Raw genomic sequence first — 55,582 nt, 5'->3', positions numbered from 1 at the left:
TTGGGCGCAAAGCCTCTTCATAGGTCTTGGTGATCATCCGGGATGCCTGTCGCACCTTGAGACAGGCACAACTCTGACTCGCCTCTCTTGCGGCTGCCTTCAGGTCCAGTTTTGTGCGTTCGTTGCTCATAACGTGAATATACACGACAGGCGTTAAATTTCAAGAGACCGGAGGAAAAACCACTGAATTTTATGCTGCAGGGTGAATCAGGCAGGCGCTCCACAGCAAGGCGACATGCCCGCCCTCTTCATTGAGAATAGCAGCCCGGTCGCCCCGGTCTTACAGCGCAACAATTTCCTGCATTGCAGTCAGGAATTGCGCGACTTCCTGCTCGCTGTTGTAGTGGCACATCGACACTCTGACGCAGTCTTCGAGACCGAGAGGTGTGAGAATGTTTGCCGAGTAGTGATCCGCCTTGCGGGCATGAACCCGGATGCCGCGCTCACGTAGCGCCGAAACCAGTGTCTCTGCGTCCATTCCCTTTACGGTCATGGAGACCAATCCCTCGCGCAGAGGATTTTCAGCACCGCAGAGAACGCCGACTTCGGGCATTTCAGTCAAGCCTTTGAGATTCCCAATGCCAAAAAGCATGGCGTCGGTGAGGTCCTTTTCGTGAGCATGGATCGCCTTCCCCGCCGCTTCAATTCGCGCGCGGCGGTCGGTTGAATCGGTCACCTGGCTGCCCAGCCATTCAAAATAGGCCACGACCTCCGAAAAGGTCGCGTAGGCTCCGGTGTCCCGTGTTCCGAGCTCCCACTGCGCCTGCGGCGCACCAATCAGACCGTCATGCGGCAGCTGGGTAAAGCGGTCCGAGATCCAGGCAAGACCATAGCCGTGACGCGAGAAGGCCTTGTAGGGCGAGATCACATATCCATCGATGCCGTAGGAATCGATATCGATGCCACCATGCGCCGCATGCTGGATGCCGTCGATAATGATATAGCAGTCCGGTGCAACGTTTCGGATTGCCTTCGCGATCGCACCGACATCCACCGCCATGCCGCTGACCGGTGAGGTGTGCAGAATGGTCGCCACCCGGGTGTCTGGGCTGATGTGTGGCAAGTAGTCTTCGGCCGTCACCGATCCGGTTTCCGCATTATGCGGTACGCTGACATAGTCCTTGCCGGCGATATCGGCCCAGCGGATGCAGGCGCTGCGCGAGGCCGGATGCTCCAGTGTGCTGCCCAAAACAATGCCGCCCTTTTCGGCGCCCAGTATGGCAGCGCTGATTAAACGGAAAAGCAGTTCCGTGCCACTCTCGCCCACGAAAACCTGACCGCCCGAAGCATTGAAAAACAGCTTTGTGTCGTCCTTGGCCTTGGCGATAATCCGGACCAGCTCATGGGCCGCCGGATTGTCGCGCCCCTGATTGTCCGGAATCGCCGCCATTTCCTGCGACTTCTCGGCCACGGAATTCAAGGTCAGAGCACCGCCGGCATTCTCAAAGAACACTCGTGTCCCCTGGTATGGGCAGCTATCCACATGCGCAAACTTCGCGCGGACGTCGTGGATAAGGTTTTCGTTGGATCCAAGCATCTTCTTTTCCTTCTTTCGCCGCTTGTCACGGCGCGGGGCATAACTGCCTTGGCAGGAGAGTTGCTTGATACCACCATCATTCACGCGGTAAAAAGCTTTAATTCGAGCAATAACTCATGATTAAAACTCATGCAAAAATCACCACCCCGCGCGACGGATTCTCTCGTTCTGGCTGCCCTACCCGCCATCGAAGCGGCCGCACGCCTCGGCAGCTTCACCCGTGCGGCACAGGAACTCGGATTGACCCAGGGCGCAGTCTCCCGGCGCATCCAATCCTTAGAGAGCCACCTCGGGGTCGCTCTCTTCACGCGCCAGGGCCGCACAGTCAAAATAACGACTGACGGCCTGCGGCTGGCCGAGAGCGCAACTTCGATCCTGCGTCAGATCGAAACCACCCGACTCGAGTTGAGCGGCTCACTGACCGGAAGCTTGCGGATCGGCGTCCTGCCCTCCCTGGGCGGTCTTTGGTTAGCGCCGCGCCTCCAGGCCTTCGCACAGCTTCATCCCGGACTCTCCGTTACGGTCTCGACAGTCGATGCGGACTTCAGTGCGGCCCACAAAGACCCGGTGAACTGGGACCCATCTCTCTTGGACATCGTCCTAACCTGGGGTCACGGCGGCTGGACGCCCCTGACCGCGAAGGTCCTGTTCCGTGAAGAGATGATCGCCGTCTGCAGTCCGGAATTCAAAGCCCAACACGGTATCGAGACCGTCGCCGACTTCTGGACCGCACCCCGCCTCGCACACACCACCCGCCCCAACGCCTGGGACGCCTTCGCCGAAGCTCGCGCCATCACGGCCTCCCCCGGTCGGGTGGTTTCAGGCCAAGCAGGCTCAGGCCGGCCAGTTTCAGGTTCTCAACCCCAACTCGCCTTCGACCACTTCTACATGATCCGCGAGGGCGTACTGGCGGACAGCGGGTCTGCCTTGCTGCCCGGGTTCTTGATTTCACGTGACATTGCCAAGGGAACGCTGGTCCAGACTGGCCCGGTCTGGGCCACCGGTGCACTTTATGCTGCGGTGGGATCAACAACCGCCTTCGGGCGTCCAGCCGCCAAGGCATTTCTGGATTGGTTGACGACAGACAGATCTGAATGAAGGCCCAAAAAGCGGTAATCCACAGGTCTACGACGGAGGCAGTTTTAATGAAAAAACTAAACCTTCCAAGCTTTTGCCAAAGTCTGCTTTCAATAACGCCTTGCGATCAAATAGAAAACTCACGCGCGCCGATTCTTCTTTATTTTAGAGGGATGATGCTGCGATACCCTCACCGTCAGACAAGACTCATAGTTGCCTATTGGTCATATGAAGTAACCCTATGCCGGCTTTCAAACACAGCCATCTAGTTCCGTGGATCCTCTCGCTAGGCATGTTTGTCATAGGAACAACGTCGCTCAGCATACTTGGAGTCGGCCCCGCGATGACCCGCGATCTGGCGGTTTCACCCGGCGCTGCTGGCTGGCTGGTGACTGCATTTGCAGCGACGTTCGCTGTCGTCGCACCAATCGCGCAGTTTGCGTTGGGAAAACGCTATTCGCCGCGTAGTCTCATTATCGTCGGCACGGTCATACTGACAGCCGCTTTGACATGGGCAGCGCTCGCTGCGGGATTTTCAAGTCTGCTGTTTTCACGTATTGCTGCCGCCCTGGGAAGCTCACTGATCGCGCCGACAAGTGCAGCAGTTGCTGTCGCAATGACCCCGGTCGGCCGCAGAGGCGCGGTTCTTGCCATCGTCTTTACCGGTTTCACGCTATCTACAGTGGCGGGCGTGCCAATCATGACATGGCTCACGCTGATGCTTGATTGGCGAGGCGCGATGGCAGCGATTGCCGTTGCGGCACTGTTGCTTTTGCTTCTTGTGCTTGCCGTTCTTCCGAACGAAACGATCGCCGTGGGCGATGGTGGGCAGGATGAAACCCCCAGCGTTGGCCTTTGGAAACCCACAATGGTCTTGCTGGCAACGCTGGGAATGCTGGCTGCCCAGTTTACGATTTATTCTCTGATGGGGGAATTGCTTGGCCAAGAATTCAGTGTGAGCGATGCAGGCCTGCCGGCCGCAATCCTGCTGTTCGGCATCTTTGGTGTTGCCGGGAATGCTGCCGCTGGTTTTCTGACTGATCGCGTAGGATCGGATGTACTCGTGTGGGTCAGTATCACCGGTCTGGCCGCCCTGCTTCTGCTTATGAATGCTGACCTCGGCCCGGTTTACGGAACACTCGTACTCGCAGGATGCGCCTTTGCTGGAACCTTGTTTACGACACCCCAGCAGAGTCGACTGGTTGAAATCGTCCACCAGGATCGGCATGCCCTAATCTTGGCAGTAAATTCGTCTGCTAGCTATTTGGGGATCGCTTTTGGATCAGGTTTAGCGAGCTTGTTGGCCATGAACACGGGACTCTCCGTCCTCCCGGTTGCCGCATTGATCGTCCTGTCGCTCGTTGGAGCGATCAATTTGCTAGTGCAATTTCGTTCGCAGTCAAGATAGGTGCTGCCGCTAGCTTTCGTCCGTCCGAAGGTAAAAAGAATACGGATGTTGACTGCAGAGCAGAAAATGTTTGGGATGGATCAAATTCGGGAAGTCACCGTGTCCGGCTCTAACAACGATAGCTCTGTAGAACGGAGCGAACATGTGACTTGGTCCCAGCCATAGCCGCTACTGATTTAAACTGGAAACTCAAAATCTTGATCGATTTGTACATCGTGCGTACGATCGATTGTCTCCGGCATTCCACAAAAGGGGCAGGTTTTGGGTCAAAGTCATTGGTTGCCCCTCAACAGCACTCTGTTCGCATTCGCAACAATCTGCATAGGTTTGCTGTCCGGACCTTCATCTGCCGACCATTTGTCTCGCTCCCAGTGTTTTGAGTATTTCACCTGCATTCTTGGGCAAGACAGTGCTTTGAACCAATGCTACGACAACAAACACCTGAAAAAGACCGGGGAAGACCGAGTAGTTTGCATGCGCAATGCGCAGCACAACTGCAAGGTCAAGACAGGCATGGCTGGTACTGGCAGAAAGCTGATCATCACCCGTCCGCTGGATTGGTATAATAGACCTACGATTCAAGAGGGTGATGCGGACAACAATCAGGCTATCCGCATTTACAATTACGCTGGCTGGAATCACTGCCCGCCTCAATATCAGGGACTGCAAGACTTCTGGTGTGATCCCCACCAACTGCGATATCCGCCACGACCGTGGTGTGATGTTTTACCAACCTACAACGTGCAAAAACGAGAGATCCCTGAATGACCGCGTGGCACTGTCCCCGCCTTCAATCACAGGCATTAGTGCACAGCCGACATCAAACAACCATGATGCTGATCACCCCTGATCCGGCATGACCATCAACGTGAATCGGTAATCTGCCCCTTTGCCCCCTTCGGCGGCATCGAGTACCAAATGATGATGCTCACAATAAACAAGAGTGGAACGTCGCCGACCAGATGACCGCGTTCACTGTGATCTCCTGCCGATTGAAACCCCATGATAACCGAGTGGACAGTGTTGACATAATTGCAAAGCAGAGGAAGGTTCGTGCAGAGCGCATTGATTTTGCACATGAAAAAGGACACTCCTCTTTGATCGCTCCTCTCGAAGTAACACTGTCGGCTGATCAGTCGGTGCGACCAGCCAGCCCGGCTCATTCCGTACCGGTGTTGCAATCCGCAAAGACCTCGTGCGCTTCCATCCTGGTTTCGAAGGCTTGACGGCATGAGGCCCTTCGTTAGATTGGTCGGCGTTAGATTAGTCGACTTGGTTCGATGGGCACTGAGCTGGAATTGATCGGGTGCAGGCGCGCATCTGGCAACGGCGATCCGGGAAGCGTGACTTGACTGCAGCGTTGGATAATTGAAGGTGGCAAGCCCAGAGACCGAATCATCTCCCCTTTTCAGGCCTGCCGGTGACAGTGCGGTCATCATCGAATTCGGCAACCGTCTGTCCGAGTCCATCTCCAATGCGGTCTTGGCCTTCGATGCCCGGCTGCGGTCCTTCAGTTTCCCGGAAATAGTGGAGACCGCGCCGGCGATCCGCTCGGTGTTTGTACGTTTCGATCCCCTGATTTCCCCGCCCGCCGCGATGCGCGATAAACTTGGCGAACTGCTGGCAGAACGAAACTGGCTTGAGGCGCCCCCGCCCGACAACCGGCGTCTTTGGCGGCTGCCCGCGCACTATGGTGGAGAGGCGGGACCGGACCTAGCAGAAGTCGCCGACCTGACAGGGATGAGTGAAGACGGCTCCATCCAGGATCACGCTTCGACCCGGCAAAGAGTCCTGATGCTCGGCTTTGCGCCCGGCTTCGCCTACCTCGGCGGTCTCTCCAAGGCCTGGGCGATCCCCCGCCTGTCTTACGTCAAGCCGAAGGTGCCGCCAGGCTCCATCTCCGTCGCCGTGCGCCAGACGACTTTCAGTGCGACTACCATACCCACGGGTTGGAGAACGATCGCCCGGACGCCGTTCCTGAGTTTCGATCTGAAAAACGACCCACCCTTTCTGCTGGAGCCCGGCGACGAGATCACCTTTGATCCTGTCTCGGAGGCCGACTTCGCCAAACTCGCAGCCAAGACCGCCGAGGGCCTTCCGATCGTACAGCCGGAAGCGATCACATGACGGAGCGCTTAAGGTGACCGGGCGCTATTTGGAAGTCCTCTCTGTGGGCCCCGCTGCCAGCATCCAGGACCGCGGGCGGCCGGGCTATCAGCGCTACGGCGTTTCGACCGGCGGCGCGCTCGACCCGATTGCCGTGGACGAGGGCGCCGCCCTGCTCGGCCAGGACGTCGGTCTGGCGGTGATCGAACTCTGTATGTTCGGCGGCAGCTTCAAAGCCAATGGTGGCCCACTGCGCATCGCCCTCACGGGCGCGCCCATGACCTCCGTCCAGATAACAACCTCCGGTGAACGCAGTCCCGTGACCTGGTGCAGCAGTCTCAGCCTGGCTCCCGGCGAGATTCTTGAGATCGGTGCCGTCAAGAATGGCTTCGCCGGATATATCAGCATCGGCGGCGGTATCGTGACACCCCCAGAGCTCGGCTCCCGGGCGGCCCATTTGCGTGCAGGACTGGGTGGCGGTGCTTTGACGGCAGGCGCGCACCTGCCTGTTGGTGATGACGCAGGCGACACTACGGGAATGCTTCTGCCCGTAAGCGACCGCTTTGCGAAAAAAGAGATCCGCGCCCTCTGGGGATCGCACGCCTACCTCTATCCCGAAGCCGAACGCGAACGGTTCGCCGCCACCGATTTCAAGCTCTCGGCAAAGCGCGACCGCATGGGCACACGGCTCGACTTCGAAGGCCCTCCCTTCCAAACGGAAGGCGCCTTGTCGGGCCTGTCGGATGCCGTTTCGATCGGCGATGTCCAGTTGACCGGAGACGGCCTACCCATCGCCCTGCTGGCCGACTGCCAGCCGACCGGCGGTTATCCGCGTATTGCCACGGTAACGACGGCCGACCTGCCGGCTCTTGCGCAGCTCTCGACGGGCAGCGGATTCCGCTTCATTATGGTCGATGAGGAGACGGCGGTTGAGGCCTTGCGGCGCGAAATGTCAACGCGCGAAGCGTTCCGCGGAGCGATCAGACCGCTGCTGCGGGACCCTCGCGAAATAACCGACCTTCTGTCCTACAACCTGATCGACGGCGTCGTTTCTGGCGCGGAGGAGCCACAATGAGTCCCACTATCGACCTCAACGCCGACCTCGGCGAGTCCTACGGTCCCTGGCCGATGGGCGATGACGCCGCGATGTTGGATATCGTCACCAGCGCCAACATCGCCTGCGGGTTTCACGCGGGCGACCCGGAGATCATGGCCAAGACGGTTACGCTCTGTCTGGAAAAGAACGTCGGCATCGGGGCGCATCCGGGTTTCAACGACCTGCATGGTTTCGGCCGCCGGCGCATTCACGGCACCCCGCAGGCCCAAATGGAGGCCATGCTGATCTATCAGATCGGCGCCCTGCAGGCGATCGCACGATCCCAAGGTGCAAAGGTTCGCCACGTCAAGATGCATGGGGCGCTGTCGAACATGGCGAGCGAGGATGCCGAACTGGCGGCTCAGTGCATCGGCGCCGCGGCCAAGGCCGATCCAACCCTCATCCTCGTCGCGGTCGCGGCCACGGCCCTGCAGAGCGAGGGCGAAGCGGCGAACATCGGACTCGCGCGGGAAGTATTCGCCGACCGGGCCTATCAGCCCAACGGCCTGCTGGTGCCGCGCAGCACGCCGGGCGCAGTCATTCACGAGGCCGAGATCGCCGCGGATCGCGTGCTGCGCATGGTCGAAGAGCGCGCAGTCACGGCGATGGACGGCACCAAGGTACCAGTGGAGCCGGATACTGTCTGCGTCCACGGCGACGAGCCCAGCGCGGTAAAGCTGGCCGAGGCCGTGCGTAAGCGACTGGAGGACGCGGGGGTCAAAATCCGCACTTTCGGAACCGCCTGAAGTGATCTCTTTGCAAAAAAGGAGAGCGCGCCGCTTCATCTCAAGCAAATCGGCTGATCAGCCCTGGCAATGGTCAGCCCTTTCCACAGCCACATTGCCGCCCTTGAAGACCTGAACGACCTTCGCCTTCGTCTCGGATTCAGCGGCGATCCTATCCCAGAACTTCACGGCGGCCGCTTCCACCCGTGCTCGCTCGTCGCCGGGCATGAAGGTCCGTTCCATCTTGCTGCACCGGATCCGAAGGCCGGTTCACGGATCGCGACAAAAACTGAAATCTACAAGCATAGTCACCGCCGATCAGCTGGCTGATAACGCCATCTCATTTCAAATGCCTCAAACAGTGGCAGTTTTGACAAAGCGGCCATCCGGTGCGGCACTATGAATGACGGCAGTTCGAACTACAGATCCAGAGCCGGCACGGCTCTGCCTTTTTGGCTTTCTTCCCATTCGGAGATCAACTTGTCTCCACGTCCGCGAAAGCTGTCGGCCAGCACCGTGCAGCTCATCACACGATCCAATCTGAAATGCCTCAGATCCTGACGCAATTCGCACCAAGCCACGATCATCGCTGCGTCCAAATAGTAGATAAGGACAAGCGGCCAGATCACGCGCCTAGTTTCCCGTTGCTCGACATCGCAGTAAGTGATTCGCATCTTCGTCTCGTTGCGGATCGCTTTCCGAAGCTCAGAGAGCTCTAGGTTAGGTGTACATTCCATGCGCCAAGACGACGTAATGAGTCTGCGCGTTCCCGGTGCCGTTTCATGCAATTTGCGCGCGGCACGATTGGCCGCCCGCCACAAGCCCGGATCTCCCGTTCGTGCGACCAAGCTGAGGCCAACGGTAATGGCCTCAGCTTCTTCGGCGTCGAAATTGATTGGAGGCAAATCGTATCCCTTGCGCATGACATAGCCCACTCCAGGCTCACCCAGAATCGGTGTCTGCATCGCCTGGAGGCTGGCGATATCCCGGTAAACTGTCCGTATCGAAATCTCGAGCGCGCTAGCTATGTCGCGAGCCAAAATCGGCCCCTTTGCTGACCTCAGCAATTGTATCACTTCAAAAAGCCGCGCTGCTTTGGACATGATTCAACCTCCGTTCCTTTTTGCAAATATACCAAATCACTGCTGCCACACAGATGTCAGCAGTGATTTGGTAGAACGGCTCGGACTCAGGTATTGGCAGTGAGGTTGGAACAATCAATGGCGGCACCCGTTACAGGAAATCAAATAGGGCGAGGAACGGCGTATGTGATCATTGCGGCGCTACTCTTTGCCTTGGCGCCTGCCGTAGCGAGGTTTGCAGCCAGCGAACTCAATGTGCTGGTTCTCGTGTTTTGGACCAATCTCTGGATGTTCGCGCTTATGTGCGGATGGGTCGTGTTGAGGCGCTCGGCCAGTGGCCTTCGCACCAACAAGCTGGCAAAGCACTTTTTAAGGTCAGCCTTCACCTACGGCGCAATCGTCGCCTATTTTTTTGCGGTGGTTCATATTCCCTTTGCGAATGCGGTGATTTTACAGTCCATGGGCCCTCTATTCGTTCCAATTCTTGCCTTGCTCATTTTTCGCAGATTGTCAGATCGATATGTTTGGCTGGGCGTTCTCATCAGCTTCGTTGGCGTGTTGCTGATTGTGCGGCCTGACCATGTGGGAATTTCGATAGGAGAGGTATCTGCTTTATTTGCAGCCCTCGGAGGCGCAGCTGCGGCGATGGTCATCTGGTCTCTGGGGACGACGGAGCCGCCCGACAGACAGATGTTCTATTTCTCATTCTTTGCGCTGCTGCTGTCCGCTCTTACACTCCCTTGGGTATGGCAATGGCCCGCAATAATCCAGATGATCCAAGTTTTTTTCATCGCCGTTTTCACAATTGTCGGGCAATTCTTCTATGCCAAGGCATTCTCTGTGGCGCCGGGCGACAAAGTGAACACATGGATTTATATGTCGCTCGTGTTTGCAGCGATTATTGGATTCATCTTTTGGGATGAACCCATTTTTGCTGCAACGATTGCAGGCACTGTCCTTGTTGTTGGGGGGGCATACTTGGCGACAAGAGAGAGTGTCGTGAATGCACCGCAGTCCGGATAGGGCTTTTCGCGATTATGGCCCGAGCGTAAGCAACGGCGTATTTTGTATTTGATACGCTGTATTGGAAGGCAGCTCGTGGCTCAACCCGGCTATTCGCTGCAGTCTGGATAAACACCAGCAATCGACAAAGGGTATCGGCGCGTTTCGATGAATATGGGTTGTTGAGTTCCCAATCTGATCGAACGAATTATTCTTCAGCTTGAGACACTCCTGCCACCACGGTGAATGGAGACCTGTGGTTCATAGGAGCCCTCTGATTTCTCATTGAGGACGCATTTGCTATGAAAAGAACAGCCGTTAACCCATGGCCGTGGTCGCTGAAATTCGGCTACAATCAGGCCGAAGTGCTCGATGGAGTGAACCGGCAGTTAGTCTGCGCAGGCCAGACCGCCGTCGACGCTGACGGCAACCCGCAGCACCCAGGGGACATGCGCAAGCAAATGGCGCTGGCCATAGACAATTTGGAAACCGTGTTGAGCGCTGCCCAGATGGGTCTCTCTGACGTCATTCAACTCAAGATCTATACGACCGACGTGGATGAAGCCATGAAGCACTTCGATGTTTTCGGATCACGATTTGGACCCCTTGACGCTGCGCCTCCAATGACGCTTATGGGCGTAACCCGGCTCGCGCTCCCCCCGTTGATGTTTGAGATCGAGGCCACGGCTGCCGACTGATCACAAATTCCGGAAATTCCGGAACGCAACAGGTCGTCCGTGCAGTCTCACAGGTATCGCGGATGACCTGGAGCACCTTTCCGGTTCACGACCATCGAGACTCGCTGAGCTTATGATACAGTCTTGGATAAAGATTGCTTGAGCCCCAACACGCTCGAATTCCAAGTGGCGAGTAACCCGATGCGTCGCGCAGAAAGACTCTTTCGACTGGTGAACGAGATGCGAACCCGAGGTATCAGCCGGGCCAACGAACTTGCCGAGCATTTCGAAGTTAGTATCAGCACAATCTATCGCGACATTGCCCATCTCCAGGCCTCCGGCCTTCCGATTGAAGGCGAAGCCGGTGTTGGCTATTTGCTGCGACCTGGTTTTGACCTGCCGAATGTGACCTTCACCCATGACCAGATCGACGCGCTGGCTGTCGGCCTATCCTTTGTGGAAAGCACCGGCGATTCGGTCCTGGCAACCGCAGCCCGCGAAGCGCGCGCAAAGATCCAGGCAGGCATGCCTCAACCGGAGGAGCGGAAACTCGCCGACGCCCCTTACTTCAGCCTTCAACGTAGAAACAGCGAAGCGCCGAATGTGGGCTTGCTTCGCGAGGCGATCCGCAAACGGCAAATCGTGCAAATCGTCTATGAGAACGGCGAAGGGAATCGATCCGAGCGCCGCCTGCACCCGCTCGTGGTTTGGAACCTCACAGATGGATGGATGTTTTCAGCCTGGTGCGAACTCAGACAGGATTTCCGCACATTCCGATTTGACCGTATCGCGGACCTCACCATAACCGTCGACCGGTTCGATGAAGATGAGGCAAAAGGACTGCGCGCTTTTATGGAGCTGGAGCAGTGTGAAGCGGGCGATCGTTAAGCGACATTCGCTTCACCCTGTCGAAAAAAGTACGGGCTCAAATGGGGAAGTCGGTACAACCAGTCAGTAGGACGGTTGAGCAGAGTTTTCAGACGTTAGAGCTGTTGCTATCTTGGAAGTATGAAACATAAGCAACTACATTCTATCGCGCACAATTTCGCAGATTCACTAGCTAGCGGACTAGGTTTTGTTGTCGGAATGTTCGGAACAGACGTATTTGCCGACGCAGCTTCAAACGATGATGGCGTTGTTAGTGTTGATTTTCTGAACGGCACAATCAAAGGGAGAACGGTGGATGATAGGCTCCCACGAGCTATCTCATTGTATCAAAAAGCATTCCCTCAGTTTTGTGCGAAGCACGGCGCCACTGAGAGTAACTTTCGTCAATTTGAAGTTCGCTTCACTCATCTCGCACCAACAACTGGATTTGCAGTGACTATTGAAGACGACAAAGGGCGAGTTTCCACTGAAGACTACGTTGGAACTCCAGGCAAACGGATTGTGAAGCTGGATGCTCTGGGCAGACGCAGATAGAACCAACTCGCAGTTCCACTTCACTGACGCAATGGGCTCAATCCAGGCCCTTGCCACAAGAGTTACAAACGTCGGCAACACAAGACTTTATTTACTGTTCGTAGAATGGCCGCTTTCCCTGCCCCGCGTTTCTCCTTTCGGAATATTGCATCGCACTGGCCGGGTGCGATCAGACGGAAGAGCGGCGCAAAGTAAGGGTAGCCAATCCCATGCCAATCAAGACAGTGCCGCTGACGCGCTTAAACCAGGCAATGATCGACGGACGCCGGATCACTCCCCGCAACTGCCCGGCAAGCCGCGCATAGACATAGGCGTTTACCCAGGCAAGGCTAGTAAAGGTCGCGATAGCCATCGCAAATTGCGGAAGGAGCGGCGCGGCAGGATCAATGAAGTAAGGCACAAAGGCGATAAAAAAAGCGATCGGTTTCGGGTTCAGGGCGGTCACTCCCGCGCATTGACGAACAATCCGCGCCGCGCTGATACGAGAATCTGTAACGCCTGGCGCTGTGTCTGTGTCACGTGCAGACCGGATTGTCCGGATACCAAGCCAGATCAAGTAGGCGGCGCCGATCCATTTAAGCGCGGCAAAAACCTGTGCAGAGGCAAGCGAAAGCGCACCAAGCCCGGCCAACGATACGGTCATGGCCGTCGCGTCTCCCAAGGCGACGCCAAATGCGGCGACCGGGGCGATACGCGGCCCGTTCGAGAGTCCAAGCGTAATGACGAGCAAAATCGTGGGGCCAATCGGGAAAGCCAAAAAGGCAACGGATGCCGCGGTAAATGCGAGCCACATGTCGAATGTCATTGCCCAGGTCTCCGATAGCTAATTATCGCGCGATACAATCATTCAGCCGTAGCGAGTACAAACGAAATCGGAGAAGCTCACTCTTGGAACCTGGCCTATGCTTTATGCGTAGCGCCCGTCCGTCAGATTCGAACCTTCATGCTGCTACGCTGCTTGGCCAACATAACGCCATGACATGCGTTCCCTGCAAAATACGGCCCTCGCAGCGCTCCTCCGAATGAGCAAATTGAGCTCAGATCGGCTATTTTCTAAAGCGTGAGCGAAGCTCCGTTCTTGGCATTTCCAAAACATGGAGCATCGCCTCATCTACGTCCGAGGTCCGCTCGAAAGTCGAAACAATCACTGGCATTTTCAGAAACGAACCAAAGATCTCACTTCAAAGCCAGAGACTCCCATACAGTATCGAGAGCAGCGTTCTTCCCACAAAAAAGGGCGCCCCATTCCCACAGGGCGCCCCTCTTCATCTCAACCCGGCGGCTAATCAGCCGTAGCGGTACGGCCGGCCGGCTTTCTCCATGCTGGCGTTGTAGTCCTTGAAGATCTGGACCACCTTGGCCTTGGTTTCGGATTCAGCCGCAATCTCATCCCAGAACTTGATGGCGGCCGCCTCGACCTGCGCCCATTCCTCATCGGGAATCGAGGTCAGTTTCATCTTGGTGCCCTGGGTGCGCAGATGCGCTTCGCCGCCCCAGTACCACCACTGACGGTAATAGTGCGAGCTGTCCATGGTCAGTTTGAGCAGCTCTTTCAAATGATCGGGCAGCTCGTTGTAGCGGTCCATGTTGGCGAAGAACGATCCAGCCCACGCGCCGGAGATGTTGTTGGTCAGGAAATAGTTGGTCACGTCCGCCCAACCCACCGTGTAGTCCTCGGTGATGCCCGACCAGGCAATGCCGTCCAGCTCGCCGGTCTGCACGGCGACTTCAATGTCTTCCCATGGCAGGGTGACCGGAACCACGCCGAACTGGGTGAGAAAGCGGCCGGCCGTCGGGAAGGTGAAGACGCGCTTGCCCTTCAGATCCTCGAGGCTGTGGATCGGATCCTTGGTGGCGAAGTGGCAGGGATCCCAGGCGCCCGCGGACAGCCATTTCACGCCGACCTTGGAGTATTCTTCATCCCAGATCTTGTCGAGGCCGAACTGGTTGAACAGCACCGGCACGTCGAGCGAATAGCGCGACGCGAAGGGGAAATAACCGCCGAACACCGTCACCTCAGTCGGCGAAGCCATGGAATCATCATCGGACTGCACGGCATCGATCGTGCCCTTCTGCATGGCCCGGAAGAGCTCGCCGGTCGGGACCAGCTGATCAGCGAAGAACAGCTCGATCTCCATCTCGTCGCCGGCGACCTTGTTGAAGGAATCGATGGCGGGTTTGATCACATGCTCGGCCAGCGCCGGTCCGGCGTAGGTCTGCATCCGCCACTTGATTTTCGACTGCGCGTGCACCGCGGGCGCGGCCAATGCGGAGGCGCCAGCGGCAACACCGGCGATACCGGCCCCTTTCAGGAACTTTCTTCTATCAGTCATGTCCTCTTCTCCCTTGGTTATGAGCCGAGCCTGGCAGGTTGATCCCAGCGGGCTGAGCCCTGTTAACAGCTTTTTTCTTCCACCCTCATACTCAGCCGGAGCCCGGTGCTATTTACCGTAGACGTAATCCGGCAGCCACAGGGCGATGTCCGGAAAGGACATCACCAATGCCAGGGCGACGATCATCACCCCGACGAAAGGCACGATCGAACCGTAAATGTCTTTCAGCGTAATCTCCGGCGGCGCCATGGCGCGCATCAGAAACAGGTTGTAGCCGAACGGCGGCGTCATATAGGCGACCTGGGTCGTGATGGTGTAGAGCACGCCGTACCAGATCAGATCGAAGCCCAGCGCGCCGACCAGCGGCACGTAAAGCGGCGCCACGATTACCAGCATCGCCGTATCGTCCAGGAAGGTCCCCATCAGGATAAACGAAAGCTGCATCAGGATCAGGATCATCCAGGGGTCGAGGCCGAGCTGTTCGGTGAAGAGGTTCTCGATCGCTTTGACCGCACCGAGCCCGTCGAACACGGCGCCGAAGCCGAGCGCCGCCAGGATGATCCACATGAACATGCAGGAGATGGCAAGGGTCTGGCGGACCGAGACCTCGAAGACCTCCTTGTTCATCCGGCCCTTCAGGACCGCCGCCATAAAGGCCGTCATGGCGCCGATGGCCGAGCTTTCCACCAGGCTGGTCCAACCGTTCACGAAGGGCACCATCATGGCGGCGAAGATGACCAGCGGCAGCATTCCCGCGCGCAGCAGCCGCAGCTTTTCAGCCATCGGAACATCGCGTTCCTCGGGCGGCAGCGCGGGCCCCAGCTCGGGCTGCAGCCGGCAGCGGATCACCACATAGAGGATGAACATGGCCGCCATCATCAGACCGGGAATGACTCCGGCGAGCCAGAGCTGCCCGACCGGCTGGCGCGCGATCATGGCGTAGAGCACCAGCACCACCGAAGGCGGCACCAGGATTCCCAGCGACGAGCCCGCCTGGATCACGCCGGTCACCATGCGCTTGTCGTAGCCGCGGCGCAGCAGTTCCGGTAGGGCGATGGTCGCCCCGATGGCCATGCCGGCGACCGAGAGACCGTTCATGGCGGAAACCAGAACCATCAGCAGGATGGTGCCGATAGCGAGGCCGCCGCGCACCGGTCCGAACCAGACGTGAAACATCTTGTAGAGATCGTCGGCGATCTTGGATTCCGACAGCACGTACCCCATGAAAATGAACATCGGCAGGGTCAGCAGCGGATACCACTTCATCAGCTTCATGGCCGCCGAGAAGGCGATGTCGCTGCCGCCGGTGTCGCCCCACAGCAGGAGGCCCGCCACCACGCCGACGAAACCGATGGCGCCGAAGACCCTCTGCCCGGTCATCAGCATGATCATCATGGTCGAGAACATCAGGATCGCGATCAACTCGTAGGACATCAGATTTCAACCCCACGAATGCGCGCCACGTCCTTAAAGAACTCCGAGATCGCTTGAAGAATCATGAGGAAAATGCTGAGACACATGGTGATCTTGATCGGCCAGAGGATTGGCCGCCAGGCCGTACTGCTGCGTTCACCGTACTGCAGCGAATAGGACGTACTTTCCCAGCCGCCGTACAGCAGAACGCCGAGATAAAAAATCAGCAGGAAAACCGTGAAGGCATCGAACCAGGCTTTCTTTCGATCCGACCAATCGCCGTAGAACAGGTCCATCCGAACATTGGAGCCGAGTTGGATCGAATAGGGCCCGCCCAGCATGTAATAGGCAACCATGGCGAACTGCGCCATTTCCAGGGTCCAGAGGGACGGCAGAAAAAATGTCTTAGAGATCGACGACCACAAGAGAATGCCGACCATCACGAAAATCAGATACATGACCAGCCGCCCGAGACGCCGGTTGATCGTATCGACGATCTTCACGTATTGCCTGATCACTCCGGGCATGCCGTTCCCTTCCCTGCACCCGCAATGCCCAGCTTGTCGCAGACAGCGCCAATCCAGGCCGCAAGCATATCAGAGATAATGATCCGGTCCTGCTCAACGGCCAGCAGGTCGTTCCTGATCTCGATCATCACATTCATCAGCCCATTGCGGACGCCATGCTCAATCAAGGTGTGGGTCACACCATCTTCGGGGCCGTAGGGTTCATTCCGCCGCACGTCCAGGCTGGTAAACTGCCCGGACAACTCCAGCATGGCATCGGCGAAGCGGCTATCCTCGTCGTGAAGAATACCGATGTGAACATCCCGGGAAGCGCCGAAGTAAACCGGCGTAAAGCTATGAACCGTGACCATGATCTTCAGTTGGCCGGCGCGCGAAATCACATCCGAAAGCGTCTGTTTAAACGGCAGATAAACATTCTCCACCCGTTCGCGTTTTTGCGCGTCAGAAAGTTCTTTATTCCCTGGAATCTCAAAGATTTCGCTGATTTCAGGCATAGCGTCAGGTGACTCGGGTAGGCGATTGCAGTCATACACAAGACGCGAGACGCGAGACGCAACGAAAATTGCATCGAGCTGTCCAGCCACCGCCCGCGCCACATCGTAGGCGCCGGGGTCCCACGCAACATGGCTCGTGAGGTCACCGTCGTCTAGACCGAGATTCGCGTAGCGGGCTGGAATAGCATTGGACGCATGCTCGCAGACAAGCACGACGGCACCCGATCCACCGGCATTGAACACTTCCGGTAAAATGGGTCCGGCCTGGTCCGGATCCATTCCGTCCTCCTGCAACGCCATGCTTCTCCCCCAGCCATTCTGTATAGATAATTACAGACCTGACCAGACAGTCAACTCCTTTTCAGAAACATATTCTTCAGAGCGCTTTAGCCTGTTATCATCGCTGCCAAAATGTAAAAGGATGCCCTATGCCGGCACAGACCGAGACTATTGGCGAACGCCTGCAGCGATCATTCGACGACCTGACCCGCGCGGAACGCCAACTGGCCAACTCGATCCTGGAAAACTACCCGGTCTCGGGCCTCGGCAGCATCACCACGGTCGCCAACAATGCCGCCGTGTCCACGCCGACCGTGGTGCGCATGGTGCGCAAGCTGGGTTATGCCGGCTTCCCGCAGTTCCAGGCCGAGCTGCGCCGCGAGCTGGAAGCGAAGATCGTCAATCCGATCGCCAAACACGACACCTGGGCCGAGAACGCACCCAACGAGCACATCCTGAACCGCTTCACCGAAGCCGTCATCGACAACATTCACCAGACGCTCGCACAGATTGACCCGGAGAGCTTCGATACAGCTTGCGGCCTGCTCGCCGATCCCAAGCGGACGGTCTTCGTGGTCGGCGGCCGAATCACCCGGGCTCTGTCCGACTATTTCTACATGCATCTTCAGATGATCCGCCGCGGCGTGACGAACATCGAATCCCGCTCAAATTCCTGGCCGCACTCCCTGCTGGACATGGAGGAGGGCGACGTCCTGGTGATCTTCGACAACCGGCGCTACGAAAATTCCACCATCAAGCTGGCCGAACTGGCCGGTGAGCGCGGGGTCAGGATCATCCTCTTCACCGATCAATGGCGCTCGCCGGTCAGCCGCTTCGCCGATCTCTGTTTTTCCAGCCGCATCGTCGTGCCCTCCGCCTGGGATTCTTCGGTCGTGATCATGCTGCTGCTGGAGACCATGATCGCCGAAGTCCAGAAACAGACCTGGGACGGCACCCGCGAACGCATCGAGGATCTGGAAGACGTCTTCGACCGCACAAGGTTTTTCCGGAAATTTAATTAGGGTCTGTTAAACATCGAGATGTTTAACAGACCCAACAAGCGATTTGCGTTCTTCGAAAACAGAAGTTCTCAAAACCTGCGTTCAAGGTCAACAGCATGCTGACCGATAGGCAGCGGGTTTTGAGTCCGTTAACGCAAACTGCGCTAAGGCCGCCTATCCCGGCGAAGCCGCCCGTAAAATCATATCGGCCAGCAGTTCCTCGCGGCGCTTGCGCGGCAGGTTCTGCAGAAACTTCATGCGCCCGCCGTTCAGAAGGTCGGCCAGACCGTGCACCATGGCCCAGGTCGACATGGCATCGGCCATAACCCCATCGTCCTCTCGCGGGTCGCCGTTCCGGTAACGCCCGACGTCATCGAGCAGCTTCTCGAAGGCGATGGTGGCGGCTTCCGCCAGTTCGCCCTGGCAAAAGTCCGGGCGTTTGGAGGAAAACATCAGGCGAAAGAGCGCCGGGTTTGTCATGGCGAAGTCGATGTAACCGAGACCCGCGGCGACCAGTTGCGCGGCGCCCTCCTTCACAGCCCGCTTCTGGCGGACGTTCTGCAGGGCGACAAAGCGCCGGTGGCCAATGGCGGCGAGCGCGGTCAGCAGGCCATCGACATCACCGAAATGATGCGCGGGTGCGGCATGACTGACTCCCGCCCGCTTGGCGACGCCGCGCAAAGAGAAGTTTTCGATGCTCTTTTCGGAGAGCTCGGCCTCCGCCGCCTCTAAAAGCACCGCGCGCAGATCGCCGTGATGGTAGCGCGCTTTAGCTGCGCCTTCGTACAAGGCGCGAGGTTTTCCCGATTCAACTTTCGATTTTGCCATAGCTCTTGCTTACGCCCCAAACTTGCCAATGTCAAAATCGAACTTGACAGTGACAAGATTATAACTCAAATAGATCTAGACAGCGTAAAGATTGAACTCGACCAAAGCTTCAATTCCAACGCAAACTTCAGGAGCGCGATATGACCCCGGATCAGATCTTTAGCCTGGCGAGCACAACGGCGATGGCCGGCTGGCTGGTGCTGCTGGCCTCTCCCGTCATTCCGGTCTGGGCCGACCGCATAGCGGGCATCGCCCTGCCGCTGCTGCTGTCCGTCGGTTACAGCGCGCTCATTCTGGCCTTCTGGTCCGGCAGCGAAGGCGGTTTCGGTAGCCTCGCCGAGGTCATGCAGCTCTTCACCCTGCCCGAGTTGGTTCTGGCGGGCTGGATCCACTATCTCGCGTTCGATCTCTTCATCGGCGCCTGGGAATGCCGCACCGCGCGGACCGAAGGCATCCGTTTCTGGTTCGTGGTCCCCTGTCTCGGGCTGACCTTTATGTTCGGGCCCGTCGGCCTGCTGCTCTTCATGGCCCTGCGTCTGGTCAGGCGATTCCAGACCGCCCCCGCGGCTGCGTGAGCCCCTGCGGCGTGAGCCCCGCCGCTGCATGAACTCCCGCGGCACGACCCAAAGCCATCTCTCGGAGGCCTGACCATGAACAGCGCCGTCCTGACTGCCGTTCCGCCTCGTTCCTTTTCCGCCGCGCGGTTCCTCGACCTCTTCCGGCCGGAACCGGTCTTCGCGGGCGCGGGTCTCCTCATGCTGCTGCTGATGCTGCCGACCCTGGCGGCCATCGCGATCGATCCCCGCCTGCACCTGGGCGAGAACATCTGGATCAAGCCGCTGAAGTTCGAATTCGCGCTGGCGGTCTTTCTCCTCACCCTCGCCGCCTTTGCCCGCTGGCTGCCCTCCGGCATGACGCAAAAGATCTGGTACCGCCTCTTCGCCGCCGCCGTGGTCTTCTCGGCCCTGGCGGAGATGGTCTGGATCGGCGGCGCGGCCGCCATGGGAACCGCCTCGCACTTCAACGTTTCGACGCCGCTCCTGGGCAGCCTCTATTCGCTCATGGGCGTCTTCGCGGCTGTCATCACCTCGGCCAGCACGCTCTACGGCGTTCAGATCTGGTGGAACAAGGACAGCGGCCTCCCGCCAGCCCTCTCCCTCTCGCTCGCCTCCGGCCTGATCATGACCCTGCCCCTGACCCTGGTCACGGCGGGCTATCTGGCCAGCAACGGCGGCCATTTCGTCGGCGGTTCAGGCACCGACGCGGCGGGCCTGGCGATCATGGGCTGGTCCCGCGACGGCGGCGACCTGCGGGTGCCCCACTTCTTCGCGCTGCACGCCATGCACTTCGTGCCGTTGTTTGGGTTTGTGGTCGGCAAGGTTGTTGCGCAAAGCAAGGCAAAGGCCTTCGTGCTGGCCTTTTCCGCCCTCTATGTCGGCCTGGTGGCCTACAGCTTTGTGGAAGCCATTGAGGGCCAACCCTTCCTGGCCTTTATCGGGTAAAGGACGAGATTGCCGAAAGGGCGGGAATTTTCCGGCCCTTGGCATAAGTCCTACCGGATTTGCACCGAGGCTTCGGAAAGATCAGGCGACGGCGCCCCATCGGCGATGGAGATGCGATTCCTGCCGTTACGTTTGGCCTCGTAGAGTGCATCGTCGGCGGCGGTTAACAGATCGCGCTGCCGGATGCCCCGCCGGGGCAGCGCGGTTGCAATACCGATGCTGAGCGTCACATGTGCACTCGCGTGGTCTTGCGGCAGGATGATGTCAAGGTCGGCAATAGCGACCTGAATCTGGCGCGCAATCTGTTCCGCGGAATGGCGCGGGGTATTGGCAAGCAGCATCGCGAACTCATCGCCGCCGATGCGCGCGGCAACGTCGCCGGGACGCCGGGCAAAGCGCTTCAGGGTCGTGCTGATAGCCTTGAGGCACTGGTCGCCGGCGACATGACCGAGCGTGTCATTGATCTGTTTAAAGAAATCTACGTCGAAGTAGATCAAGGACAACTCGTGGCAATTACGCTCCGCACGGCGCCATTCCAGATCAAACTGCTCGTTGAAGTATCGGCGGTTATGCATGCCAGTCAACGCATCTGTGACGACCAACTCCTTCAATTGTTCCTGCGCCAGCTTCTCTTCAGTGATGTTCCGGTGCGTGACGACAAAACGTGGTGGTCCAATCAGAGTGACAGGTACGACGCTCATCAAAAACCAGCGCCTTTCTGCGGGACTATCGCAGGGGTAGGCAAAGTCGAAGCGATCAAACGATTTGTCGAGGACACCTCGCACGCCACGGATCAATGCGGCGACCTCGGGGTCGCCCGACACGTCCTCATGCTCGCAGCAGGCCAGGTATTTGAGGCCGGACCACGTAATGTCGCGCGACCCGCCGTTCTCCTGATAGAAACGTTCCCAGGCGTTATTGACCCATTCGATGACGGAATGCTCGTCGATAACGGCAATTTGGTCCGGCAGGGCATCGAGGATACCTTTCAGATAACCGCTTTCAGGGTCTTTCTCAGGTATTGAGGCCATGGTGCCGCTCCTCCCCCCACTTGTTCGAATTTTGACGGGCGGAAGCGTCCCGGGAGAGCCCGACGTCATGGCCGAGCCGGATCCGGCGTTCGTCCATCATAAGGACCGACGCGTCAGCATCATCGGACACGAGCATAGCTTTTCCCATAGCCGTTCCCCAGTTTGCGTGCCGCGTCACGGCGTGTCGGCCACGATACGGGGCTGTTGTTCGCGGATCTCCAGAACCCTGCCTGCCTATCGCTGCCGGCGTTTCGGATACTCGGTTCTCTTGAGCGGGGACCGCGGTGAAAATCAGGCCGTCCGATCAACTAAAGACAATTACTCTCGCTTTGGCCGCCGCAAACACTAAATGCCAAATATTTAGATAAGTATAATTTTTCCATAGCTCTATTGTAAAAACCCTCGATTGAAAAATACTTATCTAATTGATAAGACTCTCAACTCGAAATATGTCAGGTGCACTCAAAACATACAGATCAAAGATGCCGATCAATTTCTTGCACAAAATTTAATCAATACTCAAACACAACATTCTCAACTACCGACCTCCACAAGAAGTAACTATTTTCCAGAAAATTGTTGTAGAAATTTGATGAGGTGACAAGTCACAACTCAACTTGCACCGGAGATCCGGGACTCAACACGCGTGCCAAAAGCCTGAACGGCTGCACCGGACAAGTCATGAAAACAAAGCCATTTCGTGACTTCACGTTAAGGTTCTGGACTACGTCATTTGCCATCCCCCACCTCTCTGTCGTAAGTGAATAGACATCGGCCGCACGCATCCCGCCGCCGCCTTGCACACAAACCACCTCGGTCCAACGCTCATGCAACGCCGCAAAGACTCCAACGGAAACCGTCTCGACGATGCGGCGCGCGCGGGCTGGCTTTATTACGTCGCCAAGAACACCCAGGACGAGATTGCCGAGAAGATGGGGATTTCGCGGCAGTCGGCGCAGCGGCTGGTTTCGCTGGCGGTCAGCGAGGGGTTGATCAAGGTGCGGGTCGATCATCCCATCGCACGCTGTCTGGAGCTGGGGCGGGAGCTGAAGGCGCGCTTCGGGCTGAAGTCCGTCGAGGTGGTGCCGAGCGATCCGGGGTCTTCCTCGACCACCGTGGGGCTGGCCGAGGCCGGGGCCACGGCGATTGAGAAGGCGCTGAAATCAAGCGCGCCGATCATCATGGCGCTGGGCACCGGGCGGACCCTGAAGGCCGCCGTGGATCAGCTGCCGCAGATGGATTGCCCGCAGCACAAGATCGTCTCGCTGACCGGGAGCATCGCGCCGGACGGCTCGGCGGCCTTCTACAACGTCATCTTCAGCATGTCGGACGCGGTCAAGGCCCGGCACTATCCCATGCCCCTGCCCGTCTACGTTTCCTCGCCCGAGGAACGCGCACTGTTGCACCAGCAGGAAATGATCCATTCGACCCTGGAGTTGGCGGCCAGGGCCGACATGACCTTTGTCGGCATCGGCGAGCTGGGCCACGAAGCGCCGCTGCGCGAAGACCGCTTCATCACGGATCCCGAAATGGACCAGTTGATGGCGGCGGGCGCGGTCGGCGAGATCACCGGCTGGGTCTTCGATGCCAAGGGCCAACTCATCGCCGGAAACACCAACGCGCGGGTCGCCAGCGCGCCCATTCCTTCTCGCGAAAATTCCCTCGTCACCGGCATGGCCATGGGCGAGAAAAAGCTGCCCGCCATCGCCGCCGCCGTGCGCGGCGGCCTGATCAACGGCCTGATCACCGACGAACTGACCGCGGAAAAACTTCTGTCAGACTCTTGATCGCTCGACGGCCGCCACCACACGGCACGTTTTGGTTATCTGTCGAAATCACGAGGAGCCCGCCATGAGCCTCAAGGAAATTCGCAACGCCGACTACACGATCCTACTCTGCCAAAATCTGGCCGAAACCCGCAGCTTCTATAAAGACGTGATGGGCTTTCCCTTAGAGACAGACCTGGAGACCTGGGTGAGCTTCCGGGTCGGTGCGACCCTGCTCACGCTGCGGCCGCGCGGTGCTAACCCGGTCTGGGACGACGGCCCGGCAGAACCGGGTGCGGCCTCTGTTCAGCTTGCCTTCCGTGTGCCGCCGCCCGCCGTCGATGTCTGCCACGCCGAGTTGCTTGCGCAGGGCGTCCCGATCCTGCGGGAACCCACAGACCTGCCGGACTGGCGGCACCGCACGCTCTTCTTCCGCGATCCCGAAGGCAACGTGATCGAGATCTACGCCGAGTACTGAATGCTGCGAAAGCTCGTCGGGCGACGCATCGGCAACCTCAGAGGCCTTGGACAAAGATTGCCGCTATGTCATCCTAACCACCTTGGGAGTGTTACAAGGACAAGATCTGTTAATGAAACCTTTTGTTCCAATGGCGTTGATCGGTCTGACATTGGCTGCCTGTCAGACGACGACAAGTGGAGAGAAACCTCAGCCCGCCGCTCCTCTTGAAGCTGCGCTCTCCGGAAGAACGCTGGACAGCCAAAATGCAACAGTTCATCTAAACCAGGATGGCACGCTCACTGGAACAGGTGTCCGAGGCACTTGGGAAGTCAAAGACGGCAAGTTCTGCCGTACATTGACGAAACCTGATAGTCTCGCAGGCTCGGACTGCCAATCCGTGCTCTTTAACGGCAACCGAGTAACCTTCATCCGCAGCAACGGCTCACAAGCGACCTATAGGATACGATAGGCCGGGCGTACTTCTTCGCAGTTCCATTCCATGTTTTCCGTCGGCAGACTGATAACCTCCGTTTCGAACGCTATCTTGAATCAGGCCTAAGCCCCACTGTGTCCGCCGCTTCAATGCGACCTAGACATAATCCGACCAAAAATCCCCCAACGACGGTCAGCGGTTTCCATTAAACTCGCACAACAGTGTTTTGGGTTTTCCTAAATCACAGATTTCAAAATATCCTTTTGAAATCAGTAGCATGCTGATTGCGAGGCAGTGAATTTTGAGCCATGTAAAACGCAAAAACACTCTACAATTTTGCGTTGCAGAAACGATTCCCTCTTGACTCTTTAACCATTTTAGTGAGTAATTGCTCAACACATAGGCAATTGCTCAAACCCAAAGAGCCACCCCAAGACCTGTGCGGGAGGAAAAATCATGAATTTGAAAGCATCGATGCTCGGCGCGTGCTCGGCACTCGCTATGACAAGCCTGGCGGCCAGCTACGCCTTGGCCGAAACCCTGACCATCGCCACCGTGAACAACTCCGACATGATCATCATGCAGGAGCTGTCTTCGAAGTGGGAAGAACAGTCGGGCCACACGCTGGACTGGGTTGTCCTTGAAGAGAACGTTCTGCGCCAGCGCGTCACGACTGATATCGCCACCAACGGCGGATCCTTCGACGTCATCACGATCGGCGCCTACGAAGCACCGATCTGGGGCGCCCAGGACTGGCTGAAGCCGCTCGACGATCTGGGCGATGCCTACAACTACGACGACATTTACGAGCCGATCCGCAACGGTCTGTCGGCAAATGGGTCCCTCTATGCGGTTCCCTTCTACGCCGAAAGCTCCTTTACCTTCTACCGCAAGGACCTCTTCGATGCGGCAAGCATCAAGGTTGGCGATGCGCAGATCACCTACGAAGAGTTCGCGGAAATCGTTGCCAAGGTGCATGCCCCCGACAAGGGTATTTACGGCACCTGCCAGCGCGGCAAAGCCGGCTGGGGCGAGAACATGGCCTTCGTCGGCCCGATGGTGAACGCCTTCGGCGGCAAATGGTTCGACATGGACTGGCAGCCGCAGTTGGAAAGCGACGAGTGGAAGTCCGCGGTCAACTACTATGTCGACCTGATGAACAACTACGGGCCTCCGGGCGCGTCCTCGAACGGCCACAACGAGAACCGCGCGCTCTTCGCCGACGGCAAGTGCGCGACCTGGGTCGATGCCACATCGGCGGCGGGCTATATCTTCAACCCCGATCAGTCTTCGGTCGCCGACAAAACCGACTTCTTCCAGGCGCCGAAGCAGGTGACCGACAAGGGCACCGGCTGGTTCTGGGCCTGGGCGCTGGCGGTTCCGGCCAGCTCCACCAAGGAAGCCGCCGCCAAGGACTTCCTGGCATGGGCCACTTCGGCAGACTACGTGAAGCTCGTGGGTGAAACGAAAGGCTGGGTCGCCGCGCCTCCGGGCACCCGGAAATCAACCTACGAGAATCAGGCCTATCTTGATGCGGCACCTTTCGCCGCCACCGTCGAGAAGTCGATCCTGGCCGCGAACCCCGCCGACGCAACGCGCGATCCCGTGCCCTACACCGGTGTTCAGTTCGTTGCGATCCCTGAGTTCCAAGGCATCGGCAACTACGTCGGTCAGCAGATCTCGGCTGCCCTGGCCGGTCAGCAGACCGTCGATGAGGCTCTGGCCAACAGCCAGCGCTTCGCCCTGCGCGAAATGACGAAAGCCGGTTACATCAAGTAGCCGCCTCCCGGCGCGGGGCGATGCCGGATGCATCGGCCCACCGCGCTAGTGCCGGTTTCGCGACCGGTTTCTTGGCCGATTTCCTGTTAGCCTTGTAGCGAGGACCTGAAAAAGGGTCTTCCCTTCAGTGCTGGCCTCACCTTCTCCCGGAGGACCGATCGAATGGCGACCAAAGCATCCCGTTCCGCCGCCCGGCTGATGATCTCCCCCGCCGTGCTTCTCCTGCTGGGCTGGATGCTCGTTCCGCTCTGCATGACGATCTATTTCTCCTTCCTACGCTATAACCTGCTGCAGCCGGGCAACAATCCCTTCGTCGGGTGGGAGAACTACTACTGGTTCTTCACCGACCCCAGTTTCACCGACGCCATGATCAACACGCTGGTGCTGGTCGGCGGAGTCCTGCTGATCACCACCATCGGCGGCATCCTGTTCGCTTTGCTGCTGAACCAGCCGATGTGGGGCCAGGGCGTCATCCGCATCATGGTGATTGCCCCGTTTTTCGTCATGCCGACGGTCTCGGGTCTGGTATGGAAGAACATGTTCATGAACCCGGTGAACGGGATTTTCGGGCATCTGGCGCAAGCCCTGGGGATGCAGCCCCTCGACTTCTTTGGCCAGATACCGTTGCTGTCGATCGTCTTCATCGTTGCCTGGCAGTGGCTGCCCTTCGCGACCTTGATCCTCCTGACGGCATTCCAATCGCTCGATCAGGAGCAGCTCGAGGCGGCCGAGATGGACGGGGCAAGCTGGCTCGCGCGCTTCTGGTTCATCATGCTGCCGCATCTGGCCCGCGCCATCACCGTGGTGGTTCTGATCCAGACCATCTTCCTGCTGTCGATCTTTGCCGAGATCCTCGTGACAACCAACGGCGGCCCGGGCACCGCGACCACCAACCTCACCTACCTGATCTATGTCTCGTCGCTTTTGCAGTACGACGTCGGCATCGGCAGTGCGGGCGGTGTCGTCGCCATCATCCTTGCCAATATCGTCGCATTCTTCCTGATGCGCATGATCGGCAAGAACCTGGACGCGTAAGGACGGATAAGGACGGACATCATGGCACGCGCAGTCTCAAACTCCCGCAAGTCCTTCAACACGCTGCTCGCCGGCAGCCTCGGCGTGCTGATGTTCTTTCCGATCCTCTGGATCGTCATCCTATCCTTTAAATCCGAAGGCGACGCGATCCGGGCCCCCTTGGAGGTCCTGTTTTCGGGCTGGACCTTCGAAAGCTACGGGGCGGTTCAGGCGCGCTCGGACTACTTCAAGCACTTCTCCAACTCGGTGATCATCTCGCTCGGCTCGACCTTCCTCGGGCTGGTCATCGCGATCCCCGCCGCCTGGGCCATGGCCTTTGTTCCGGCCAAGCGCACCAAAGACGTGCTGATGTGGATGCTGTCCACGAAGATGCTGCCGCCGGTCGGCGTCCTGATCCCGATCTATCTGATCTTTCGCGACTTCGGCATTCTCGACAGCCGCATCGGCCTGGTCTTCGTGCTGATGATGATCAACCTGCCGATCATCATCTGGATGCTCTACACCTACTTCCGTGAAATTCCCGGCGAGATCCTGGAGGCCGCGCGGATGGACGGGGCGTCCCTGCGCGATGAAGTGATCTACGTCCTGACGCCCATGGCGATCCCCGGCATGGCCTCGACCATCCTGTTGAACATCATCCTGGCCTGGAACGAAGCCTTCTGGACGCTCAATCTGACCGCCGCGAAAGCCGCGCCGCTCACCGCCTTCATTGCCTCTTTCTCCAGTCCCGAGGGCCTGTTCTACGCCAAGCTCAGCGCCGCCTCGGTCATGGCGATCGCGCCGATCCTGATCATGGGCTGGTTCAGCCAGAAGCAACTCGTCCGGGGTCTGACCTTCGGCGCCGTGAAGTAAGGAACCAAACATGGGACGCATACATCTAAGACAAGTCAAAAAGTCCTTTGGTGAGGTGACGGTCATCCCGCCGCTGGACCTGGAGATCGAAGATGGCGAGTTCGTGGTCTTTGTCGGACCCTCGGGTTGCGGCAAGTCCACGCTTCTGCGCCTGATCGCGGGGCTCGAAGACACGACCTCGGGCAACATCGAGATCGACGGGCAGGACGCAACGGGCCTGCCCCCCGCCAAGCGCGGCCTCGCGATGGTGTTTCAAAGCTACGCCCTCTATCCGCACATGTCGGTGCGCAAGAACATCGCCTTTCCCATGCGCATGGCGAAAATGAGCAAGGAGGAACAGGACAAACGGATCGAGGCAGCCGCGAAAGCGCTGAACCTGACCGACTATCTCGACCGGCGTCCCGGTCAGTTGTCAGGCGGCCAGCGTCAGCGCGTCGCCATCGGCCGGGCCATCGTCCGCGAACCTGCAGCGTTTCTTTTCGACGAGCCGCTATCGAACCTCGACGCCGCGCTGCGTGTCGGCATGCGGCTTGAGATCAGCGAACTGCACAAACGGCTTGATACCACGATGGTCTACGTCACCCACGACCAGGTCGAGGCTATGACCATGGCTGACAAGATCGTCGTGCTGCAGGCCGGCGTGATCGAACAGGTCGGCAGTCCGCTGGAGCTTTATCGTACACCCCGTAACAGGTTCGTGGCCGGCTTCATCGGTTCGCCCAAAATGAACCTGATCGAAGGGCCCGAGGCCGGTAAACACGACGCCCATACCATCGGCGTCCGCCCGGAACACATCTCCGTCTCGGGCGACAGCGGCGCCTGGCAAGGCACCGTAGGTGTCTCTGAGCATCTGGGCAGCGATACCTTCTTCCACGTGAATGTCGACGGCTTTGGCGAGCCGTTGACCGTTCGCGCCGGCGGCGAGGTCGATTTGCACTACGGCGACACGATCCATCTGACCCCCAATGCCGAACAGATCCACAAGTTCGACCAGCAGGGACTTCGAATCGCGTGACGAAACTTGAAGGAAAAGTAGCACTAGTAACCGGCGGCGCCCGCGGCATCGGACGCGCGATCTGCGAGGCCTACGCGGCCGCCGGCGCAAAGGTGGCCGTCGCCGATCTGCTGGAAGAGGATGCGAAAGAGACCGCCACGGCACTCGCCGGGACCATCGGTGGCGGAATGGCGGTTGCCATGGACGTGGCCGATCCCTCCTCCATCACAGCCGGTGTCGCCGCTGTCGAGGAAGCCTGGGGCGGAATCGATATTCTGGTGAACAACGCCGGCATCTTCAACATGGCCTCCATCGACAGGATCACGTTCGAAGACTACCGCCGTCAGTATGATGTGAACGTTGCCGGCACGGTTTTTACCGCGCAGGCGGTCGTGCCCTCGATGCGAAAACGCGGCGGCGGTGTGATCGTGAATTTCACCAGCCAGGCCGGGCGCCGTGGGGAGCCCAATATCACGATTTACTGTTCGACCAAGGCGGCCGTGATCTCGATCACGCAGTCGCTGGCGCTGGAGCTGGCCGGGGACAACATCCGCGTCAACGCCATTGCGCCCGGCGTCATCGACACGCCGATGTGGGATCTGGTCGATGCGCAGTTCGCCGAATACGAAAACAAACCCAAGGGCCAGAAGAAGCGTGAAGTCGGCACGGCCGTTCCCCTTGGTCGCATGGGCGACCCTCGGGACGTGGCCGCCCCCTGTGTTTTTCTCGCATCTGATGATGCCCGCTACATCACCGCTCAGACCTTGAACGTCGACGGCGGCAACTGGATGAGCTGAAACCTCACATAATATTAAGGAAGTGAACCGTGTATCTCGAGAAGTTAAAGCTGGATGGAAAAGTCGCGATCATAACCGGCGCTGGCCAGGGCATAGGAGCTGCCTGCGCCCGCGCGCTCGGTGAAGCCGGCGCAACGGTCGTGGTCGCCGACCTCTTTCCTGACCGGGTCGACGCCAGCGTAGCGGAATTGAAGACTTTCGGCATCGAAACCCATGGCATCGTGATGGACGTCACCAAATCGGGCGCGGTAGATACAGCCGTGACTGCGGTCATGAAAGAACATGGGCGTGTCGACATCTTGGTCAACAACGCCGGCGTGGCGAACAGCGACGTGCGGGCCGAAGATACTTCTGACGAACACTGGCGTTTTCACATGGACGTCAATCTCGACGGCCTCTTCTGGTGCTGCCGCGCCTTCGGCCGCGAGATGCTCAAACAGGGTTCCGGCTCCATTATCAACATCGGCTCCATGTCCGGTCTGATCGTCAACAAGCCGCAGCCGCAGTCCTTCTACAACGCATCGAAAGCCGCTGTGCATCAGTTGACCAAGTCCCTTGCGGCCGAGTGGGCCGCACGCGGCGTTCGAGTGAACGCGGTGGCTCCCACCTACATCGAGACTCCGCTGACCCACTTCGGCATGACGGAGGAGCCGGAAATGTATAAAACCTGGCTGGAGATGACCCCGATGGGCCGAGTCGGCCAACCCGATGAGATCGCATCAATTGTACACTTTCTGGCATCAGATGCGTCGAGCCTGATGACCGGATCAATCGTGGTGGCGGATGGCGGATACACCTGCTGGTAAACAACGACCTAAGGACACGGCGCCTCTGAAGCGCCCGCGTCTTATCATCTTCGACTGTGACGGCGTGCTGGTCGACAGCGAACCTCTGTCGTTTCGCGTTCTGCGCGACAACGTGGCAGCCGCAGGCGCGTCGATCCCCATGCAGGACTGCTACAAGCTTTTCCTCGGGAAGAGTCTGGCAACCACCACCGAAATTTTAAGCCGCGACTTCGGCGTTGATTTCTCATCCGCCGACCTTGAATCCATGCGGCTGCAGCTCTTTGATCTCTACCGGAAAGAACTTCGCCCCATACCCGGCATCGCCGAATTGCTGCGTACGCTGGATTTGCCGGTCTGCGTTGCCTCGTCCAGCCAGTTGGAACGCATTCGGCTTTCCCTCGAAATCACCGGCCTTCTCTCGGCGTTCGATCCTCATATCTATAGTGCGTCGATGGTCACCAACGGCAAGCCGGCACCGGATCTGTTTCTCCATGCTGCACGGGTAATGAGAACGGCTCCGGAAGATTGTTTGGTAATCGAAGACAGCCCTGCCGGGATCGAAGCCGCCAAGCGCGCGGGAATGAGTGTGGTCGGCTTTACCGGTGGCGGGCACGCGCAAACCGACAGCCACCGCGCAGGGTTGGAGGCGTTGGAACCGGCAGCTGTCTTTGGAGAAATTGCAACGCTTCAGCGATACATATGAGCACGCTTAAGGGATCGACTAGACTTCAAATCGGTTCAATAACGCTGCAGGGATGTCAATTCATCAAGAATCTCTTATGCTGCGTCAGTCTAGAAAATGAAACTCCTAAAGAAAACAAGCGACCGAACGGTCTTTACTACGACCACTGCACTTGCATGTTGGACAACGTGAAGCCCGATACACTTCCATGTAAATTCCCCCCAATCACATAGAGTCAGAGTGCTGCGCTCTGTTTGGGTTCCAGAATGGACACCCAATTTTTTGTCGTCAGGAGAAGTGCCCGTGTCGGAAGTACAGCTTCTCACCACCACAATTTTTGGTAAACTAAACCCTTTGGAAGAATATTTCCTTAAGCTACAGGGTTGCTGAAAACCATCAGTGGCAGCTGACGTAACTTAAGTTGATTGAGCGTTCTGCTGGACGAAATGAAAATACGGATGCGTTCTCTTCAATGCAGTATTTATACCTCTCTCTTATCGGCGGATTCTCCCTAACATACAGTGGCCGCAGAATTGCTATTCGCAACCGTAAGGCACAGGTACTGCTGGCGTATCTCGCCCTTAGCCAAGACTTCCGGCAAACGAGGGAACAACTTGCAGGGCTGTTGTGGAGTAATGTTCCAGAATCGAATGCACGGGGTTCACTGCGCCAGGCATTGCGCAGCCTGAAACAGGTATTTGCCGAACTCAGCTCGCCAGGTTTGCAGATCAGCCGCAATGAAGCCTCCCTGGACTCTTCGGAATTTGAAGTCGACGTTTGGTCTGTCTTGGACAACACAGAATGCGCTAAGCCGCATCCACTGATGCTCGAGAAAAAGTGCCTATCAGAAGAACTTTTACTCGGATTTGAAGATGTCGATGCAGCTGTCAAATCATGGCTAATGGTGCAAAGACAGATATTTCACGAGCGCTTAGTTTTTTCGTTGGAATCGAAGCTTAACGCTATGGAGGAAAACGTCGGTTCGCAACAACATCAAGCAACAAAAGAGCTAGCGCTTGCACTTTCAAACCTTGATCCGACTCACGAGGGAGCTTGTCGATACTTGATGTTGACCTACGCGAAAGAGGGAGACATCTCGAGAGCACTTGATCGATACAAAGCGCTTTATGACTTGCTGGACACAGAGCACGACATGGAGCCTTCCATCAAGACTCAGAACTTAGTTGTTAGCATCAAAATCGGAGATTTTGACCCACCTTTAATTGAGCCATCACATCGGGCAGAACGTATCGCTACGACCGAAGCAGGTGCTCTCGATAGTGGCAAACAAAACGTCACGGCAAACCGTCTTATGATCGTTGTTGGGGCATTTCAGTCTCACACAGTTGGCGAAAACACCGGTCAGTCTGCGCAAGGACAGTTGATGAAGGGATTTCGGCATCACCTAATTTCTAACCTTGTTCGTTTTCGCGAATGGTCCGTCATAGATGGATCAACCGAGAATCCACTATTCAAGTTGCCGACACCTGACCGAGCCCAATACACAATCGAAGCAACTTCCTACCAATCAAACGGAAAAATAGAACTAATTCTCACTGCCAGTGATCAGGGTTCGAAAGAGTACGTCTGGAGTGCAGAATACTCAGAAAACTCTGAACAATGGCTCGCAAGCCAACGCCAAGTCGTACGCAAGATCGCATTCGCTCTCAATGTCCATCTATCTGCCGATCGCGTCAGCAAGGTGATTGGAAAACCCGACATCTCACTCCCCATTTTCGATCGCTGGCTGAAGGGGTTAGATCAAGCCCGACTGTGGAGGCCCAAGAATCGAATTCGGACCGCCAGTTTCTTTCGTTCGATAATCGGAGATGCGCCGAGTTTTGCACCAGCTTATTGCAATCTCATAAATTTCCACAACTCAGTAAATCAGATGTTTCCCGGTGTATTCCGTACAGAAGAGAACATGAGAGAAGCCACGTCTCTTGTAAAAGTTGTCGTTGGGCTCGAGCCGACTAATTCGAAGACACAGCTCTGTGCAGCCTGGTCTTACGCAATGAACGGTCAGTTCGACCTTGCGGAACTGGGATACAAGACGGCGTATGATCTGAACGAGAATGATCCATGGACTCTCGTTTCATCCACGTTGGGGTTAGCGCTCTGCGGGCGCCATGAGATCGCGCTCACACGGGCAAATCAGGCTGTTGAACTCGGTTTGACAGTAGAACCACTTCATTGGGGCTATCAAACAATAATCCGATTTCTATGTAGCGACTATGAAGGCGCGTTAAAGGCATCAACACGCTCTGGAGACGTGGCATATAGTTTCTTAGGTTGGAACGTAGCGACACTTGGACAGCTTGGGTTAATCTTGGAGGCACGAGAAAAGTGGGACTACTTTAAAAACCTGATCCGCCAGGATTGGCAAGGAGCAAAAGCTTTTGAAGACCGCGCAATAGCAGAATGGTTACTTCAAACATTCCCCATTCGGAACAGATCTGACTGGAAACGACTGCGAGACGGCTTAAAAGTTGTGGGCGCCTCGATCGGCACAGTTGGGAAAATCCGAGTACCTCGAACTACACGACTAACGCCAATCGCGTAAAAGTAAGCTGCGATCGGTGGATTTTCTTTTGCAAACGCTTTAAAAATACCGCTCTCTGCGATACGCAGACTTCAAGATGCATAGCCATATAGTTCTCGTTGCCTTCTCAAATGTGGAGCTCTTTATTTCTTGTTAGTTCAAGCCTTTTCGGCATAACGACTGAACACGCCTGCAACACTTGCAAGCGTGTTCATTACCCAACGGGGAATGTTACGGCTTTGCTGCGCGCAGCACCGGGTAAAACTGCGTAAAAACGAAATCATCGGCGGCGTTGGTCTCATGACAGGCATTGCAGGCTTCTGTGGGGAAAGCCTTAGCCGTATCGGCATAGGGTGGTGAGTTATGCCCAAAGCTGTAGTAGGCCCAGCCGCCCGGCTCGTCCGGGTACCGCGTGGTGTCTTTTACGGTCAGTTCCAGGCCGGCGAATTCGCCCTGGAAATAGCCGACACCCGAAACCTCGCCCGTTGAACCATCCTCGTTCATTTCATCAGCGTCCTTCTGCCGGATAAGCACAAGCTCCTTCACGATCTGGGTACCGTTCGCAAACTTGCCCGTGCTTTGCCAATGGGCGAAGGCGGTGGGCTCGATATAGACGTTATGGAATTCGGGAAAAGGTGCCTTGCCGTCGTTCAGCGCATTCGGCGTCAAAGGTGTCCCCACATAAACCCACTGCCGCCAGTCTTTTGGAATCATGACCTGACCATCGGCGGCAAATATGGCAGGTGTTACGGCGTCGTCGGCGGCGTTGGTCATGCTGCAGGCGGTAACACCAGCCAAAAGCGAACAGACGATCGCGGTTGAAAGCAGATAGTTGCGCATTCTTGAACCCTCTCCATGCGGTTTTATGCCGACACCGATCCTCGTACCGTCCCCCGAATTGTCGATCGGGAGGCGGTGAGTACCGTTCAGCGGCTTTGTTGATTCTTGATGTAGCGACATGGACAAAGCTATTTCATCTCAATATAATAGTGAAATATCAATATCTTATCGAAGCAATACCTTCTGGTTATTGCGTTCGTCTCCACATCAGAAATACTTGAACTATGGAACTCACACAGATCAGATATTTTCTCGCAGTCGCCGAAGCCCTGAACTTTACGAGCGCGGCAAAGGCCTGTGCCGTGTCGCAACCCGCTTTGTCGAAAGCAATCCGAAAATTGGAGGTCACGCTCGGCGCCGATTTGTTCGACAGGAGCTCACAACAGATTGAGCTCACCGACTTTGGCCGAACCATGAGGGTTCATTTTGAACGGATCGACGACAGCCGGCGCAAAGCCCGTGACGCCGCACGGGTTGCTGCCAGAACTGCTATTGAAAAGTTGGATGTGGGTGTCATGTGCACCATAGGCCCGCACCGCTTCAGCCGGTTTCTGGAGAGCTTTCGCACGGCCCATCCGCACATCGAAATTACGCTGCACGATGTCACAGCCTCACGAATACCCGACCTGCTGTTGAACGGCCAGGCGGACTGCGTGTTTTGCGGCCGCTCGAAAGAGCACGATCCGCGCTTTGAGGCGATTCATCTCTTTACCGAGAGTCTTGTCGTCGCCTTTGCCGATGGCCATCGTTTCAACGACTTCGAAACGGTACCGCTGTCGGAAATTGCAGAAGAAGCCTACCTCGACCGCCTCCATTGTGAATTCCGCGATGATTTTCTCAATCTCACAAAGGCAAGCGGACTGCTCCTCAACGTGGCCTTACGAAGTGAACGCGAGGACTGGATTTTGGAGCTGCTTCAGAACGGTCTGGGCGTCAGTGTCATGCCGACAAGTTCTGTGATCTTGAACAGCTTGTCCTACCGCCCGATCAGCGATCTACCCAACGAGCGCAAGCTTGAATTGGTTACGACTGTGAATGCCACTGTCTCTCAGGCCCTGGCCACCTTCCGTCAAGCGGCAACAGGTTTTGACTGGCACTAAAGTCCCGCCATCAGCTACTCAGCGCAATTTTGAGCAGCTGTCGATATCTTGTCCCGACAACTGTTCCGCAGATCGAACAGGAACATCCTGCTTCAAACCCTACTGCAGTTGAGCTGCTCGACCTGTTTGAAATTAATCAGCTTATCGACTGATGGTCGATCTTGAAAAAGAACAATAAGAACTCAACAGAAAACAGAAACATTGCAACGGTAATTGCAGAAACGTAATATAATCAAGTTTCGTTGAATACATGCGCCCGGTTCAAACTGCGGCCAGCAGATGAAATGGGGAATACCGCGATGGCCGGGCAGTCGAATTCGCCACCCGACAATTACGAAGATCTGACCCAGGCGGTTCACGATCACTATGATGGGCTCAGCAAGAGCTATCAGAAGGTCGCACGCTTCGTCACACAGAATCCCAACGATATTGCCATGCTGTCGGTGAACGCCCTCTCCGCCCGTTGCGGCGTGCATGCCTCGAGCCTGGTACGCTTTGCCCAGCAATTCGGCTTCAAGGGTTTCAAGGAACTGCAGGTTATTTTCCAGAACCGCCTGGCCACCGCGGCCCCCGGTTTCGACGCGCGCATTAAGGCCCTGAAGAGCGATCTGGACATGCATACGCGCGAAGGTATGCGCGGCTTTCTGAGCGACCTCGTCGTCCGGGACATCACCTCGCTCGAAAACCTCATGGCCGGCACCTCGGAGGAGGATCTGGCCCGCGCCGTCGATCTGCTGGAGCAGGCCGACACCATTTATCTGGTTGGGCAACTGCGGTCGGAGCCGATCGCCAATTTGATGCGCTATATCCTGACCATGTTGGGACGTAAGACGACCTTCCTGGACACTGCCGGTGGTCTGGCGACGCAGATGGCCAAGGTGATGCAGCCCGGCGACGTATTGCTGGCTGTCTCCTTCCGCTTTTACGCTACCGAAGTCGTGAACATCACCGAAGACGCGGCAGCGCACGGCGTGCCGATCATCGCGATCTCCGACAGTACCCTGTCACCCCTGGCCAAAACCGCCGAGGTGCTCTTTGCCGTACCGGAAGATGAATACGCTTTTTCCCGTTCACTGGCCGCCCCCATGTGTCTGGCGCAAGCCCTGATGGTCGCGCTGGCCTCCCGCCTGCAAAAGGGCGAAGAGACGCCGCGCATTCCTGTCGTGACGGAAAAGTAGTTCCGGCTCAACGCGATATATCCTAAAGCGACATAGCTTCCGACGGTGCCGGGGGTTCGAAGGGATATCCACCCCAGACCGACTGATCGAAATTGACGACAGACCCGGTCATCATACCCGCGTCACTGGATGCCATGAAGGCGACTGCTTTGGCGACCTCGGCCGGCGCCAGCAAGCGCCCGAAGGGTTGGGCAGCGGCGGCCGCGTCCAGCCAGTTGTCTTCCGCCCCGTGGTACTGAGTCTGAATCCGATGCTCGCCATCGGACGCCATCCAGCCAATATTTAACTGGTTCACCCGGATTCGATTGCGCAGCAGGGCAAAAGCCGTGTTGCGCGTAAGGGTCGCAAGCGCACCTTTGGAAGTGCAGTAGGCTGAGATGAAGGGCTGGCCAGCCAAGGCGGAGGTCGAACCGATATTGACAATCGCGCCTTCTATACCGTCGCGGATCATGACCTTGGCGGCGTCCTGCATCAGAAAAAAAGGCCCACGCGTGTTGATCGCCATCATCCGGTCAAAGAGTTCCTCCGAGGTGTCGAGAATATTTCCGCGATCCGTGAGACCTGCCGCATTGACCAGGACATCGACACGGCCAAAGTGATGATCCGCAGCGGTAATGACCGCGCGGCAATCGGCCACCTCGCCCAGATCGGCCGTGACGAATTGCACTGGACAGTCGGTATCTTTTTGAATCACTGCCGCAACAGCCTGGCCCTTTTCACGCGATCGACCGCAAGTCACCAGACCGGCGGCCCCCGCCTCCGCAAAGCGCCGGGCGATGGCCGCACCCAGACCTTGGGTTCCGCCCGTGACGACAGCGATTTTCCCTTCCAGGCTGTTCATTTATGCCTCCTCGATTTCGTAACCGGCGGACAGGAGCGCAGTTGTCAGGGCTCGGTGTCCAATCTTAGCGTATTCCAATGGGGGCGCCTTGACCGGGTCCTGTTCAGCCTCCACCACGAACCAGCCTTCATAGCCGTTATCTGCCAGCCGCTGAACAATGTCGTTGAAGTTCAGGCCGCCGTCGCCGGGTACGGTGAAAGCCCCCTTAAGCACAGCATCGAGAAAACTCTCGCGGTCGCGCGCGAGGCTATTCAGGACATCGCCACGAACATCCTTTGCGTGGACATGAATGATCCGAGCCGCATGTTTTTCGATGACCCGCAAAACCTCACCGCCGGCGAAGGCCATGTGCCCTGCGTCAAAGAGCAAGCGAACCGCCGCTCCCGTATGTGCCATCAGCAGGTCCAGGTCCCGCTCAGTCTCGACAGCCGTCCCCATGTGGTGGTGGAACGCCAACGGCACACCCTGTTCTGCACAAAATTCGGCGAAGGCTGTCAGTTTTCGGCCGTAGTCTTTGAAATCGTCTTCGGCCAGTGTACGCCGGCTATTAAGGGCTGCACCGCGGACATTCTGAATGGTCCCCGCGGTCTCGCCGTAGACTATGCAGGGGGCATTGAGGTCCCGGAACAGTGTAAGCTGAGCTATCGCCTGCTCTTTCTCGGCTTCCAGCTCGGAATCCAGCACCGTGCCCGAGTACCAGCCCGAGGCCAGTCGCAAACCGTGCACTCCCAGTGCGGTGCGCAGTTCAGGTGTGGTCGTGGGAAACTTGCCGCCGGTTTCCACACCCAGGAAGCCCGCTTCACGCGCTTCACTCAGACAGGTTTCCAGAGGCGTATCGCCGCCCAGTTCCGGCAGGTCGTCGTTCGACCAGGCAATGGGCGCAATGCCGAGTTTTGCCTTCATGCTTCAGACTCCGATGCGTTGTTTCGCGCGAATATCATCGTGATCCTTGCGGGCGGCCCGCACCTCATCCCGATCGCTTACTTCCGGCACGCCGACATCCCAGGCCGCGTCGCCCGGCACCCAGGAAAAGGCGTCGGTCACGATGGAAAGGACCGTTGTGCGGTCGGTTGTCTTGGCCCAGTCCATCGCCGCCTCGAGGTCGGCCAGGCTTTCCACCTGCCGCCCCAGCGCACCCATGGATTCTGCGTGTTTGACGAAGTCGACCGCAAAGGGTTGCTTCACCCGGCTGTCCTTGATCAGGTTGTTGAAAGATGCACCTCCCTTAAAATTCTGCAGCCGGTTGATGACACCAAAGCCACCGTTGTCGCAGACCACCAGGATCATCTTGTGACCGGAGAGCACCGAAGAGTAGATGTCCGAATTCATCATCAGGTAGGAACCGTCGCCGGACATGACGATCGGCGTGCGGCTTTCGTCGGCCATGGCCGCACCCCAGCCACCAGCCACCTCGTACCCCATACAGGAAAATCCGAACTCGCAATCGAAGGTCCCGGGCGTTTTGATCCGCCAGCCCTTGGTCACTTCCCCGGGCAAGCCACCGGCTGCTGTGAGAATCAGATCCCGCTCCCCGGCCTTGCGGTTCACCACGCCGACCACCTGGGCGTAAGTTGGTACCGGCGCATTTGTCGGCTTCTGATGTTCGTCGAGAAGCCGGTTCCAAGCGGCAAATTCCGAGCGGCCTTTCGCGGTCCAGGCCTCATCGGCCTTCCAATCGCCAAGCCCTTCGTCCAATTCGGTGACCGCCTCCAGCGCATCGCCAACCACAGCCAGCGCCCTGTGCTTGGTCGCGTCCCAACGCGCAGCGTTGATCGAGATGAATTCGGCCTCCCCTGCGAAAGCAGTCCAGGATCCAGTGGTGAAGTCCTGCAGACGGGTTCCGATGGCGAGAACGACATCTGCCTCTCCCGCCATGGCATTCGCCGAGGAGGATCCGATCACGCCCATCGGCCCGACGTGAGCAGGATGGTCGTGAACGACAGTCCCCTTCCCCGCAATGGTCTCGGCCAAGGGTATCCCACGGGATTCGGCGAAGGCAGCGACCTGTTCTTCCGCCTGGGAATAGCGCACGCCGCCACCGGCAATGATCAGCGGGCGTTTCGCCGACGTCAGCTTCTCTACTGCAGCCGCCAGACGCTCCCGGTCCGGCCGCGGCCGCGGCACGGCATGCATGCGTGGCTCGAAGAAGGCTTCGGGATAGTCGAATGCGATCTCCTGCGTGTCCTGGCAGAGACCGATAAAGGCCGGACCGCAGTCCGCCGGGTCCAACATGGCCGCAACCGCCTGGGGCAGCGAAGAAATGATCTGTTCCGGATGGGTGATGCGGTCCCAGTAGCGGGTCACCGCCTTAAACGCATCGTTGACCGATGTGGTTGGATTGCCAAAGTGCTCGACCTGCTGCAGAACCGGGTCCGGACGGCGATTGGCGAAGACGTCGCCGCTGAGGATCAGCACAGGGAGCCGATTGGAATGGGCAACCCCCGCCGCCGTAACCATGTTGGTCGCGCCAGGGCCAACAGAACTCGTCGCGACCATAATCTGGCGGCGGCGCTTGGCCTTGCCATAGGCGATGGCAGCCAGCGTCATTGACTGTTCGTTCTGACCACGCCAGGTCGGCAGTTGACCCTGAACAGCTTCCAGGGCCTCGGCGAGACAGGTCACATTACCGTGGCCGAAAATCCCAAAGACGCCCGCGAACAGAGGAACCCGTGCGCCATCCAGTTCCGTAAACTGATTACAAAGATAGCGGACCAGAGCCTGCGCCATCGTCAGCCGGACCGTTCCAGTGGTCATTTTTCGTCCTCCCCGAGAGCGGATTTATGTCGTCTTTTAAGAATGTTTATTGACAAAACTAGTATATGGCAACGATTATTGCAAATGTCACTTTGTGGCTTTCAGCGCATAATAAAAGCACAATCAGGGAGGACGGGAATGGTCAAAATCGCAGTGCTGGGATGCGGTCGAATCGGCCGGATGCATGCCGCCAATATCGCCGCCCATCCGAAAGCGGAACTTGCCGCGGTCTATGACCTATACGCCCCTTCCGCAAACGAGGTCGGGTCAGAACATTCTGTGCCAGTCGCGCAAAGTGCCGAGGCGGTTTTCGCAGACCCTCAGATTGATGCCGTGCTGATTTCCACCGTTACGGAAACCCATGCCGACTACATCGAAATGGCCACCGCTGCCGGTAAGGCGGTCTTGTGCGAAAAACCGATCGATCTCAACCTGGAACGAGTCAACCGTTGTGCCAAAGCCATCGCGGGCACGAAGGTTCCCATCCAGCTTGGCTTCAACCGGCGCTTCGACCCGGGCCACCGGGCTGCGCGCGATGCTATGCTCGCCGGCGAGATCGGCGATCTCCATCAGGTTGTCATTACGTCTCGCGATCCAGGCCTGCCACCCCGCCAATACATCGAGGCCGCCGGGGGACTGCTGCGCGATATGACCATCCACGATTTCGATCTGGCGCGCTTTATGCTGGACGACGAACCAGTCGAGGTCTTTGCCGTCGCCGGCGCTCTGATCGATCCGGCACTCGGGGCCGAGCTAGACGATGTCGATACGGCGATGATCATCATGCGGACCGCCGACGGCAAGCAATGCCATATCAATAACTCGCGCGCCGCCGTCTACGGTTACGATCAGCGGGTGGAACTCCTCGGCACCAAGGGCATGTTGCTCAGCGACAACCGCAAACCGCAGGAGATGAAACGCTTCACCGCGAACAGCACCGAGATCGCGGCCCCCTATCTATACTTTTTCATCGAACGCTATCACGAAGCCTTCATGGCGGAGATATCTTCCTTCGTGGAGAGCATCGAAAACCAGACCGCGCCGGAAGTGGGATTCGAGGATGGACGCCAAGCTTTGATTCTCGCAGAAGCCGCCTACAGGTCCATTGCAGAGAAGCGGTGTGTGCGCGTCGAGGAAATCGGATAGTTTCAGCCAACAAACATCAACGACTGTAGAGAGATGTCATGATCAAAAATGGACTGAAAAGCCTCTGGGCAGAGGGCAAACCTGCCTTGAATGGCTGGCTCTCGATCGCCAATTCCTTTTCGGCGGAAATCGTGTCGGCGCAGGGGTACGACAGCGTCACTGTCGACCTGCAGCACGGTATCATCGATTACAGCGGTGCAGTGCCTATGCTCCAGGCCATGAGGGCCAGCGGCGTAACACCGATGGTACGAGTGCCGTGGCTCGATGCGGGTGCCATCATGAAAGCGCTCGACGCCGGGGCGTACGGAATCATCTGCCCGATGGTCAATTCTCGCGCGGAAGCCGAACAACTTGTGTCCTACATGCGCTATCCCCCTAGGGGAACACGTAGTTTCGGCCCGACGCGCGCCAACTTTTCCGCCGGTGCCGGTTACGCCGCCGAAGCCAACGACGAAGTTTTGTGTCTCGCCATGATCGAAACCGCAGAGGCCATGGAGAACCTTGAAGAGATCGTAAGCACGCCCGGCCTGGACGGCGTTTACATCGGCCCGGCTGATCTGACGATCGGTGTCACCAATGGCCGCCTGCCCCCTGGCTTCGACCGTGAAGAACCGGAAATGATTGAGGCGATCCAAAGGATCCTTGCAGCCGCAAAAACTGCGGGTATCCGCGCCTGTCTTCATTGCGGCAGCCCGGCCTACGCGGCAAAGGCCATTGGCTGGGGCTTCGATCTGGTCACCCTTTTGAACGACGTCCGGCTGTTAGCCGCCTCGGCCTCCGCAAGCGTTTCGCAAACCCGTGAACTCCTCGGCCACGGAACGACGGAGGAAGCGTCGGACACGAAGGGTTACTGACATGCCCCGGATTTTGATCGGCGGCAAACTTCATCCCAGCGGTCTCGACCTTCTCTATGGTGCCGCAGGTTACAATATCGATTATGTCGAGGAGATTTCCACGGAATCATTGGCGCCGAAGATTTTCGACGCCGATGCTCTCCTGGTGCGTACACAGCTTTTGCCGGGCAGCTTCATCGAGAAAAGCAAAAACCTGAAAGTCGTCTCCCGGCACGGCGTCGGTTACGACGCAGTGGATGTCGCCGCGCTCAACAAACGCAGCATTCCGCTGGCGATCGTGGGCGACGTCAACTCCCGCACCGTGGCTGAACACGCGATGATGCTGATGCTGGCGACGGGGAAACGGCTCTTGCGAATGGATGCCTCCTCGCGCGGTGAAGGCTGGGAATACCGCAATGCCTTCGAATCACGAGAGCTCTACGCGAAGACTCTGTTGATCATCGGTTACGGCCGTATCGGTCGCCATCTTGCAAAGCTGGCACAGGGCTTCGGCATGCGGGTCATGGTTCACGATCCTTATTTGAGACCGAAGGACCTCTCGGCCTCCGATGTCGAGCCCTGCCCTGATCTACTTTTGGCTCTATCACGCGCCGATTATGTCTCGGTGCATACCCCAAAGTCGGATGGTCCGGTTTTGGGGGCAGTCGAACTTGGCGCGATGAAAAGCACCAGCATCGTAATCAACACGGCGCGCGGCGGAGTCGTCGACGAAGCGGCGCTTGCAAACGCCTTGAACAGCGGGTCGCTGGCCGGAGCCGGCCTGGATGTATTCGAGGAAGAGCCGCCAGCGAAAGGGCACTTCTTGGCAAATGCCAAGAACACAGTTCTCACGCCTCATGCCGCAGGACTGACACTCGAATGTGCTGAGCGGATGGCGGTTTCTTCTGCTCGGAACATTCTCGATTTCTTTGCCGGTAAGCTGGACGCCGCCCTGGTCGTCAACAGGGCGGAAATCGGATACGGCCGGGAATGTGTAACGGGATGACTGGCGTGAGCCCGAAAATCGGACTGGGATTGATTGGCTCCGGCTTCATGGGGAAGACCCATGTTTTCGGATTTGCGACCGCGCAGCGGGTGTTCGACTTCCCCTTCAAGCTGGATTTTGCCACCGTCTGCGATGTCGATGAAGCCTCGGCGGAAGCAGCCCGGCAGTCGTTTGGCTTTCGCAGGGCGAGTGCAGACTGGCGAAGTCTGCTGAAGGATCCGGAAATTGATATTGTCGATATTACGGCGCCGAACGTTCTGCACAAGGAAATGGCCCTCGCCGCCATCGCTGCGGGCAAGCATGTCTATTGCGAAAAACCGCTTGCGCCCAGTGCCGCCGAAGCTCTTGAAATGACCGAGGCAGCCGAAGCCGCTGGGATCGTAACCCAGGTCGGATTCAACTATCTAAAAAACCCTATGTTCGCACTGGCCCGCGATATGATCGCAAGCGGTGAACTCGGCGAGATTCGCAGCTTTCGCGGTGTCCACGCCGAAGACTACATGGCCGATGCCAACCAGCCTCTTACCTGGCGCCACGACCCGGCCGGCGGCGGCGGAGCCCTGGCCGATCTGGGCAGTCATGTTCTTGCAACGGCTCGTTTTCTGCTTGGCCCGATCGTTTCGGTCATGGGTACCTGTAAAACCCTGATCCCCGAACGGCCGACTGCGGCCGGCTCGCGGGAAACTGCTACAGTGCAGACCGAAGATGTGGCGCAGGCCTTCGTGAATTTCGAAAACGGCGCAACTGGATCGGTCGAAGCAAATTGGGTCGCGACAGGCCGCAAGATGCAGCACGACTTCGAGGTTTACGGCTCAAAAGCTGCAGTGGCCTTCTCAGGCGAACGGCTGAATGAATTGCGGTTTTACAGCATGGATGACCGCGCGGGTCTGCAGGGCTTTCGTACCATCCTCGCCGGCCCCGATCATGCGCCCTATGGAGACTTTTGCGTCGCTCCCGGGCATCAGCTCGGCTTCAATGATCTCAAAGCCATCGAGGTGCGCGATTTTCTCAACGCCATCGCCGGACAGGGACTCGTAGGTCCGGACTTTCGCGAGGGCTATGAGGTCCAGAAGCTGGTTGAAATGCTGTACCGTTCGGCAGCGGAAAACCGTTGGATAAGCCTGTCCTAACTTCGCAGGCGATACCTCTAACCATCTGTTTTCTCTTGATTTCAATAACTCATTCAATTTTGCAATGAAAATTGCAGAATTAAAAAAACTGCTTGAAATTTTGCATATCTCTTGTAAGGTGTTTGGAATAAAAATTTGCGGTTGTGCGTCCTTTGCACGGCTTTGAACCCGCAGAGAGCGGGAGCAAATAGGGAGGAACAGTCGGTGACTCTGCTGTCGCTCAAAGGCGTGAGCAAGAACTTCGGCGCCATCCAGGCCCTCACCGGGATTGATCTGGAGATTCAGCCTGGCGAAGCCGTCGGCCTGATGGGAGACAATGGCGCCGGTAAATCCACGCTGGTCAAAATCATCGCGGGCAATTTCCCACAAAGCGGCGGTTCGATCGAGATCGAAGGCCGGCAGGTCCAGTTCCATAAACCGATCGACGCACGCCACGCCGGAATTGAAGTGGTCTATCAGGACCTCGCACTCTGCGACAACCTTACGGCCGCTGCCAACGTCTTCCTGGGCCGGGAGATCAAGCGCAGAATCGGCCCCTTCTCCTATCTCGATCATCAGGCCATGTACGACAGGGCCGGAGAACTGTTCGTCGAATTAAAGTCCGAGACACGCCCCCGTGATTACGTCCGGCAGATGTCGGGCGGCCAAAGACAGGCCGTGGCGATTGCACGGACCCGCCTGAGCGATCCCAAGCTGGTGCTGATGGATGAACCGACCGCGGCGATCTCGGTCCGCCAGGTCGCCGAAGTACTCGATCTGATCAAGCGGCTGAAAGAAACCAACCACGCGGTCATTCTGATTTCGCACCGCATGCCCGATGTTTTCGAAGTCTGCGACCGGGTGGCTGTGCTGCGTCGCGGCCGGAAAGTTGCGGACAAGGCTATCGCGCAATCCACGCCTGAAGAGGTAACGGGCTTGATCACAGGAGCGATCGAAGCGGCATGACCACGGAAACGAGAGATCACGCAGCCATCGACCAGACGGTCACCACGCGCAAGGAGATGTCGGGCCTTCAGGCAATTGTGCGGACCCAGCCATTTTGGGTTCTCGTGTCCATCCTAGCAATCGGCGCCGTGATGTCCGTCGTCTCCGATGTCTTCATGACCGACCGCAATATGTTCAACGTCACCCGCAACTTCGCGTTTTTTGGGATCATGGCGCTTGGAATGACGGCGGTGATCGTGACTGCTGGCATCGACCTTTCAGTGGGTTCCCTGATGGGGCTGGCCGGGATCGTCACGGGGTTGGTGATGCAGGCGGGCTTTGGCGTGGGCCTCGGGTTCCTGGCCTGCATCGGTATGGCGGGGCTGGTAGGCCTGATCAACGGCGTGCTGATCGCCTATCTCAGGCTCGCACCCTTCGTAGTCACTCTAGGAATGCTGGCGATCACGCGCTCGGTGGCGATGGTCGCCTCCAACAATAAGATGATCTACGAATTCGGTCCGGACCAAGAACTCTTCGAGTGGATCGGCGGCGAGAGTGTGATCGGAGTTCCCAATCCTGTCTGGGTGCTGATCATCCTGACCATCGTGTTCTTCCTCGCCTTCCGCTACACTACATGGGGCCGCTGGGTTTTCGCGGTCGGCGGCAACGCCGATGCCGCGCGGCTGGCCGGTATTCCGGTTGAACGCGTGATCGTCTCGGTTTACGTCATCTGCTCGATGTGCGCCGGACTGGCGGCCTTTCTGCTGGTCGGCTGGTTCGGATCGGTCACCAATGCTCTTGGCTTAACTTACGAGCTCAACGTGATCGCGGCTTCTGTGATCGGCGGCGCAAACCTCATGGGCGGAGTCGCCTATGCTTTGGGGGCGCCCATCGGTGCGGCCCTGATGGAACTCATCCGAAATTCCCTGCTATTGGCCGGGATCGATGCCCTGTGGCAGCAGTTTTTTGTCGGCCTCTTCATCATCCTCGCCGTGCTGCTGGAGCGTATTCGCAATAGAAGCGGACCCTGAAACGGGTCTCCAAGTTGATAAACCAAAGGGAGGATCAAGAGTGAAAAAGCTAATCCTAGCGACCTGTCTGGCCGCGCTGGCCTTACCCGGCGGCGCCGTGGCAGCGGACAAACTAAAATTGGCGCTTGTGCCCAAGGCGATGAACAATCCCTTCTTCGATCTGGCGCGCGATGGCTGCTACAAAGCGCAGGATGAAATGTCCGATGTTGAATGCGTCTACATCGGTCCGGGTGAACACACCGAGCTGGAGCAGATCCAGATCGTGCAGGATCTGATCAGTCAGGGTGTGGACGGCATTGCCGTGGCCCCCTCGAACGCGCCTGCGATGGGTAAGGCCTTGAAGGCCGCCGTCGCCGCTGGAATCCCGGTGATGACCTGGGACTCCGACGTTCTCGCAAAGGATATCGGTGTGCGCTCGACCTATGTCGGGACCAAGAACTACGACATCGGAGTCAATCTGGCCAAGATCGCTCAAACACTTCAGCCGAGCGGCGGCAAGGTCTGCCTGCAGACCGGCGGCGCAGCCGCAGCCAACCACAACGAACGCCTGCAAGGCATTCGCGATACGTTATCGGGCGCATCCGGCACGACGGCACCTGGCAACATGTTGAAGGGTGAAAACGGTTGGACAGAAGTCGCCGGTTGCCCATTGATCACCGACGATGACGGCAACAAGGCCATACAGGGCATGACCGACATCCTGATCAAAGAACCGGACCTGACCGCGTTCATTTCAACGGGCGCCTTCACGCAGTGGTTCGACAATGCCTACCGTCAGGCTGTGGCACCGCACAAGGCCCGCGTGGATGACGGATCGCTTTCGATCATTGTCGCCGACACGCTGCCTATGCAGATGGAGCAGTTGAAGGACGGCCTTTCCAACGGACAGGTCGGCCAGCGTCCTTTCGAGATGGGCTACAAAGCCATGTTCATCCTGAAGGATCTGGCTGCTGGCAAAGCCGTCGCAGATCCAATCTATACAGGACTGGACGTCTGCACTAAGGACAATGCCGATAGCTGCCTCGTTCAGTAACACAAGCCGATACTCTGGAATCCGGCGACAGAGGCACTCTCTGCCCTCAGCCGGTCCGCAATACTCAAAAGGGGCGTTCTTGCGCCCCTTCTTTCTTTTTCGCATTGAAGTGGATTTGAAACTTCAGCCTAAGAGTTTCAACAATACTTGGTAGGCGCCGTCTATATCGGAACGGATCGCAGCCTTTACCGCTGCTTTATCACCCTTCTTGATCGCCGCAATCATCACCGCATGCTGCTTGTTGGCTAACTTCGGATTGCCGGACTCGTGCAGCAAATTGAAATAAGGGCTAATCTGCAGCCACAGATTCTCGATTACACTGAGCGAAACCGGCGATCCAGCAGTGCGATAGGTCTTGAAATGAAACACTCGATTGCCACGCAGGAAACCCTTCACGTCCCCTGTGCCAATAGACTCTTTCATTTTCTTGTATTGCGCCTGGAGAACTGCAAGTCCGGCCGGTGTAATTTTGTCGACAGCCCACTCGGCGGACAGGCTTTCAGTTTCGATATGTACGTTACGCAGGTCCTGCAGGGTCTCCCTGTCCAGTTGCGCGACGGGAAACTCTACTGCTTTTGGCTGAACTTATTGATCCGGCTGGCCGTTCATTGGATCCCGTGCGTGCAGATGAACGATGGAGGCACCGGCTTCTGCTGCACCAATAGCCGCATCCGCGATTTCTTCAGACGTAACTGGGAGGTGCGGCGACATACTCGGCGTATGGATCGAACCGGTGACCGCGCAGGTGATAATGACTTTTTCGCTCATGCTTTAGTCGCTCCCAATTCACACGAAGACTTGTGGGCCTGGAGTGCCGCCAGACGTTCGTTGCGCCAATCGGTAAGAGCGGCAATGCGTTCAACATCCGCTTCGTACGGCCAGCTCCGTAGAACTTTTTCGACGGCGTCCATGGCAAACGCATCTGCACCCGGCGGATCTTCCATCAGGCGCTGGTAAAACCCGTTGTAGCGTGCACAGTAATCTGCAATGCCACCGGGTGCATTGAGTTCGATCGTCTCGAACGGTCCCATGAACGACCAGCGCAGACCAAGCCCGTGTTTGACCGTCTTGTCGAGGTCTTCAGGTGATACCACACCGTCGCGGACCAAGCGGAAGGCTTCCGCAAGCAAAGCCCCCTGAAGCCGGTTCAACACGAAACCGTCGACTTCGCGTTTGACCATGACCGGGATCTGGCCGATCTGACTATAGACTTCGCGTGTCCGTTCGATCGTCGTCTCACTTGTCCAGGGCGCAGCGCATATTTCGACCAGCGGAACGAGATGTGGCGGGTTTACCGGATGGCCGACCACACAGCGCGCCCGGCCTGGCAGGTCTTCGGTAAATCGTGAGCCAACAATGGCAGATGTCGAAGATGCCAGGATCGCTTCGGGTGGGGCAAACCGGTCCAGCTCGGTAAAGATTCTGCGCTTGATGCCGCAGTCCTCCGGGCCGTTTTCTTGAACGAATGCCGCGCCTGCGACCGCTTCCTCCAACTTCGCCGCTACAGTGATCCGCGCGACAACGTCCCCAACTGAACCAGCCAGGCCATGCCGCTCGAGAACGCTGCAATCCTGCGTCAGAGAGTTCTCCAAGCCCGCCCGCACCTCGGCCGATGGATCCGTCATAGTGACTGTCCAACCGGATCGGGCAAAAACCAACGCCCAAGCACGACCGATAAGTCCAGAACCAACGATTGCGGCCTGCGGCATGACTGTTTCCTTTCACTACGACTCTGGATGGAATCAAAAATTGGAATGCTTTTGATATTTGATCAAAGATATTATGTTAAGAGGCGATAACGCTGTCGAGTCATTTGCCGGGCAAGGTCTCACAGTTAATCACGCGCGTGATCATCCCGGCGATCAGGAAAGGCATTGAGGCATGGACTTGAATATTGTGGGACTGAAAGTTGTCGTGACTGCAGGCGCTGCGGGAATCGGTCTGGCAACTGCCCGCGCATTTCAGAAAGAAGGTGCGCAAGTTGTTGTCTGCGATGTCGACCCGGACGCCGTCGCCGAAGTGGCAGAAAAACTTCCCGGCGTGCTGGCGACGGCATGTGACGTCACCGACCGGAGCGCCGTCTCCAACTTTATCGACGCCGCCGCAACGCACATGAACGGCCTTGACGTTCTCATCAACAACGCCGGCAATGCCGGCCCCACCGCACGCGTCGACGATATCAATCCGGAGGACTGGGACCGCTGCCTCGATGTCTGTCTGACCGGACAGTTCAATTGTACTCGCGCAGCTGTCCCTCACCTGCGCAAAAGCGAAAATGCCTCGATCGTCAACCTTTCCTCAGCCGCCGGGCAGCTGGGCTTTGCCATGCGCACACCCTACGCCGCCGCCAAATGGGGCGTGATCGGTTTTACGAAGTCGCTGTCGATCGAGCTCGGCGGCGACGGCATCCGGGTCAACGCGATCCTGCCGGGTATTGTCGCGGGCGATCGCCAGCGCCGGGTCATGGAAGCCAAGGCGCAGCAAAAGGGTGTCTCTTTCAAAGAGATTGAAGCCGAAGCCTTCTCCTACACCTCGATTAAAGACTATGTCACTCAAGAGCAGATCGCAGATCAGATTCTGTTCATAACCAGCCCGCGCGGCTGCACGATCTCTGGACAGGCGATCTCGGTCTGCGGCGACATCAAAATGCTCGCCTAATCGAAACCTTACTGTTTCCAGCTGTCGTCCGGCGGTGGGCCCCAGTCGTTCAGCATACAGGAGTATACGGCCGTCTCGTCGAAGGGGTAGCGCGCCTCGATCTCCGGTGACAGCGTGATCCCCAGCCCGGGTGCCGTGGGCCGGAGCAGCCGCCCAGCCTCAATATGTCCCTGATCACCCAGCATCTCGGCGCCCAAAGGAAAGGCCAGCATCGGATATTCGACCAGCTTACCGTCGCCGGCAAAGGCGGCATGATAACTGGCCATGATGGCGACGGCACCGCCCCAGGCATGCACAACGACAGCGGTGTCTTTCTTGCGGGCAGCCGAAAAGATATCCATGACCGCCCCGATGCCGCCGATCACCGAGGCATCGGGCTGGACGAAATCATAAACATCGTTGTTGATGCGCTCGATCATTTCTTTGGGTGTCGTGATAATCTCGCCGCCGCAGACCTGTACATCGATGCGCGCGCGCAATTCCTTGAAACCTTCCGGGCTGTCGGGGCCGATCGCCTCTTCAATGAAGACCATACGCTGGTCGGTCTTGGTATGGACGGCCTCGACGAAGGCGACCACATCGTCAACCGCCTGGGGTGGATCGGCAAGATTTTGACACATGTCAACACCGACCCTGATACCGCGCCGGGCGGCCTCATCCAGAATCCAGACGGTTCGGTACACATCCCCTTTGACGGACCGGATTTTATAGAGATCGATCCCTTTCGATTCCAGCAGGTCGAGTTCCTTTAGAAACTGATCTTTGGCATCACAGCAGCCTCCACTGCCATAGATCGGGATGCTGGAGTCCCGAGCGCCCCCCAAGAGCTCGTAAACGGGTATGCCCAGGCTCTTGGCCTTCGCATCCTGCAGCGCGATTTCGAAGGCAGAAATGACATGACGCGCTGCACCCTGCAGCGACCAGTAATCGCAGATGCTGCGCAGGTCCCGAACCCGCCGTTCGATATCAAAGGCATCCTTGCCTTCGATATAAGGCTGGCACAAATCGACGATGGACTTGAACACCAACGGCGCGAAGACCGCCAGATAACCCTCTCCGATTCCGGTGGTGCCGTCCTCCAGTGTCACCTCGACCATGCCGACGGTACGCTTGGGTCCGTTCGGAAAGCACTCCTTGATCTCGGGATCATCTGCATCTGCGTAGGGTGAACTGAGCAGTATGCACCGAACTTGGTTTACTTTCGACATCAATAGCCCCGTAAAAAATCCACTGTTCCCGCAGGCTGGTCGCCCCTGCGGTAGCGCTCGAGTTTCTGTGAGAAGACCTCTAGTTTGCGATCGATCTCGTCCGCGGTCCCGCCGCCACTGTGTTGCGTCAAGATCATATTCGGACAGGTCCAGAACCTGTGACCGTCCGGCAGAGGTTCGCTCAAGGTCACGTCCACCACCGCACCGCCAAGACTACCCGCGGTCAAAGCGTCGGCTAGAGCCTCCTCATCGACCACCGAACCGCGGCCGAAATTTATGAACAGCGCCGTATCCTTCAAACCGGCCAACCGCTCGCGGCTGAAGGCGCCTCTGGTCGCGGCAGTGTCGGGAACCGTCGAGACAATGACGTCTGCAGTCGCCAGCGCAGTATCGATTGCCTCCCTCTCCCATTCCCGGCCAATGGGGATCAGCTCGCAATCAAAAGGCCGAAGCAGTTCCGCCAGGCGCCGGCTGATCGTTCCGTAACCGAACAGCACGACGGCCGCACCCTTCAGCGTCCGCAACTCCGTGCGCAGCGCGTCCCCCTGCCAGTCCTTATCCCGCTGCAGGCAAACCAGACGATCGATCCCGCGATAGAGCGCGAGAATTCCAGCCAGAATGGATTCCGCGACTGGTTCGGTGAAAAAGCCGGCCAGGTTGGTCATGGTCACCCGGTCGCCCAGTTCGTGCCAATTCAGATCCGTGTACTCACCAAAACCCACCGATTCGAGCTGTACCCACCGCAATGCCGGCGCCTGTGCAATCCAATCAGCAGGCGGATTCCCAAGTACGACTTCACACTGCCTGAATGACGGTTCTATCGGTGCGCCCTCATCGAAGCACCCATGGAGATGAAGCTTGTCTTCTCCGGCGATCTCACGCAGACGAATCGCCTGCCTGTCATTCAGATCGAGGCTCACAAAAATTTCCATCTAATTGGACCTCCCAGTTTCGCGCTCAACAGCCAGACCTTCATCATGCAGGCATTCCTTCTCCCAATTCGGTCATTTTGTAGGCTTAGAAAGGCCAAAGAGAAATTTCGGGAAATAAAATGAGCAGGGACAGAACGAAGATCTGAATGCAAACGAAGGGGATAAACGCCCGGTAGATGTCGAAGAGACTGATGCCGGGTGGCGCAACACTCTTCAGGAAGAAAGCGGAGGGTCCTAACGGCGGCGTCATAAAGGCAACCTGCATATTGACCGAGAAGAGGATACCGAACCAGATCGGGTCATAACCGATCGCCTTCACGATTGGCACAAAAATCGGCAGGGTCAGAATAGCGATACCGATCCAGTCCATGAAGGTTCCAAGAACGAACAATGACGCCATCATGATGATGATGATGATGATCGGCGCGACATCCAGGCTTGTGAAAACGGACGTCACGTAGCGCCCGCCCCCCATCAGATTATAGATGCCGACAATGGCGATCGCACCCATACCTGCCCAGATGATGATTCCGCAGGTATTGAAGGTCTGATCGACGCTTTTTTGCAAAACCTCGGGCGTGAAGCGCCTTTTGATGGCTAAGATTATCGCTGCCCCAGCGACACCCAGCGAGGCCGCCTCGGTGATTGAGGCAATGCCTGCGTAGATCGTACCAAGAACAAGAAAGATGAGCATCAAAGGTAGGAGAACCAGACGCAGTGCGTCGCGATGGCTTGATGTTTCGATCTCCGCTTCAGGCAGCGGTGGGCCGTCAGCGGGACGGAGGTGGCAGCGCACGCCGATGTAAATGAGATAGGAGAGCATCAATATGGTGCCCGGCGTGATCGTGGCGATAAAGAGATCGCCGATCGAGGTGCGGGTGATCATTCCATAAATAATCAAGACGATTGAAGGCGGAATCATCGTGCCGAGCGCACCGCCTGCACAGACAGAACCTATAGCGATATCCTTGGCGTAGCCGAGCTTCAGCATCTGCGGCAGTGCGAGCATACCCAAGAGCACGGTCTCGCCCCCAATAATGCCCGACATGGCGGCCATGAAGAACGCAACGATCACCGTTTGAATGGCGACTCCGCCGCGCAGCCGTCCGGCAAAAATACGCATGCCGTGAAACATGTCCGCTGACAAGCCGGACCGGTCCAGCAGCGAGGCCATCAACACAAACATCGGAATGGCGATCAGACTGTATTCAGTGACGATGCCGTACATTCGACTGGTCACGATGGTTATCGCGTCGGGGCCGAACCAACCAAAGGCGAATATCAGCGCGACGGCCGACGTCGCGAAGCCCAGCGGTACGCCGGTGAGCAGGATGACGAACGCGAGGCCGAAAATCAGCCAGGTTCCAGCTTCGATGCCAATGGAAGATAATCCCATTACTGGCCTTCGGTGTCCGGAGCGTCAGAAGTCTTGAGATTCAGCGCATGTCGGAACTGCGCGATAGACTGAACAAAAAGAAAAACACAGGCGACAAGCAACGCCAATTTGGTAAATGCGGGAAACGGCGGATTCCAGAACGATCCGGAGCGCTCGAAGTAGAAGAGCAAACCAGGCCGCGCGTGCGTCGCGTCCCAGGCAGTGAGTGCTGCCACATAGACCAGCGCCGCACAGATCGGGATCAGGAGAAAGCTGCGCACCAGATTCAAGCCGCGCAACCAATTGACCGGCAAGAGATAGCGCAGCAAGTCAATCTTTACATGCTGGTTTCTGGCCATGGCCCGCACGCCACCGATCAGAAACACAACGGCGATCAAGAGAGTCGAAGTTTCATGAACCCATATGGTTGGTGAATCGAGAACGTACCGTGCAACAACTTCGTAGACCGATATCACTGCCACGAATGGCACCAACCAGCCGACTGGCCGGACAAGTCTGTCAAGAGAGTGATCAGTTCTGGTGTTGATCTTGCCTTGATCGAAAAGCTCTGAGTCAAGCTTGGAATGGGAATTGTCGCGTGATGTCATAAGCGGCTTTCTGGAGACTGATCGTTGCTCGAGACTTTTTGGGTTGTCGGACAGCGTCGCAAAAGCGTTACGGGCTTCGCCCTTGTCCAGCATGACGCCGGAACAAGAGCAACAGCCGCGCAGACGACTGGCTACATCAAGCCATTTGCTTTCAGATGGGTCGTGATCGAGTCGTACACCTTCTTTGCGTTCGGCGACTGACCGGCGAAATCGGCCCAGACTTTTTGGGCTATGTTACGAAAGCGGGCACGTTCCTCTGGCGGCCAGTCCACAACGGTGATGTCCTTATTGGCATTGGCGGCCGCGACTGCTTCGCGGTCCGCTTTATCCAGGCCGGCGCGAATGGAGAAGGACAACGCTTTATAGGAGGTTTCCAGTATTTTCTGATCCCCCGGCTCCAACGCATCCCAGACCTTCTGATTGACCGTCAGAGCCAGCAGTGTCGTGGAATGAAAGCCAGGATAGACCGGGTAACGCGCGACATCGTGAAAGCCTTCCGCGTGATTGGTCGCAAATCCCGCCACATCGGATGCATCGATGACTCCCTTGTCGATCGCAACATAGACCTCCGACAATGGCAGGCTGACCGGTGCGGCTCCAGCCTCGGCAAAGACCGCGCTGACCATGCCTTCCGGTGCACGCAGCTTCAAGCCCTTCAGATCTGCTACGCCATCAAGCTTGCGATTCGAAACGAATGCCTCGACTCCCGGGCAGCTGACGCCGACAACGTATTGACCATAAGGCGCATAGAGCTCGCGCATCAGCTCCAAACCGCCGCCGGCATAAATGTAGTCCATCGCCTGCACGGCATCGCTCCAGGCGCCCACCGTATTTCCGACCAGACCGAAGGCGGGATCGGAGCCGGACCAATAGCCGGGTGAAGCGATCTGTCCCTGCAGAATACCGTTCTTGACCGCGTCCAGCGCCGTGTCATACCGCACCACAGCATCAATCGGCACAATTTCGATATCGACCTGTCCGCCGGTCATGACATTTACATCTTTGGCCCATTGCTCCAGATAAGGCGTATCAAAATCATTCGGCAAGGATGAGGTCTGGATCGTCATCTTTACGCTTTCCGCCTGCACGGGCGCCGCCAGAACGGCAAGCAGAGATAGACCACCGCTCACCGCAAGATTCTTGACTAAACGTTTCATCGGGTACTCCCTTTTCTGTGATTTACAGATAGTTTTACGAACGTTCGATCGTTCTTGTCGTTGATATGAATTGCATGCAGGATCGGACCGGGCTCACCGCGACTCTTCGCTTGGTCACGGCCGAGACCGCCGGACTGAAATATGCCAGGGGATCAGCAGACGC

59 protein-coding genes and 1 pseudogene (2 of these 60 only partly in view) are annotated in these 55,582 nt (G+C 57.6%); 33 read left to right on the top strand and 27 right to left on the bottom strand.

All coding sequences use genetic code 11. From position 1 onward, the window contains the following. Together QMZ18_RS22600 and QMZ18_RS22595 are read right to left on the bottom strand one after the other, a co-directional pair. Positions 1–130 carry the start of a MarR family winged helix-turn-helix transcriptional regulator gene (locus QMZ18_RS22600; RefSeq protein ID WP_282608627.1) on the bottom strand. Its footprint begins 332 nt before the window's first position, so 130 of the gene's 462 nt are visible here — the first part of the coding sequence; the start codon lies at positions 128–130; its stop codon lies off the left edge, out of view. 150 nt (positions 131–280) lie between these two features. Then, positions 281–1,537 (bottom strand): aminotransferase class V-fold PLP-dependent enzyme, encoded by a 1,257-nt coding sequence (locus tag QMZ18_RS22595; RefSeq protein ID WP_282608626.1) that lies wholly within the window; start codon positions 1,535–1,537, stop codon positions 281–283. Positions 1,538–1,666: 129 nt separating this feature from the next. Between QMZ18_RS22595 and QMZ18_RS22590 the strand changes: the two genes are divergently transcribed. Both QMZ18_RS22590 and QMZ18_RS22585 read left to right on the top strand, forming a co-directional pair. Beyond that, positions 1,667–2,635 (top strand): LysR substrate-binding domain-containing protein, encoded by a 969-nt coding sequence (locus QMZ18_RS22590; RefSeq protein ID WP_282608625.1) that lies wholly within the window; start codon positions 1,667–1,669, stop codon positions 2,633–2,635. Positions 2,636–2,855: 220 nt separating this feature from the next. Continuing rightward, positions 2,856–4,022 (top strand): MFS transporter, encoded by a 1,167-nt coding sequence (locus tag QMZ18_RS22585; RefSeq protein ID WP_322097262.1) that lies wholly within the window; start codon positions 2,856–2,858, stop codon positions 4,020–4,022. 342 nt (positions 4,023–4,364) lie between these two features. Here QMZ18_RS22585 and QMZ18_RS22580 read toward each other — a convergent pair whose 3' ends face one another. Both QMZ18_RS22580 and QMZ18_RS22575 read right to left on the bottom strand, forming a co-directional pair. Continuing rightward, positions 4,365–4,715, bottom strand: coding sequence for a hypothetical protein (locus QMZ18_RS22580; protein ID WP_282608623.1), 351 nt, complete (start codon positions 4,713–4,715; stop codon positions 4,365–4,367). A gap of 170 nt (positions 4,716–4,885) precedes the next feature. Further along, positions 4,886–5,101, bottom strand: coding sequence for a DUF6632 domain-containing protein (locus QMZ18_RS22575; protein WP_282608622.1), 216 nt, complete (start codon positions 5,099–5,101; stop codon positions 4,886–4,888). Positions 5,102–5,396: 295 nt separating this feature from the next. Here QMZ18_RS22575 and QMZ18_RS22570 point away from each other — a divergent pair, with 295 nt between their 5' ends. Genes QMZ18_RS22570 through QMZ18_RS22560 form a run of 3 tightly spaced genes read left to right on the top strand, consistent with a single transcriptional unit; the run spans position 5,397 to position 7,970 of the window. Then, positions 5,397–6,149: an allophanate hydrolase subunit 1 gene (locus QMZ18_RS22570; RefSeq protein WP_282608621.1), complete on the top strand. Its 753-nt coding sequence runs from the start codon at positions 5,397–5,399 to the stop codon at positions 6,147–6,149. Between the two features lie 13 nt (positions 6,150–6,162). Beyond that, positions 6,163–7,203, top strand: a complete 1,041-nt coding sequence (locus tag QMZ18_RS22565; RefSeq protein WP_282608620.1) for a biotin-dependent carboxyltransferase family protein — start codon at positions 6,163–6,165, stop codon at positions 7,201–7,203. Then, positions 7,200–7,970 carry a LamB/YcsF family protein gene (locus QMZ18_RS22560; RefSeq protein WP_282608619.1) on the top strand — a complete coding sequence of 257 codons (771 nt, stop codon included), beginning with the start codon at positions 7,200–7,202 and terminating at the stop codon, positions 7,968–7,970. Before QMZ18_RS22565 ends, QMZ18_RS22560 begins: the two co-directional genes overlap by 4 nt. A 57-nt stretch (positions 7,971–8,027) precedes the next feature. On the opposite strand, the gene QMZ18_RS22555 is transcribed toward QMZ18_RS22560, so the two are convergent. Both QMZ18_RS22555 and QMZ18_RS22550 read right to left on the bottom strand, forming a co-directional pair. Next, a complete protein-coding gene (locus QMZ18_RS22555; protein ID WP_282608618.1) occupies positions 8,028–8,192 on the bottom strand; it encodes a hypothetical protein in 165 nt (54 codons plus the stop codon). A 176-nt stretch (positions 8,193–8,368) separates the two neighbouring features. Beyond that, positions 8,369–9,052: a YafY family protein gene (locus QMZ18_RS22550; RefSeq protein ID WP_282608617.1), complete on the bottom strand. Its 684-nt coding sequence runs from the start codon at positions 9,050–9,052 to the stop codon at positions 8,369–8,371. Between the two features lie 117 nt (positions 9,053–9,169). Here QMZ18_RS22550 and QMZ18_RS22545 point away from each other — a divergent pair, with 117 nt between their 5' ends. From QMZ18_RS22545 to QMZ18_RS22530, 4 genes are all read left to right on the top strand, one after another. Continuing rightward, the gene (locus tag QMZ18_RS22545) at positions 9,170–10,054 is read left to right on the top strand and encodes a DMT family transporter (RefSeq protein ID WP_282608616.1); all 885 of its coding nucleotides are present in this window, start codon (positions 9,170–9,172) and stop codon (positions 10,052–10,054) included. Positions 10,055–10,335: 281 nt separating this feature from the next. After that, entirely contained in the window at positions 10,336–10,731 is a 396-nt protein-coding gene (locus tag QMZ18_RS22540; protein ID WP_282608615.1) for a RidA family protein, read from the top strand. A gap of 180 nt (positions 10,732–10,911) precedes the next feature. Then, positions 10,912–11,598 carry a YafY family protein gene (locus QMZ18_RS22535; protein ID WP_282608614.1) on the top strand — a complete coding sequence of 229 codons (687 nt, stop codon included), beginning with the start codon at positions 10,912–10,914 and terminating at the stop codon, positions 11,596–11,598. A gap of 120 nt (positions 11,599–11,718) precedes the next feature. Beyond that, positions 11,719–12,132, top strand: coding sequence for a hypothetical protein (locus tag QMZ18_RS22530; RefSeq protein WP_282608613.1), 414 nt, complete (start codon positions 11,719–11,721; stop codon positions 12,130–12,132). Between the two features lie 169 nt (positions 12,133–12,301). On the opposite strand, the gene QMZ18_RS22525 is transcribed toward QMZ18_RS22530, so the two are convergent. The 5 genes from QMZ18_RS22525 to QMZ18_RS22505 all read right to left on the bottom strand — a co-directional run bounded on the left by QMZ18_RS22525 (position 12,302) and on the right by QMZ18_RS22505 (position 17,199). Then, positions 12,302–12,937, bottom strand: a complete 636-nt coding sequence (locus QMZ18_RS22525; protein WP_282608612.1) for a LysE family translocator — start codon at positions 12,935–12,937, stop codon at positions 12,302–12,304. Positions 12,938–13,418: 481 nt separating this feature from the next. After that, the gene (locus tag QMZ18_RS22520) at positions 13,419–14,465 is read right to left on the bottom strand and encodes a TRAP transporter substrate-binding protein (protein ID WP_282608611.1); all 1,047 of its coding nucleotides are present in this window, start codon (positions 14,463–14,465) and stop codon (positions 13,419–13,421) included. A 108-nt stretch (positions 14,466–14,573) separates the two neighbouring features. Continuing rightward, positions 14,574–15,899 carry a TRAP transporter large permease subunit gene (locus tag QMZ18_RS22515; protein WP_282608610.1) on the bottom strand — a complete coding sequence of 442 codons (1,326 nt, stop codon included), beginning with the start codon at positions 15,897–15,899 and terminating at the stop codon, positions 14,574–14,576. Then, on the bottom strand, positions 15,899–16,405 hold the full coding sequence (locus QMZ18_RS22510; RefSeq protein WP_282608609.1) for a TRAP transporter small permease subunit: 507 nt from the start codon (positions 16,403–16,405) through the stop codon (positions 15,899–15,901). Before QMZ18_RS22510 ends, QMZ18_RS22515 begins: the two co-directional genes overlap by 1 nt. Further along, a complete protein-coding gene (locus QMZ18_RS22505) occupies positions 16,393–17,199 on the bottom strand; it encodes an N-formylglutamate amidohydrolase (RefSeq protein ID WP_282608608.1) in 807 nt (268 codons plus the stop codon). Before QMZ18_RS22505 ends, QMZ18_RS22510 begins: the two co-directional genes overlap by 13 nt. A gap of 128 nt (positions 17,200–17,327) precedes the next feature. Here QMZ18_RS22505 and QMZ18_RS22500 point away from each other — a divergent pair, with 128 nt between their 5' ends. Then, the gene (locus QMZ18_RS22500) at positions 17,328–18,200 is read left to right on the top strand and encodes a MurR/RpiR family transcriptional regulator (RefSeq protein WP_282608607.1); all 873 of its coding nucleotides are present in this window, start codon (positions 17,328–17,330) and stop codon (positions 18,198–18,200) included. 153 nt (positions 18,201–18,353) lie between these two features. On the opposite strand, the gene QMZ18_RS22495 is transcribed toward QMZ18_RS22500, so the two are convergent. Next, positions 18,354–19,007, bottom strand: coding sequence for a TetR/AcrR family transcriptional regulator (locus QMZ18_RS22495; protein WP_282608606.1), 654 nt, complete (start codon positions 19,005–19,007; stop codon positions 18,354–18,356). Between the two features lie 140 nt (positions 19,008–19,147). Here QMZ18_RS22495 and QMZ18_RS22490 point away from each other — a divergent pair, with 140 nt between their 5' ends. Both QMZ18_RS22490 and QMZ18_RS22485 read left to right on the top strand, forming a co-directional pair. Next, positions 19,148–19,582: an ABA4-like family protein gene (locus QMZ18_RS22490; protein WP_282608605.1), complete on the top strand. Its 435-nt coding sequence runs from the start codon at positions 19,148–19,150 to the stop codon at positions 19,580–19,582. 75 nt (positions 19,583–19,657) lie between these two features. After that, complete coding sequence (locus QMZ18_RS22485; protein WP_282608604.1) at positions 19,658–20,509, top strand: hypothetical protein; 852 nt, start codon at positions 19,658–19,660, stop codon at positions 20,507–20,509. Positions 20,510–20,559: 50 nt separating this feature from the next. Here QMZ18_RS22485 and QMZ18_RS22480 read toward each other — a convergent pair whose 3' ends face one another. Further along, complete coding sequence (locus QMZ18_RS22480; protein WP_282608603.1) at positions 20,560–21,540, bottom strand: sensor domain-containing diguanylate cyclase; 981 nt, start codon at positions 21,538–21,540, stop codon at positions 20,560–20,562. Beyond that, complete coding sequence (locus QMZ18_RS22475) at positions 21,524–21,676, bottom strand: hypothetical protein (RefSeq protein ID WP_282608602.1); 153 nt, start codon at positions 21,674–21,676, stop codon at positions 21,524–21,526. Before QMZ18_RS22475 ends, QMZ18_RS22480 begins: the two co-directional genes overlap by 17 nt. Before the next feature lie 691 nt (positions 21,677–22,367). Here QMZ18_RS22475 and QMZ18_RS22470 point away from each other — a divergent pair. From QMZ18_RS22470 to QMZ18_RS22420, 11 genes are all read left to right on the top strand, one after another. Continuing rightward, positions 22,368–23,327 carry a sugar-binding transcriptional regulator gene (locus tag QMZ18_RS22470; protein WP_282608601.1) on the top strand — a complete coding sequence of 320 codons (960 nt, stop codon included), beginning with the start codon at positions 22,368–22,370 and terminating at the stop codon, positions 23,325–23,327. 64 nt (positions 23,328–23,391) lie between these two features. Beyond that, entirely contained in the window at positions 23,392–23,784 is a 393-nt protein-coding gene (locus tag QMZ18_RS22465; RefSeq protein WP_282608600.1) for a VOC family protein, read from the top strand. A gap of 112 nt (positions 23,785–23,896) precedes the next feature. Further along, positions 23,897–24,235: a hypothetical protein gene (locus QMZ18_RS22460; RefSeq protein ID WP_282608599.1), complete on the top strand. Its 339-nt coding sequence runs from the start codon at positions 23,897–23,899 to the stop codon at positions 24,233–24,235. Positions 24,236–24,655: 420 nt separating this feature from the next. After that, positions 24,656–25,978 carry a sugar ABC transporter substrate-binding protein gene (locus QMZ18_RS22455; RefSeq protein ID WP_282608598.1) on the top strand — a complete coding sequence of 441 codons (1,323 nt, stop codon included), beginning with the start codon at positions 24,656–24,658 and terminating at the stop codon, positions 25,976–25,978. A gap of 162 nt (positions 25,979–26,140) precedes the next feature. Further along, entirely contained in the window at positions 26,141–27,013 is an 873-nt protein-coding gene (locus QMZ18_RS22450; protein WP_282608597.1) for a carbohydrate ABC transporter permease, read from the top strand. Between the two features lie 21 nt (positions 27,014–27,034). Then, positions 27,035–27,865: a carbohydrate ABC transporter permease gene (locus QMZ18_RS22445; protein ID WP_282608596.1), complete on the top strand. Its 831-nt coding sequence runs from the start codon at positions 27,035–27,037 to the stop codon at positions 27,863–27,865. A gap of 10 nt (positions 27,866–27,875) precedes the next feature. Continuing rightward, complete coding sequence (locus tag QMZ18_RS22440) at positions 27,876–28,880, top strand: ABC transporter ATP-binding protein (protein ID WP_282608595.1); 1,005 nt, start codon at positions 27,876–27,878, stop codon at positions 28,878–28,880. Further along, on the top strand, positions 28,877–29,656 hold the full coding sequence (locus QMZ18_RS22435) for an L-iditol 2-dehydrogenase (RefSeq protein WP_282608594.1): 780 nt from the start codon (positions 28,877–28,879) through the stop codon (positions 29,654–29,656). Before QMZ18_RS22440 ends, QMZ18_RS22435 begins: the two co-directional genes overlap by 4 nt. A 29-nt stretch (positions 29,657–29,685) precedes the next feature. Continuing rightward, on the top strand, positions 29,686–30,462 hold the full coding sequence (locus QMZ18_RS22430) for an SDR family NAD(P)-dependent oxidoreductase (RefSeq protein ID WP_282608593.1): 777 nt from the start codon (positions 29,686–29,688) through the stop codon (positions 30,460–30,462). Beyond that, positions 30,440–31,144, top strand: coding sequence for an HAD family phosphatase (locus tag QMZ18_RS22425; protein ID WP_282608592.1), 705 nt, complete (start codon positions 30,440–30,442; stop codon positions 31,142–31,144). The genes QMZ18_RS22430 and QMZ18_RS22425 overlap by 23 nt, the downstream gene beginning before the upstream one ends. A gap of 400 nt (positions 31,145–31,544) precedes the next feature. Next, positions 31,545–33,686, top strand: a complete 2,142-nt coding sequence (locus QMZ18_RS22420; protein ID WP_282608591.1) for a BTAD domain-containing putative transcriptional regulator — start codon at positions 31,545–31,547, stop codon at positions 33,684–33,686. A gap of 210 nt (positions 33,687–33,896) precedes the next feature. Here the strand turns inward: QMZ18_RS22420 and QMZ18_RS22415 are convergent, their stop codons facing one another. Beyond that, entirely contained in the window at positions 33,897–34,505 is a 609-nt protein-coding gene (locus QMZ18_RS22415; RefSeq protein ID WP_282608590.1) for a cytochrome P460 family protein, read from the bottom strand. A 224-nt stretch (positions 34,506–34,729) separates the two neighbouring features. Between QMZ18_RS22415 and QMZ18_RS22410 the strand changes: the two genes are divergently transcribed. Both QMZ18_RS22410 and QMZ18_RS22405 read left to right on the top strand, forming a co-directional pair. Next, a complete protein-coding gene (locus tag QMZ18_RS22410; protein ID WP_282608589.1) occupies positions 34,730–35,605 on the top strand; it encodes a LysR family transcriptional regulator in 876 nt (291 codons plus the stop codon). Positions 35,606–35,889: 284 nt separating this feature from the next. Continuing rightward, entirely contained in the window at positions 35,890–36,783 is an 894-nt protein-coding gene (locus tag QMZ18_RS22405; RefSeq protein WP_282608588.1) for a MurR/RpiR family transcriptional regulator, read from the top strand. Between the two features lie 22 nt (positions 36,784–36,805). Here QMZ18_RS22405 and QMZ18_RS22400 read toward each other — a convergent pair whose 3' ends face one another. The 3 genes from QMZ18_RS22400 to iolD are packed head-to-tail and all read right to left on the bottom strand — an operon-like array spanning position 36,806 to position 40,378. After that, on the bottom strand, positions 36,806–37,624 hold the full coding sequence (locus QMZ18_RS22400; RefSeq protein ID WP_282608587.1) for an SDR family oxidoreductase: 819 nt from the start codon (positions 37,622–37,624) through the stop codon (positions 36,806–36,808). Then, a complete protein-coding gene (gene iolE / locus QMZ18_RS22395; RefSeq protein ID WP_282608586.1) occupies positions 37,625–38,527 on the bottom strand; it encodes a myo-inosose-2 dehydratase in 903 nt (300 codons plus the stop codon). It abuts the gene before it with no gap. 3 nt (positions 38,528–38,530) lie between these two features. Then, on the bottom strand, positions 38,531–40,378 hold the full coding sequence (iolD, locus tag QMZ18_RS22390) for a 3D-(3,5/4)-trihydroxycyclohexane-1,2-dione acylhydrolase (decyclizing) (RefSeq protein WP_282608585.1): 1,848 nt from the start codon (positions 40,376–40,378) through the stop codon (positions 38,531–38,533). Positions 40,379–40,516: 138 nt separating this feature from the next. Here iolD and iolG point away from each other — a divergent pair, with 138 nt between their 5' ends. The 7 genes from iolG (at position 40,517) to QMZ18_RS22355 (ending at position 47,481) form a co-directional block, all read left to right on the top strand. Further along, the gene (gene iolG, locus QMZ18_RS22385; protein ID WP_282608584.1) at positions 40,517–41,524 is read left to right on the top strand and encodes an inositol 2-dehydrogenase; all 1,008 of its coding nucleotides are present in this window, start codon (positions 40,517–40,519) and stop codon (positions 41,522–41,524) included. A gap of 38 nt (positions 41,525–41,562) precedes the next feature. After that, positions 41,563–42,378 carry an HpcH/HpaI aldolase/citrate lyase family protein gene (locus QMZ18_RS22380; RefSeq protein WP_282608583.1) on the top strand — a complete coding sequence of 272 codons (816 nt, stop codon included), beginning with the start codon at positions 41,563–41,565 and terminating at the stop codon, positions 42,376–42,378. A 1-nt stretch (position 42,379) separates the two neighbouring features. Next, a complete protein-coding gene (locus QMZ18_RS22375) occupies positions 42,380–43,363 on the top strand; it encodes a hydroxyacid dehydrogenase (protein WP_282608582.1) in 984 nt (327 codons plus the stop codon). Next, entirely contained in the window at positions 43,360–44,493 is a 1,134-nt protein-coding gene (locus tag QMZ18_RS22370) for a Gfo/Idh/MocA family protein (RefSeq protein WP_282608581.1), read from the top strand. Before QMZ18_RS22375 ends, QMZ18_RS22370 begins: the two co-directional genes overlap by 4 nt. A 204-nt stretch (positions 44,494–44,697) precedes the next feature. Next, positions 44,698–45,438 (top strand): ATP-binding cassette domain-containing protein, encoded by a 741-nt coding sequence (locus tag QMZ18_RS22365; protein ID WP_282608580.1) that lies wholly within the window; start codon positions 44,698–44,700, stop codon positions 45,436–45,438. After that, on the top strand, positions 45,435–46,448 hold the full coding sequence (locus QMZ18_RS22360; RefSeq protein WP_322097261.1) for an ABC transporter permease: 1,014 nt from the start codon (positions 45,435–45,437) through the stop codon (positions 46,446–46,448). The genes QMZ18_RS22365 and QMZ18_RS22360 overlap by 4 nt, the downstream gene beginning before the upstream one ends. A 40-nt stretch (positions 46,449–46,488) precedes the next feature. After that, the gene (locus tag QMZ18_RS22355; protein ID WP_282608579.1) at positions 46,489–47,481 is read left to right on the top strand and encodes a sugar-binding protein; all 993 of its coding nucleotides are present in this window, start codon (positions 46,489–46,491) and stop codon (positions 47,479–47,481) included. A gap of 123 nt (positions 47,482–47,604) precedes the next feature. On the opposite strand, the gene QMZ18_RS22350 is transcribed toward QMZ18_RS22355, so the two are convergent. From QMZ18_RS22350 to QMZ18_RS22340, 3 genes and pseudogenes are all read right to left on the bottom strand, one after another. Further along, a complete protein-coding gene (locus QMZ18_RS22350; RefSeq protein WP_282608938.1) occupies positions 47,605–47,976 on the bottom strand; it encodes a GntR family transcriptional regulator in 372 nt (123 codons plus the stop codon). Positions 47,977–48,069: 93 nt separating this feature from the next. Further along, a pseudogene (locus QMZ18_RS22345) lies at positions 48,070–48,249 on the bottom strand (3-keto-5-aminohexanoate cleavage protein); the annotation flags it as partial. Continuing rightward, positions 48,246–49,190, bottom strand: a complete 945-nt coding sequence (locus QMZ18_RS22340) for a 3-hydroxyacyl-CoA dehydrogenase (RefSeq protein WP_282608578.1) — start codon at positions 49,188–49,190, stop codon at positions 48,246–48,248. The pseudogene QMZ18_RS22345 and the gene QMZ18_RS22340, both read right to left, overlap by 4 nt. A 172-nt stretch (positions 49,191–49,362) precedes the next feature. Here QMZ18_RS22340 and QMZ18_RS22335 point away from each other — a divergent pair, with 172 nt between their 5' ends. Beyond that, entirely contained in the window at positions 49,363–50,139 is a 777-nt protein-coding gene (locus QMZ18_RS22335; RefSeq protein WP_282608577.1) for an SDR family oxidoreductase, read from the top strand. Between the two features lie 8 nt (positions 50,140–50,147). On the opposite strand, the gene QMZ18_RS22330 is transcribed toward QMZ18_RS22335, so the two are convergent. The 6 genes from QMZ18_RS22330 to QMZ18_RS22305 form a co-directional block, all read right to left on the bottom strand. Continuing rightward, complete coding sequence (locus QMZ18_RS22330; protein ID WP_282608576.1) at positions 50,148–51,347, bottom strand: mandelate racemase/muconate lactonizing enzyme family protein; 1,200 nt, start codon at positions 51,345–51,347, stop codon at positions 50,148–50,150. Further along, positions 51,347–52,279 (bottom strand): D-2-hydroxyacid dehydrogenase, encoded by a 933-nt coding sequence (locus tag QMZ18_RS22325; protein WP_282608575.1) that lies wholly within the window; start codon positions 52,277–52,279, stop codon positions 51,347–51,349. The genes QMZ18_RS22330 and QMZ18_RS22325 overlap by 1 nt, the downstream gene beginning before the upstream one ends. Before the next feature lie 85 nt (positions 52,280–52,364). Beyond that, a complete protein-coding gene (locus QMZ18_RS22320) occupies positions 52,365–53,675 on the bottom strand; it encodes a TRAP transporter large permease subunit (RefSeq protein ID WP_282608574.1) in 1,311 nt (436 codons plus the stop codon). Beyond that, positions 53,675–54,262, bottom strand: coding sequence for a TRAP transporter small permease subunit (locus tag QMZ18_RS22315; RefSeq protein ID WP_282608573.1), 588 nt, complete (start codon positions 54,260–54,262; stop codon positions 53,675–53,677). Before QMZ18_RS22315 ends, QMZ18_RS22320 begins: the two co-directional genes overlap by 1 nt. A gap of 131 nt (positions 54,263–54,393) precedes the next feature. Continuing rightward, positions 54,394–55,419, bottom strand: coding sequence for a TRAP transporter substrate-binding protein (locus QMZ18_RS22310; RefSeq protein WP_282608572.1), 1,026 nt, complete (start codon positions 55,417–55,419; stop codon positions 54,394–54,396). Between the two features lie 114 nt (positions 55,420–55,533). Beyond that, a protein-coding gene (locus QMZ18_RS22305) for an ABC transporter permease (RefSeq protein ID WP_282608571.1) crosses the window boundary here: on the bottom strand, positions 55,534–55,582 show its end. 758 nt of this gene lie beyond the right edge of the window; the window shows 49 of its 807 coding nt (coding positions 759–807); its start codon lies beyond the right edge, outside the window — the gene reads right to left on this strand; the stop codon is at positions 55,534–55,536.

Origin of the sequence: Pelagibius sp. Alg239-R121 (genome assembly GCF_947331435.1) — a bacterium.
Taxonomy (GTDB): domain Bacteria; phylum Pseudomonadota; class Alphaproteobacteria; order Kiloniellales; family Kiloniellaceae; genus Denitrobaculum.
Note: the sequence above shows the minus strand (reverse complement) of the source record. Positions and strands in the feature narration are given on the sequence as shown.

What these genes read in the sequence shown, in the direction of transcription:
- QMZ18_RS22405 (WP_282608588.1), top strand. Translation starts at nt 35,890, where the DNA reads ATGGGGAATACCGCGATGGCCGGGCAGTCGAATTCGCCACCCGACAAT.
- QMZ18_RS22560 (WP_282608619.1), top strand. Translation starts at nt 7,200, where the DNA reads ATGAGTCCCACTATCGACCTCAACGCCGACCTCGGCGAGTCCTACGGT.
- QMZ18_RS22340 (WP_282608578.1), bottom strand. Translation starts at nt 49,190, where the DNA reads ATGCCGCAGGCCGCAATCGTTGGTTCTGGACTTATCGGTCGTGCTTGG.
- QMZ18_RS22455 (WP_282608598.1), top strand. Translation starts at nt 24,656, where the DNA reads ATGAATTTGAAAGCATCGATGCTCGGCGCGTGCTCGGCACTCGCTATG.
- QMZ18_RS22425 (WP_282608592.1), top strand. Translation starts at nt 30,440, where the DNA reads ATGGCGGATACACCTGCTGGTAAACAACGACCTAAGGACACGGCGCCT.
- QMZ18_RS22575 (WP_282608622.1), bottom strand. Translation starts at nt 5,101, where the DNA reads ATGTGCAAAATCAATGCGCTCTGCACGAACCTTCCTCTGCTTTGCAAT.
- QMZ18_RS22400 (WP_282608587.1), bottom strand. Translation starts at nt 37,624, where the DNA reads ATGAACAGCCTGGAAGGGAAAATCGCTGTCGTCACGGGCGGAACCCAA.
- QMZ18_RS22590 (WP_282608625.1), top strand. Translation starts at nt 1,667, where the DNA reads ATGCAAAAATCACCACCCCGCGCGACGGATTCTCTCGTTCTGGCTGCC.
- QMZ18_RS22525 (WP_282608612.1), bottom strand. Translation starts at nt 12,937, where the DNA reads ATGACATTCGACATGTGGCTCGCATTTACCGCGGCATCCGTTGCCTTT.
- QMZ18_RS22380 (WP_282608583.1), top strand. Translation starts at nt 41,563, where the DNA reads ATGATCAAAAATGGACTGAAAAGCCTCTGGGCAGAGGGCAAACCTGCC.
- QMZ18_RS22490 (WP_282608605.1), top strand. Translation starts at nt 19,148, where the DNA reads ATGACCCCGGATCAGATCTTTAGCCTGGCGAGCACAACGGCGATGGCC.
- QMZ18_RS22595 (WP_282608626.1), bottom strand. Translation starts at nt 1,537, where the DNA reads ATGCTTGGATCCAACGAAAACCTTATCCACGACGTCCGCGCGAAGTTT.
- QMZ18_RS22460 (WP_282608599.1), top strand. Translation starts at nt 23,897, where the DNA reads ATGAAACCTTTTGTTCCAATGGCGTTGATCGGTCTGACATTGGCTGCC.
- QMZ18_RS22485 (WP_282608604.1), top strand. Translation starts at nt 19,658, where the DNA reads ATGAACAGCGCCGTCCTGACTGCCGTTCCGCCTCGTTCCTTTTCCGCC.
- QMZ18_RS22330 (WP_282608576.1), bottom strand. Translation starts at nt 51,347, where the DNA reads ATGTCGAAAGTAAACCAAGTTCGGTGCATACTGCTCAGTTCACCCTAC.
- QMZ18_RS22310 (WP_282608572.1), bottom strand. Translation starts at nt 55,419, where the DNA reads ATGAAACGTTTAGTCAAGAATCTTGCGGTGAGCGGTGGTCTATCTCTG.
- QMZ18_RS22515 (WP_282608610.1), bottom strand. Translation starts at nt 15,899, where the DNA reads ATGTCCTACGAGTTGATCGCGATCCTGATGTTCTCGACCATGATGATC.
- iolG (WP_282608584.1), top strand. Translation starts at nt 40,517, where the DNA reads ATGGTCAAAATCGCAGTGCTGGGATGCGGTCGAATCGGCCGGATGCAT.
- iolE (WP_282608586.1), bottom strand. Translation starts at nt 38,527, where the DNA reads ATGAAGGCAAAACTCGGCATTGCGCCCATTGCCTGGTCGAACGACGAC.
- QMZ18_RS22320 (WP_282608574.1), bottom strand. Translation starts at nt 53,675, where the DNA reads ATGGGATTATCTTCCATTGGCATCGAAGCTGGAACCTGGCTGATTTTC.
- QMZ18_RS22495 (WP_282608606.1), bottom strand. Translation starts at nt 19,007, where the DNA reads ATGGCAAAATCGAAAGTTGAATCGGGAAAACCTCGCGCCTTGTACGAA.
- QMZ18_RS22550 (WP_282608617.1), bottom strand. Translation starts at nt 9,052, where the DNA reads ATGTCCAAAGCAGCGCGGCTTTTTGAAGTGATACAATTGCTGAGGTCA.
- QMZ18_RS22470 (WP_282608601.1), top strand. Translation starts at nt 22,368, where the DNA reads ATGCAACGCCGCAAAGACTCCAACGGAAACCGTCTCGACGATGCGGCG.
- QMZ18_RS22450 (WP_282608597.1), top strand. Translation starts at nt 26,141, where the DNA reads ATGGCGACCAAAGCATCCCGTTCCGCCGCCCGGCTGATGATCTCCCCC.
- QMZ18_RS22535 (WP_282608614.1), top strand. Translation starts at nt 10,912, where the DNA reads ATGCGTCGCGCAGAAAGACTCTTTCGACTGGTGAACGAGATGCGAACC.
- QMZ18_RS22475 (WP_282608602.1), bottom strand. Translation starts at nt 21,676, where the DNA reads ATGCTCGTGTCCGATGATGCTGACGCGTCGGTCCTTATGATGGACGAA.
- QMZ18_RS22585 (WP_322097262.1), top strand. Translation starts at nt 2,856, where the DNA reads ATGCCGGCTTTCAAACACAGCCATCTAGTTCCGTGGATCCTCTCGCTA.
- QMZ18_RS22375 (WP_282608582.1), top strand. Translation starts at nt 42,380, where the DNA reads ATGCCCCGGATTTTGATCGGCGGCAAACTTCATCCCAGCGGTCTCGAC.
- QMZ18_RS22505 (WP_282608608.1), bottom strand. Translation starts at nt 17,199, where the DNA reads ATGGCGTTGCAGGAGGACGGAATGGATCCGGACCAGGCCGGACCCATT.
- QMZ18_RS22480 (WP_282608603.1), bottom strand. Translation starts at nt 21,540, where the DNA reads ATGGCCTCAATACCTGAGAAAGACCCTGAAAGCGGTTATCTGAAAGGT.
- QMZ18_RS22520 (WP_282608611.1), bottom strand. Translation starts at nt 14,465, where the DNA reads ATGACTGATAGAAGAAAGTTCCTGAAAGGGGCCGGTATCGCCGGTGTT.
- QMZ18_RS22360 (WP_322097261.1), top strand. Translation starts at nt 45,435, where the DNA reads ATGACCACGGAAACGAGAGATCACGCAGCCATCGACCAGACGGTCACC.
- QMZ18_RS22510 (WP_282608609.1), bottom strand. Translation starts at nt 16,405, where the DNA reads ATGCCCGGAGTGATCAGGCAATACGTGAAGATCGTCGATACGATCAAC.
- QMZ18_RS22555 (WP_282608618.1), bottom strand. Translation starts at nt 8,192, where the DNA reads ATGGAACGGACCTTCATGCCCGGCGACGAGCGAGCACGGGTGGAAGCG.
- QMZ18_RS22325 (WP_282608575.1), bottom strand. Translation starts at nt 52,279, where the DNA reads ATGGAAATTTTTGTGAGCCTCGATCTGAATGACAGGCAGGCGATTCGT.
- QMZ18_RS22540 (WP_282608615.1), top strand. Translation starts at nt 10,336, where the DNA reads ATGAAAAGAACAGCCGTTAACCCATGGCCGTGGTCGCTGAAATTCGGC.
- QMZ18_RS22445 (WP_282608596.1), top strand. Translation starts at nt 27,035, where the DNA reads ATGGCACGCGCAGTCTCAAACTCCCGCAAGTCCTTCAACACGCTGCTC.
- QMZ18_RS22500 (WP_282608607.1), top strand. Translation starts at nt 17,328, where the DNA reads ATGCCGGCACAGACCGAGACTATTGGCGAACGCCTGCAGCGATCATTC.
- QMZ18_RS22370 (WP_282608581.1), top strand. Translation starts at nt 43,360, where the DNA reads ATGACTGGCGTGAGCCCGAAAATCGGACTGGGATTGATTGGCTCCGGC.
- iolD (WP_282608585.1), bottom strand. Translation starts at nt 40,378, where the DNA reads ATGACCACTGGAACGGTCCGGCTGACGATGGCGCAGGCTCTGGTCCGC.
- QMZ18_RS22315 (WP_282608573.1), bottom strand. Translation starts at nt 54,262, where the DNA reads ATGACATCACGCGACAATTCCCATTCCAAGCTTGACTCAGAGCTTTTC.
- QMZ18_RS22545 (WP_282608616.1), top strand. Translation starts at nt 9,170, where the DNA reads ATGGCGGCACCCGTTACAGGAAATCAAATAGGGCGAGGAACGGCGTAT.
- QMZ18_RS22415 (WP_282608590.1), bottom strand. Translation starts at nt 34,505, where the DNA reads ATGCGCAACTATCTGCTTTCAACCGCGATCGTCTGTTCGCTTTTGGCT.
- QMZ18_RS22410 (WP_282608589.1), top strand. Translation starts at nt 34,730, where the DNA reads ATGGAACTCACACAGATCAGATATTTTCTCGCAGTCGCCGAAGCCCTG.
- QMZ18_RS22530 (WP_282608613.1), top strand. Translation starts at nt 11,719, where the DNA reads ATGAAACATAAGCAACTACATTCTATCGCGCACAATTTCGCAGATTCA.
- QMZ18_RS22335 (WP_282608577.1), top strand. Translation starts at nt 49,363, where the DNA reads ATGGACTTGAATATTGTGGGACTGAAAGTTGTCGTGACTGCAGGCGCT.
- QMZ18_RS22440 (WP_282608595.1), top strand. Translation starts at nt 27,876, where the DNA reads ATGGGACGCATACATCTAAGACAAGTCAAAAAGTCCTTTGGTGAGGTG.
- QMZ18_RS22465 (WP_282608600.1), top strand. Translation starts at nt 23,392, where the DNA reads ATGAGCCTCAAGGAAATTCGCAACGCCGACTACACGATCCTACTCTGC.